At 56.4% G+C, this 57671-nt stretch carries 41 protein-coding genes and 1 pseudogene; 21 read left to right on the top strand and 21 right to left on the bottom strand.

Annotated elements, in window-relative coordinates:
- Positions 1–132 precede the first annotated feature (132 nt).
- The 4 genes from ACRYA2_RS24435 to ACRYA2_RS24420 form a co-directional block, all read right to left on the bottom strand.
- Positions 133–411 carry an amphi-Trp domain-containing protein gene (locus ACRYA2_RS24435; RefSeq protein WP_433634001.1) on the bottom strand — a complete coding sequence of 93 codons (279 nt, stop codon included), beginning with the start codon at positions 409–411 and terminating at the stop codon, positions 133–135.
- 362 nt (positions 412–773) lie between these two features.
- Entirely contained in the window at positions 774–1376 is a 603-nt protein-coding gene (locus ACRYA2_RS24430; protein ID WP_433633999.1) for a DUF302 domain-containing protein, read from the bottom strand.
- Positions 1377–1659: 283 nt separating this feature from the next.
- On the bottom strand, positions 1660–2082 hold the full coding sequence (locus ACRYA2_RS24425; RefSeq protein WP_433633997.1) for a PIN domain-containing protein: 423 nt from the start codon (positions 2080–2082) through the stop codon (positions 1660–1662).
- Positions 2083–2091: 9 nt separating this feature from the next.
- Positions 2092–2322: a hypothetical protein gene (locus ACRYA2_RS24420; RefSeq protein ID WP_433633995.1), complete on the bottom strand. Its 231-nt coding sequence runs from the start codon at positions 2320–2322 to the stop codon at positions 2092–2094.
- Between the two features lie 593 nt (positions 2323–2915).
- Here ACRYA2_RS24420 and ACRYA2_RS24415 point away from each other — a divergent pair.
- Positions 2916–3905, top strand: a complete 990-nt coding sequence (locus ACRYA2_RS24415; protein ID WP_433633993.1) for a hypothetical protein — start codon at positions 2916–2918, stop codon at positions 3903–3905.
- Between the two features lie 403 nt (positions 3906–4308).
- Here ACRYA2_RS24415 and ACRYA2_RS24410 read toward each other — a convergent pair whose 3' ends face one another.
- Entirely contained in the window at positions 4309–4485 is a 177-nt protein-coding gene (locus ACRYA2_RS24410) for a ribbon-helix-helix protein, CopG family (RefSeq protein ID WP_433633991.1), read from the bottom strand.
- 406 nt (positions 4486–4891) lie between these two features.
- Between ACRYA2_RS24410 and ACRYA2_RS24405 the strand changes: the two genes are divergently transcribed.
- A complete protein-coding gene (locus tag ACRYA2_RS24405) occupies positions 4892–5908 on the top strand; it encodes an alpha/beta fold hydrolase (RefSeq protein ID WP_433633989.1) in 1017 nt (338 codons plus the stop codon).
- A 220-nt stretch (positions 5909–6128) separates the two neighbouring features.
- The gene (locus tag ACRYA2_RS24400; RefSeq protein ID WP_433633987.1) at positions 6129–13685 is read left to right on the top strand and encodes a SpvB/TcaC N-terminal domain-containing protein; all 7557 of its coding nucleotides are present in this window, start codon (positions 6129–6131) and stop codon (positions 13683–13685) included.
- Between the two features lie 250 nt (positions 13686–13935).
- Here the strand turns inward: ACRYA2_RS24400 and ACRYA2_RS24395 are convergent, their stop codons facing one another.
- From ACRYA2_RS24395 to ACRYA2_RS24385, 3 genes and pseudogenes are all read right to left on the bottom strand, one after another.
- The gene (locus ACRYA2_RS24395; RefSeq protein WP_433633985.1) at positions 13936–14193 is read right to left on the bottom strand and encodes a hypothetical protein; all 258 of its coding nucleotides are present in this window, start codon (positions 14191–14193) and stop codon (positions 13936–13938) included.
- Positions 14171–14383, bottom strand: a pseudogene (locus ACRYA2_RS24390) (Tc toxin subunit A-related protein); the annotation flags it as partial. The gene ACRYA2_RS24395 and the pseudogene ACRYA2_RS24390, both read right to left, overlap by 23 nt.
- A gap of 351 nt (positions 14384–14734) precedes the next feature.
- On the bottom strand, positions 14735–23914 hold the full coding sequence (locus ACRYA2_RS24385) for a Tc toxin subunit A-related protein (protein WP_433633983.1): 9180 nt from the start codon (positions 23912–23914) through the stop codon (positions 14735–14737).
- A gap of 904 nt (positions 23915–24818) precedes the next feature.
- Between ACRYA2_RS24385 and ACRYA2_RS24380 the strand changes: the two genes are divergently transcribed.
- The 3 genes from ACRYA2_RS24380 to ACRYA2_RS24370 all read left to right on the top strand — a co-directional run bounded on the left by ACRYA2_RS24380 (position 24819) and on the right by ACRYA2_RS24370 (position 29003).
- Entirely contained in the window at positions 24819–26339 is a 1521-nt protein-coding gene (locus ACRYA2_RS24380; protein ID WP_433633981.1) for a DUF1254 domain-containing protein, read from the top strand.
- Between the two features lie 106 nt (positions 26340–26445).
- Positions 26446–27576, top strand: a complete 1131-nt coding sequence (locus ACRYA2_RS24375; protein WP_433633979.1) for a DUF1214 domain-containing protein — start codon at positions 26446–26448, stop codon at positions 27574–27576.
- 986 nt (positions 27577–28562) lie between these two features.
- Positions 28563–29003 carry a hypothetical protein gene (locus ACRYA2_RS24370; protein WP_433633977.1) on the top strand — a complete coding sequence of 147 codons (441 nt, stop codon included), beginning with the start codon at positions 28563–28565 and terminating at the stop codon, positions 29001–29003.
- Positions 29004–29141: 138 nt separating this feature from the next.
- On the opposite strand, the gene ACRYA2_RS24365 is transcribed toward ACRYA2_RS24370, so the two are convergent.
- The 4 genes from ACRYA2_RS24365 to ACRYA2_RS24350 form a co-directional block, all read right to left on the bottom strand.
- The gene (locus ACRYA2_RS24365; protein WP_433633975.1) at positions 29142–30269 is read right to left on the bottom strand and encodes a hypothetical protein; all 1128 of its coding nucleotides are present in this window, start codon (positions 30267–30269) and stop codon (positions 29142–29144) included.
- On the bottom strand, positions 30270–30590 hold the full coding sequence (locus ACRYA2_RS24360) for a hypothetical protein (RefSeq protein ID WP_433633973.1): 321 nt from the start codon (positions 30588–30590) through the stop codon (positions 30270–30272).
- Entirely contained in the window at positions 30583–30981 is a 399-nt protein-coding gene (locus ACRYA2_RS24355) for a hypothetical protein (RefSeq protein WP_433633971.1), read from the bottom strand. Before ACRYA2_RS24355 ends, ACRYA2_RS24360 begins: the two co-directional genes overlap by 8 nt.
- 1067 nt (positions 30982–32048) lie before the next feature.
- Positions 32049–32720, bottom strand: a complete 672-nt coding sequence (locus tag ACRYA2_RS24350) for a hypothetical protein (RefSeq protein WP_433633969.1) — start codon at positions 32718–32720, stop codon at positions 32049–32051.
- Between the two features lie 846 nt (positions 32721–33566).
- On the opposite strand from ACRYA2_RS24350, the gene ACRYA2_RS24345 reads away from it, so the two are divergent.
- From ACRYA2_RS24345 to ACRYA2_RS24330, 4 genes are all read left to right on the top strand, one after another.
- Entirely contained in the window at positions 33567–34454 is an 888-nt protein-coding gene (locus tag ACRYA2_RS24345) for an MBL fold metallo-hydrolase (RefSeq protein WP_433633967.1), read from the top strand.
- A gap of 181 nt (positions 34455–34635) precedes the next feature.
- Positions 34636–35811, top strand: coding sequence for a mandelate racemase family protein (locus ACRYA2_RS24340; protein ID WP_433633965.1), 1176 nt, complete (start codon positions 34636–34638; stop codon positions 35809–35811).
- A gap of 2 nt (positions 35812–35813) precedes the next feature.
- Positions 35814–36911 (top strand): Gfo/Idh/MocA family protein, encoded by a 1098-nt coding sequence (locus ACRYA2_RS24335; RefSeq protein ID WP_433633963.1) that lies wholly within the window; start codon positions 35814–35816, stop codon positions 36909–36911.
- A gap of 56 nt (positions 36912–36967) precedes the next feature.
- Positions 36968–37834: an amidohydrolase family protein gene (locus ACRYA2_RS24330; RefSeq protein ID WP_433633961.1), complete on the top strand. Its 867-nt coding sequence runs from the start codon at positions 36968–36970 to the stop codon at positions 37832–37834.
- 82 nt (positions 37835–37916) lie between these two features.
- Here the strand turns inward: ACRYA2_RS24330 and ACRYA2_RS24325 are convergent, their stop codons facing one another.
- On the bottom strand, positions 37917–38783 hold the full coding sequence (locus ACRYA2_RS24325; protein ID WP_433633959.1) for a fumarylacetoacetate hydrolase family protein: 867 nt from the start codon (positions 38781–38783) through the stop codon (positions 37917–37919).
- Positions 38784–38908: 125 nt separating this feature from the next.
- Between ACRYA2_RS24325 and xacF the strand changes: the two genes are divergently transcribed.
- The gene (gene xacF / locus ACRYA2_RS24320; protein ID WP_433633957.1) at positions 38909–40360 is read left to right on the top strand and encodes a 2,5-dioxovalerate dehydrogenase; all 1452 of its coding nucleotides are present in this window, start codon (positions 38909–38911) and stop codon (positions 40358–40360) included.
- Between the two features lie 8 nt (positions 40361–40368).
- Here xacF and ACRYA2_RS24315 read toward each other — a convergent pair whose 3' ends face one another.
- Positions 40369–41151 (bottom strand): SDR family NAD(P)-dependent oxidoreductase, encoded by a 783-nt coding sequence (locus tag ACRYA2_RS24315; protein ID WP_433633955.1) that lies wholly within the window; start codon positions 41149–41151, stop codon positions 40369–40371.
- Between the two features lie 144 nt (positions 41152–41295).
- On the opposite strand from ACRYA2_RS24315, the gene ACRYA2_RS24310 reads away from it, so the two are divergent.
- Positions 41296–42054 carry an HpcH/HpaI aldolase family protein gene (locus ACRYA2_RS24310; RefSeq protein ID WP_433633953.1) on the top strand — a complete coding sequence of 253 codons (759 nt, stop codon included), beginning with the start codon at positions 41296–41298 and terminating at the stop codon, positions 42052–42054.
- 9 nt (positions 42055–42063) lie between these two features.
- Here ACRYA2_RS24310 and ACRYA2_RS24305 read toward each other — a convergent pair whose 3' ends face one another.
- Entirely contained in the window at positions 42064–42843 is a 780-nt protein-coding gene (locus tag ACRYA2_RS24305) for an ATP-binding cassette domain-containing protein (protein WP_433633951.1), read from the bottom strand.
- A gap of 139 nt (positions 42844–42982) precedes the next feature.
- Here ACRYA2_RS24305 and ACRYA2_RS24300 point away from each other — a divergent pair, with 139 nt between their 5' ends.
- Positions 42983–43966 (top strand): ABC transporter permease, encoded by a 984-nt coding sequence (locus ACRYA2_RS24300; RefSeq protein WP_433633949.1) that lies wholly within the window; start codon positions 42983–42985, stop codon positions 43964–43966.
- 156 nt (positions 43967–44122) lie between these two features.
- The gene (locus ACRYA2_RS24295; protein WP_433633947.1) at positions 44123–45160 is read left to right on the top strand and encodes a substrate-binding domain-containing protein; all 1038 of its coding nucleotides are present in this window, start codon (positions 44123–44125) and stop codon (positions 45158–45160) included.
- A gap of 56 nt (positions 45161–45216) precedes the next feature.
- Here ACRYA2_RS24295 and ACRYA2_RS24290 read toward each other — a convergent pair whose 3' ends face one another.
- A complete protein-coding gene (locus tag ACRYA2_RS24290; RefSeq protein WP_433634031.1) occupies positions 45217–46197 on the bottom strand; it encodes an LLM class flavin-dependent oxidoreductase in 981 nt (326 codons plus the stop codon).
- A 112-nt stretch (positions 46198–46309) separates the two neighbouring features.
- On the opposite strand from ACRYA2_RS24290, the gene ACRYA2_RS24285 reads away from it, so the two are divergent.
- Complete coding sequence (locus ACRYA2_RS24285; protein ID WP_433634029.1) at positions 46310–47485, top strand: enolase C-terminal domain-like protein; 1176 nt, start codon at positions 46310–46312, stop codon at positions 47483–47485.
- Positions 47486–47832: 347 nt separating this feature from the next.
- Complete coding sequence (locus ACRYA2_RS24280) at positions 47833–48024, top strand: DUF7127 family protein (RefSeq protein ID WP_433633945.1); 192 nt, start codon at positions 47833–47835, stop codon at positions 48022–48024.
- 241 nt (positions 48025–48265) lie between these two features.
- On the opposite strand, the gene ACRYA2_RS24275 is transcribed toward ACRYA2_RS24280, so the two are convergent.
- Positions 48266–48562 carry a MarR family transcriptional regulator gene (locus ACRYA2_RS24275; RefSeq protein ID WP_433633943.1) on the bottom strand — a complete coding sequence of 99 codons (297 nt, stop codon included), beginning with the start codon at positions 48560–48562 and terminating at the stop codon, positions 48266–48268.
- 282 nt (positions 48563–48844) lie between these two features.
- Here ACRYA2_RS24275 and ACRYA2_RS24270 point away from each other — a divergent pair, with 282 nt between their 5' ends.
- The gene (locus ACRYA2_RS24270; protein WP_433633941.1) at positions 48845–50047 is read left to right on the top strand and encodes a M14 family zinc carboxypeptidase; all 1203 of its coding nucleotides are present in this window, start codon (positions 48845–48847) and stop codon (positions 50045–50047) included.
- Positions 50048–50166: 119 nt separating this feature from the next.
- On the opposite strand, the gene ACRYA2_RS24265 is transcribed toward ACRYA2_RS24270, so the two are convergent.
- Together ACRYA2_RS24265 and ACRYA2_RS24260 are read right to left on the bottom strand one after the other, a co-directional pair.
- A complete protein-coding gene (locus ACRYA2_RS24265; protein ID WP_433633939.1) occupies positions 50167–50517 on the bottom strand; it encodes a hypothetical protein in 351 nt (116 codons plus the stop codon).
- Between the two features lie 116 nt (positions 50518–50633).
- Positions 50634–51041 (bottom strand): helix-turn-helix domain-containing protein, encoded by a 408-nt coding sequence (locus tag ACRYA2_RS24260; RefSeq protein ID WP_433633937.1) that lies wholly within the window; start codon positions 51039–51041, stop codon positions 50634–50636.
- 119 nt (positions 51042–51160) lie between these two features.
- Between ACRYA2_RS24260 and ACRYA2_RS24255 the strand changes: the two genes are divergently transcribed.
- The gene (locus ACRYA2_RS24255; protein WP_433633935.1) at positions 51161–51739 is read left to right on the top strand and encodes a DUF8170 family protein; all 579 of its coding nucleotides are present in this window, start codon (positions 51161–51163) and stop codon (positions 51737–51739) included.
- A 461-nt stretch (positions 51740–52200) separates the two neighbouring features.
- Here ACRYA2_RS24255 and ACRYA2_RS24250 read toward each other — a convergent pair whose 3' ends face one another.
- Entirely contained in the window at positions 52201–52407 is a 207-nt protein-coding gene (locus tag ACRYA2_RS24250; RefSeq protein ID WP_113277871.1) for a cold-shock protein, read from the bottom strand.
- 261 nt (positions 52408–52668) lie between these two features.
- On the opposite strand from ACRYA2_RS24250, the gene ACRYA2_RS24245 reads away from it, so the two are divergent.
- On the top strand, positions 52669–52938 hold the full coding sequence (locus tag ACRYA2_RS24245) for a DUF7571 family protein (RefSeq protein WP_433634027.1): 270 nt from the start codon (positions 52669–52671) through the stop codon (positions 52936–52938).
- Between the two features lie 939 nt (positions 52939–53877).
- On the opposite strand, the gene ACRYA2_RS24240 is transcribed toward ACRYA2_RS24245, so the two are convergent.
- The gene (locus ACRYA2_RS24240; RefSeq protein WP_433633933.1) at positions 53878–54921 is read right to left on the bottom strand and encodes an NAD(P)-dependent alcohol dehydrogenase; all 1044 of its coding nucleotides are present in this window, start codon (positions 54919–54921) and stop codon (positions 53878–53880) included.
- Positions 54922–55091: 170 nt separating this feature from the next.
- On the opposite strand from ACRYA2_RS24240, the gene ACRYA2_RS24235 reads away from it, so the two are divergent.
- Both ACRYA2_RS24235 and ACRYA2_RS24230 read left to right on the top strand, forming a co-directional pair.
- Positions 55092–56150 (top strand): amidohydrolase family protein, encoded by a 1059-nt coding sequence (locus tag ACRYA2_RS24235; protein WP_433633931.1) that lies wholly within the window; start codon positions 55092–55094, stop codon positions 56148–56150.
- A 24-nt stretch (positions 56151–56174) separates the two neighbouring features.
- Positions 56175–56942 carry an iron-sulfur cluster assembly protein gene (locus tag ACRYA2_RS24230; RefSeq protein ID WP_433633929.1) on the top strand — a complete coding sequence of 256 codons (768 nt, stop codon included), beginning with the start codon at positions 56175–56177 and terminating at the stop codon, positions 56940–56942.
- Positions 56943–57671 lie beyond the last annotated feature (729 nt).

Below are 57671 nucleotides of genomic sequence, written 5' to 3'. Positions count from 1 at the left end.
GAGTGCCCCATCGGGCAACATGAAAAGCAAGTGTTTGCTCGACATCGACTGCTAGATCTTCTCTTGCTTCTCGGCAGAAGAGAGGAACACGAAATGACTTGTGAGGTTGCGACAAACAGCAGTGACGAAGAGCTACTCGCGAACGTCTAACGTCCCCTCGTCAGCAGTTTGGGCATCGCGCCACCACACTAACTCAAACTCGATGCTTTGTTTTGCTTCTGTATCGCCTTCCGCCCAGTCCGACTCTCCCTCTAATTTGAACGTTACAGGATCGGCTGGATTCAGTACAACTTGTTGTCCCCCAAGGTCAAGTGAGACATCACCCTCAGCTTCGAGTTGATCGGCCAAGTCTCGAAGATACGTGGCGATCTCTGCTCGTGACTTTTGTTCTTCTGTTTCGAGTTCTCCCATGAGGATAGGACACGAGAACGAGTCCCATAAACTGATAGGAGCATCTCTAGCATCAATTAGATTAACTATTATAGGAATACATATAGATAAACACGATTATTATCTATAAATAAAATACGATAGCTGAAACAAAGTCGTTTCAACTCGCCTTGGAGTCGGGGACTGTAACACCGAATCGAGGATTCATCGCATACTCTGAGCAAGAGGTAGAGTTAGAGCCCACCGGCAAGACTACCCTCAACGAAGCGAGCGAGCGCAAGCCCCGAGCAAGTGAGGTGGGGTAGTTGACTTCTTTCTCTTCTCCGAGCTACCGGTCTCAGTGGAGGATCGGATAGGATGTTCTCTAGGTCAATACCATCTGGTCAACACTCCTGTTTACTCTTACTCGCTCCATCTTCGTCCTCAGACCCACTACCAGTTGCAAGGCTTTCCAGAGCCATCGAGACCTGCTGCAGGAGATCGTCTTTCCCTTCGATATCGTGGCGCGCTGCTAAATACTGTGGGTCGTTGTACGTTACATGGACCGTCTCCTCTTCAGCCCAGACAAGCATTTTTTGCGGAAGATCGATAGCAACCGTGCGACTTGCTTGCATCAATTGCGTTCCAATTTCGGGATTGCCGAAAATCAAAAGTGTTGTCGGCGGGAGATCGAGATCAGCTGAGTCGGCATTTGCAGCGTGGTCGACCGTCGTCATGAGCGTTAGTGGGCTGGCTTCGATACGCTGTTTAATCGCCGTGACTGTGTCATCAAAACTCTGGTCGCTTTCGACGGTCACTAATCCCGGATTCTCAGGGAGACAGTAATCACCGCTGTTCTCAGTGGTAGTTGGAGTCTCATTAGCGGTTGTCGACTCATCAGCGTCACTACTTCCTGTAGCAACTGCAGCACTGGATCCGACACCTGCCAGAAGACCCGCGGCTTTCATAAGCTGTCGGCGGCGCCGATCTGGACTGTTCTCGGACATACGCTAATCTTGTCGTTCGTACAACGGATTAATCGTATGGCTGTTCATCACACTCACGCTTCCAGCGAGTAAGAGGCAAATTATCCTCCTGAACGAGGGGAAGACGAGGCCGACCGAATGGACCGACTCAAGGACAAAATCATCGGGAACCAGAACGTGTTTGACGTCAAGAGTGTTCCCCTTGCAGTAAAATAGACGGCCGAATTCAATCTCGATTCTGAGTTTCTCTGTTACTGTTCCACTCTTCTTTCGTTGACTGAGTCAACTGATCATATATAGTAGTTTACGCTGAGCGTGTTTCGAATGAGTCGATGACGTCGTCTGTTGAGAACGCTGGGACGAGGTCTTGCTCATCGAAATCAGTATCATCACTCCATACTCCTGCTTCACAAGCGAGTGCACATGCAACATAGAGCACATCGTCTGGGTCGGTCTCACCGATTGCTTCTCGGGCTTGCCCGATAGCAGGATAGAATTCTTCTGCCGGAATGACCTCGATATATTGGAAGAGAAGATCAATGAATTGTGTTACTTGCTCTGGCTCCATTCCCGATTTCTCGACGATGAGTTCCTCGTAGTTCTCAACCTCTTCGTGGATAGTCTCTGGCGTCAAGAGTTGCGGTTCCAGTGTGACGATGAGTTCTCGAGTTTTCGCGTCAGCAATTAGTGCCGAGATAACAACATTAGCGTCGACTACCAGCTTCATTCGACGAAATTACTCCGATTCTTCGTCGAGTCGCTTTCGCGCGCTTTCGTTGATTTTGGTAGCAATTTCATCTACATCTGCCTCCGTGAGATTGCTGTCAGCAGTGAGCTCATCCATCAGCTCAAGCTTCTCAATCTTGTCTTGGATAGCTTGGCGCGTAACCTCACTCCAATTAATCTCGGGGTGTCGTTCCATTTGTTCTTTCAGGTCATCGTCGACGTTGACCGTGATCGTAGGCATACAGGATACTATGGACACACAGACTCCTGTGTCTTTTGGTGCAACAGCTCAAACCACCTTCATTATACTGAACGAGCCCAAAGGAACGAGGACAGGCCGATAGTGGGCTTGACCTACGTGTATTGTCGCGTGGAGTGGGGCCTCTACCTCGAACTTCTCGAAACACCTGAGACAATGCCGTACGCTGACGACACTGACGAATAACTGTACGGGCCCGCACCCTCTTGGTCACACCGCCCCGAGCACTCAGACTGAACTCTATCGTCCTCTCTCCACCTAGTGATCACTGTGATCGGCCGACCGTGTGGTAAGCTGTGTTAGTTGAGAGCGGTGGCAACGATATCGTCACTGCCGCATGCGGAACACTGATCAGGCACAGTGTCGAATGTCGTCCCGCACTGCCGGCATTCAATCACCGTATCTGGCTCCTCGCTGGTTGTCACAACCTGCCGGACCCGCGAGAGAACACTCATACTAGCCCTGTTTGGCTTCAACTCACATACATCATTCGGAATCGAAACCAGCCGTCTTCCCATCTATACCAGCTATTAGTGGGAAAACAACTACATTAGTGGGTATCATGTTATGTCTTCATGAAATTGGGTTCGACAATACTCCGTACAGTTGGTTTCGAAGAGATCGAAGATAATACGGAGAAAACACAGTACTGGGAAGAAATATCAGGTATAGAACAACCTCAAAGAACAGGAAGAAACCTGGAGGACATGACTGGTGTAACTGAGGGTACATGGGACCGAGAGGACGAATCAATTTTAGAAGATAGACAAATAGACAGAAGTAAAATATCCTATGGGTCATCTTCTCCATCAGAGGTCCTCACAAATGATGAACTTGCTCAAACTATAGCTCTTGCAGAAGCCACTGCTGCAGCATCCCGTTTTAATGCCCAGTTAGCTTCCTCTGATGCATTACTTAACGAGAACCAAGAATATATTGCGGATATTTCTGAAGATATTAACGAAAGCAAAGAAACTATAGAAAATATTTTGGACTCCTTTACAACATCAATTATTAGAAAATATTTACTAGAGCGTATCTACTATAGTATAATCTTTGACACAGCAGTAAAGACCGACACAACCCCAAGCATTGTAAAAAATGTTCTACTACATCATGATGAGCTAACGGAACGATTAGTACAAAATATAGCTTCTGAAACCGAAACTGACGAAGAGACTATTGCCACCATATGGGAAAAATACGTTGAGGAATATTTCAAGAATCAGGATTGGGCGACAGAAGAGCCGTCAGTACTCGAAGACAATTCACCGTCTGGGGGTGGAGATCCACCGTCTGGAAATGGTGAGGCACCTTCATCTTCTAACGGAAATAAAAAACCACTTCTCAAAAGATTACATTCAAGATACAAGTTCCCATTCGAATGGGGATCAATCACTGTTGCATTGATAACTGTTACTTTTATAATGATTATAATATTGACTGGAATAGGAATAATGAACCTCACTTCGGAAATGGTTACCTTACTCTTTGGATTAGGTACGTTTCTCACTGGTCGGGCATTCACTATAGTTCAAGAAGAGTCTAAGGGTTCCACGGCCTAGCTTAGGCGGTTATTCTATTACAAGCTACCGGCTCTCAGGTACATGGTCTAGTTGCTCGCTAACGGCCGATTCATTTATTCAGTCGTGTGATGATGCCGTCTTTTTCGCTGTTGTAAACCTTGAGCTTCCCTTGTGCTTCATTGTATCTTGCCTGAGCACTATCCCGCTCATCGCGAATCCGAGATAGAGCACAAGTTAACGCAGCGGGGAAGGAAGCGAGGTTTGGTCATTCTGGTGTTCCCATAACCCACCATTTTGCACGCCGCCAGACTGGCGCTCGCTTGCGTTCTGCTTGTTCCTCTACGAGACTCTTCTCCGCTTCGACGTACTCGACTAATTCCTGGTTCTCTTCTCGCTGCTCGAGGATCTGGCGCTTCTCATTCTTCAGACGCTCCACTTCAGTCTAAAGCCCCTCCACTTCACGCCGTAAGCGCTCCTGCTCACCATCATCTTCAGGCGTATGCAGTGCGTCATCAACAATCTTCCGAAGCACTTCACTCCGTGAGTCCCCTGCTTCATCTGCTCTCTCGTCGAGTTCTCTCTTCCAATCTTCGGGGATTTTGAACGTGACTCGCTTCATACGTGGTGCTTCATACCATCTTCACATAGTATTCAGTCAGACGTGAGCACGACGGATTTCGATTGGGAGTAACGATAGTAGCTCATACTAATTTATGTGCGTCATGTGTGCCCGCACTCGTCGCATTCGTATTGATACAAATCTGTCCCAGAACCGACTCTCTCCTTGTCGATAAGCGTAATCTCGTCACTTCCACATTCCTACATCAATCCTGTAGGTGGGGTTTGGGGCTGTGACCCATACCTCCAGATTACAGCACTCCGATATGGCGCTCAGGGACTATCTTGCTCGGAGAGGTGAATAGAGGTTGTCGCTGCGATGGAGAGCTTGAACTAGCCGGTGTTTCACTAAAATAGCTAAGGACGGAGTACTCTTATTTCTCTTGGCGTCGTTTCACCGGACAGACATGGGGCGAAATTGGATTCGGTCGTTTGCGGGCAGTGTTAGCTTCCTTCTTGGGGTAGCGGGGCTGGCGTTGTGGCGGTGGAAACGAGCCCGGCTTGAGGAGCTCGCAGCCGGGAGTGAACTCGTCACGACGGATCAGGGCCTAATCGAAGTCGCCCGACAGGGATCGGGATTCCCAGTTCTCGTTTTGCACGGTGATCCTGGTGGCTACGATCAGGGATTACATGTCGCCGAAACAATGTTCGAAGATGATTTCGAAATAATTGCCCCCTCGAGACCAGGGTACCTGCGGACGCCTCTCGACGACAATCGGTCATTCGGAGATCAGGCAGCACTCTTTGTCGCATTACTAGATGAACTTGGCATTGAGCAGGCGTTGGTCGTCGGCCTCTCGGGTGGCGGACCGACCGCACTTCAGCTTGCGGCCGAGTATCCCGAGCGTGTCTCTGGACTCATTCTTGGATCGGCGATTACCACTGAATTCGATGAGCGAATATTTGACACGGGTAATCCAGTGGTCGATTACGTTCTCACATCTACGCCGATCCTCGATGTGCGGTCCGGATTGTTCGCCTTGCTCCACCGGTTTGCGCCGAACTATCTTATAAAAGCGATTCATAGTGAAGTCTCAACACTCGAAGGCGAAGAGCTGGACAAGTACGTTGAATTCATTAGAACAACTCCGGAGCACCGGAAGCAGTCTCTCAACGTCGTTCAAACGCTTCGTCCTGTAAGCGCACGAATTGACGGGACACTCAACGACGAACACTGGTTTCGGAGGCTCCCGCTCGTTGAGTACGAAGCGATAGACTGTCCAGTTCTCGTAGTTCATGGCAGATTCGACGCGGCAGTCCCACTTTCTCAGGCGGAGTTTGTGGCCCAAACACTGGCAGACGTCGAATTCCTCCGTCTCGATACCGATCATCTCGCCTGGATTGGCCCCGACGCTGAACGTGGCGGGAGAAAGGTTCGGGAGTTTGCCGAGTCGGTAGCTGAAACCGTCGATTCGACGGGATAAGACTGTTTACTGACTCGGCAAGTGCTGGGGTATCGTCCCTATCGAAAGGCAATACTGGCATTCTCAAAAAGAAGTTAAAATCGGTGTTCGCGCTATAGCGGATTCCTCGTCGAATCACATAGCTGGAACCATCTCTCACGACGATATGACTATGCATAGTCATTTGTGTGAATAAATAAGCATCTGGATGTTGCCTCTTGCTCTAAGAGGGGAAGAACGGATGAGCAACAAATCGGGGGTTTCCGAACAGGTGATATCGCTCCCCGAAGGTGGGGGAGCACTCAAAGGAATTGGTGAAACGTTCTCTGCGGATCTGCACACCGGAACGGGTAATTTCACCGTCCCAATCGATCTTCCCGCGGGACGGAACGATTTCGGGCCAGAACTCAGTTTAACCTACAGTACAGGGAATGGGAATAGTGCATTCGGGCAAGGCTGGCAGTTGAGCGTTCCCGGCGTCAGTCGGAAAACCTCCGACGGAGTGCCCATCTATGACAACACCAAAGATACGTTTCTCCTCTCTGGAGCAGAGGATCTCGTGCCTGTCGAGCGCAACGAAGAGGGAGATGTGACGATCTATCGACCCCGAACAGAGGGGTTGTTTGCTCGGATCGTCCACCATCGAAATTCCAAGGACGATTACTGGACGGTGCACAGCAAGGACGGCCTTGTAAGCACGTACGGGACTGCAGGTTCACGAGGGATCGATTCAGCCGTCATCGCTGATCCGAAAAACCGTACCAAGGTGTTTGCGTGGCGGCTCAAGCGAACGGAGGACCCCTTCGGGAACGAGATCGTCTATGAATACGACCGCGATCTCGGGAAAACCGATGAGCGCCACTGGGATCAGACGTATCTGAAGCGGATCAAATACATTGATGTGGAGTCAGCGGATGGTGGCGGGTCCGAATCCCAATATCTTGTCTCCGTTGATTTCGAATACGAGCAGCGATCCAATGAGACGGACCGCGAGACGGAGCGTCCTGACCCGTTCTCGGATTATTCAGCTGGCTTCGAGATCCGGACCCGAAAGCGGTGTAAGGAGATCACCGTGACGACGCACGGTGATGAAGACGGAACGTATGATGCTGACGGGCAGACAATCCGGCGCTACAATCTGATCTATCAGGACGAGCGTAGCGATCAGCGGGCGCCGTTGAACGGGGTTTCGCTTCTGGGCAAAGTTGAGGTTACCGGACACAAAATGGAGGGCGGTGTCGAGGACACACAACAACTACCGCCACTAGAGTTTGGATACTCCGAATTCGATCCCCAAGATCGAAATTTCGACCCCGTCGAAGGCGACCTCCCGACTCGCTCACTCGCAAATCCAGACTTGGAGCTGGCGGATCTCGATGCGAACGGACTGCCGGATATCGTCGAGATGAGCGGCACGGTGCGGTACTGGCGGAACCTCGGCAACGGCGAGTTCGACGAGCCGCGCATGATGCGCGAAGCGCCGACGCAGGCGCGCCTGGCTGAACCTGGCGTCCAGATGATGGATATGGATGGTGATGCCCAGGTCGACTTAATGGTCTCCGGCAATTGGACCAACGGTCCCGCCGGCTACTTCTCGCTGCAGCCCGACGGCGGGTGGGATGAGGACGCCTTCCAGCGATTCGAGCAGGCCCCGAGTTTCAGCCTGGAGGATTCCGAGGCGCAACCGACAGACTTGACGGGCGATGGGTCAACGGACGTCATCCGCTCGGGGACGCGGCTGGAACACTTCTTCAGCGATCGGGAGGAAGGGTGGAACGACGTCCGGGCGGTCTCCCGCAAGCGTGCTGAGGCATTTCCCGACGTCTCCTTTTCCGACCCGCGGGTACGGCTCGGCGGCATTTCAGGAAGTGGCCTTCAGGATATCGTCCTCCTCCACGACGGGAACGTCGAGTACTGGCCGAATCTCGGACACGGGAACTGGGGCCGTCGCATCCACATGCGTAACAGCCCTCGCTTCCCGTCTGGATACGACCCTCGACGGATCCTTCTCGGCGATGTAAACGGTGACGGGTGTGCGGACCTCGTGTACGTCGACGACGACCGCGTGCTACTGTGGATCAACAAGAGTGGGAACGCGTGGAGCGACCGGATCGAGATCGAGGGAACCCCATCCGTGACCGACATGGACGCCGTCCGGCTGGTCGATCTGAAGGGGAGCGGGATTCAGGGCATCCTCTGGAGTGCCGACGCCCGCAGCTTCCGTCACAATATGTTCTTCCTGGACTTTACCGAAGGGACGAAGCCGTACGTCCTGAACGAGATGGACAACCACATGGGAGCGGTGACGCGAGTGAAGTACGAACCGTCGACCAGATTCTACCTCGAAGATCAGCAAGACCGGGAGACACGCTGGCAGACGACGCTCCCATTCCCTGTGCAGGTCGTCTCGCAGGTCGAGACGATCGACCAAATTTCAGAGAATAAACTCACGACCGTCTATCGGTACCACCAGGGCTACTGGGACGGCGGTGATCGGGAATTCCGTGGATTCGGCTTCGTGGAGCAGGAGGACACGACAACGTTCAACCAATACAACGAGGAGGGACTCCACGACGAGGTAAGCTTCGAACATGTGGATGACGAACACTTCTCTGAACCGACGCTCACGAAGACATGGTTCCACCAGGGTCCCGTCGGTGACGAGTTTGGTGAGTGGTCGGAGGTGAACCACGAGCGCGAGTACTGGTCGGAGGACCCGCAGGTGCTCTCCTCGCCCGCCGATCGGCAGGCGAATCTCCAGCAGTTGGGCCTCGACCGACGGCGTGACCGGCGTGACGCACTCCGTGCGCTCCGAGGAAGTGTCCTCCGAACTGAACTCTACGCGATCGACGATGGTGAGCAGGATCGACCCTACACAGTGACGGAAACTGCCTACGAGGTTGTCGAGAAGCAACCGCCGGAGGAACGCTCCGAATCACTCCGGCGACCGAGCGGGGAGGATCCACGACACATCTTCTCTACGTACAAGACCGGGGAGCGTACGACCCAGTGGGAGCGCGGTGACGACCCGATGACCCAGTTCGCGTTCACGGGCGACTACGACGACTACGGACAACCGCGGTCACAGATTTCGATTGCTGTGCCTCGCAAGCGGGATTACACGAAGGAACTCTCATCGAGTGCGGAGGCTAAAACCAAACCGTATCTTGCGACGTTGACGCGAACAGCATATGTCGACCCATCTCTCAACGACGAAGATCAGTACATCGTCGATTGCGTCGCGAGTTCGACGACCTACGAGATAATGAACGATGGCCGGGATGACGTCTTCACGTTAAAGACGGCAATCGAGGCTGGTGAGTGCTCGACAGACGTAATCGCTCAGACAGTCAATTTCTACGACGGCAGTACTGGCGGGGAATTCCGTGGACAGCCCTATGGCGAAATCGGTGACTACGGCGCGTTAATTCGGACGGAGGAACTGGTTCTGACTGACGAGATTCTACAAGAAGCATACTCCGAGGGCAAGATATCACTTCCGAATGCCGAGAATCATCCATATTTCGAGCCAAGGGGAACTGCGCAGTGGCCACAGCACTATCCTGAGGACTTCCGTGGCTTACTTCAGGGATCGACCAGTGATGGGTCTGTCGACGCCACTCGGCCCGGTCTTTCGATGACTCCACTTGGCTACGGTGTCCCAGACGGCGCCGGGACCGATTCGCCGTTCGTAGCGAATGGGTACTATGTCGCGACCGAGCGGCGGAAGTACGATTTCCACGAATCCAGCGGGAAGTCGCGTGGCCAACTCGCGGCGACTCGCGGCCCCCGCGGTGACACCACGACCATCGAGTACGATTCCTTCGACCTCCTTCCAATCGAGGTCACAGACGCTGTCGGTCTGACGACCACCGCATCGTACGACTACCGGGTGCTGCAGCCCGTGCAGGTCACGGACCCGAATGGCAACCGGACACACGTCCGATACACGCCGCTCGGCCTGCCGGAATCCATTGCGGTCATGGGTGGTGAAGACGAACAGGTGGGAGATACTCTGGACGAGCCAGGATTCGAGTTCGATGCCCCCGGGACGCAGTTCATTTACGATTTTGCGGCGTTCGAGGAGAGTCCACCAGACTACCGACAGCCGATCAACGTTCACACGATCAAGCGGGAACAGCATGCACAGGGCCTCATTCGAGCGAAGAACGAGAAACGTGCTGAGACTGGGCAGCCGCCGCTGACCGATGCTGAAATCAGGGATCTCTTCCCGCGAGATCAGACAGCCCAAATCCTCGAACTGGCGGAAATTGAACAGTACCCCGATCGGTTCATTCAGTCACGGGAGTACTCTGACGGCTTCGGGCGCCTCGTCCAGACGCGGACGCAAGCCGAAGAGTGTGCATTCGGCGACGGACCGTTCGGTGGCTTCGACCTCGACGAGAACGATGACTTCCCTAAAGAGGTCACCGGCACCTCCGTTTCGAATCGAGCATCCCCACGGGTTGTCGTGAGCGGCTGGAAGACTTTCGACAACAAGGGGCGCGTCGTCGAACAGTACGAGCCGTTCTATGACGAGGGATGGGACTACCTCTCTCGATCAGAAGCCAAAGCCACAGAGGCGCAGGGAGGATCGGACCAGTCGACGATTTTTGGCGCAGGGGTCCGGACGTACTACGATCCGCGTGGACAGCCGGTTCGAACGGTCAATCCTGATGGCTCCGAACAGCGTGTCGTCCACGGCATCCCTGACGATCTTACCGACCCTGAACGATTCAAGCCGAGCCCGTGGGAAATCTACACCTACGACGAGAATGACAACGCGGGCCGAACACACGGAACGGACTCGAAAGCGCCCACGCACCACTGGAACACGCCATCGAGCGCGGTCGTGGATGCGCTCGGCCGGACGATCGAGACAGTCGAACGGACGCGAGAAAAGGAGGAAGAACGACTCGAAGAAGTCAGCACGAAGTCCACATACGACATCCGTGGGAATCCACTGACGATCACCGACGCGCTTGAACGAACGGCGTTCAAGCACGTCTACGACCTCGCGAATTCGCCGCTTTTGACCGACAGTATCGATGCTGGCGAACGGCTGATCGTCCGTGACGCGGCGGGCAACGAAGTTGAACGACGTGACAGCAAGGAGGCGCTCACGCTGCGGGCGTACGACGCGCTCAATCGCTCGACGCATGTCTGGGCCCGCGACGGCAAGGAAGGTGACGTGACGCTGCGCGAGCGCCTCGTCTACGGTGACGACACCGAGTTCGTCTCAACTTCGACGGCCGAGGCAGGGAATCTCTCTAGTGCTCTCTACATGCACTACGACGAAGCTGGACTGCTCACGTTCGATTCGTACGACTTCAAGGGGAATGTCGAAGAGAAGAAGCGGCGAGTCCTCACGGACGACGTCGTGTCGACTCCAAGTCCAGTGGACTGGGGGTCGGGCGACAGGGTGTCGCTCGAATCGAGGGAAGCCCAACTTCTCGAAGACGAGGGAGATATGTACGAAACGTCCTTCGAGTACGACGGCCTCAACCGGCCGGTGAGAGTCGTCTATCCCAAGGACGTCACCGACGATCGCAAAGTGTTACGGCCGGAGTACAACCGCGCGGGAACGCTTAAACGAGTCGAGCTACGTAGCAATACGGGAACCGTTCAGGAGTCGAGCGAGACGTTCGTCGATCACATCGCGTACGACGCGAAAGGGCAGCGCACGCTCGTCACCTACGGGAACGGGGTGATGACGCGGTACGCGTACGACACCGAGACCTTCCGACTCGACCGGATGCGCTCTGAGACGTACGAATCAGACACCAATGGCTATCGAGCGACTGGTGACCAGCCCGGTGGCGACCTCTATCAGAATTTCACCTATAGGTACGACCTCGTCGGGAACATCAAGAGCATCAACGACCAGACGCCGCACTGTGGCGTGCAGGACACAATGGACCGTAGACACGAGCTGGACCGAAAATTCGAGTACGACCCGCTCTACCGACTGGTCTACGCCACCGGGCGCGAGTGCACTGCGCTACTAGATGAGCGCCCGATGACGGACTACACGCCCTGTGGCCACCAGCCCCCGGGGACGGGTAAGCCCGAAGTTAACCGCAAGAATGCGCCTGAACGGACGGTCAAATACTGGGAGCGGTACAACTACGATGCGGTCGGGAACATGACGCGGATGCGGCACGGCGCCCAGAGTGATGACCGTAACAAAACCAACCCGAGTTGGACCCGTCACTTAACGGTTAAGGACAAGAACAATCAGCTCAAGTACGTCGGAAGTTCACCCACAGGTTCTGACAAGACCCATACCTACGACAAGAATGGGAATCTCACTGTCCAGACAACGGGAGACAGGATGGTTCTCGACTGGAATCATGCCGACCGGCTCCGTCGCTATCGGGACTCCGAATCGAATCCATCGAAAGAGGCGTTCTACTGCTACGATGCCAGTGGACAACGAGTGAAGAAGGTGGTGGAAAAGACTGGTCGGACGGAGAGCACCGTGTACGTGGATGACGTCTTTGAGCACCATCGACTCAAAACGATCGGCGAGACGAGAGACAATAACTCGCTCAACGTTATGGATGATCAGAAACGGATCGCGACGGTTCGAGTTGGGGAACCGTTTGATGATGGTGACATATATCCATCCGTACAGTACCACTTTGGCGATCATCTTGAGAGCAGTAATGTCGTAGTCGGTGGTGATGGTGGGTGGGTGAGCTTTGAGGAGTACTCACCGTACGGGGAGACGACGTTCGGTGGGTTTTCGAGGAAACGATATCGATATACAGGGAAGGAGCGGGATGAGGAGAGCGGGTTATACTATCACGGTGCAAGATACTATGCACCGTGGCTTGCAAAGTGGGCAAGCTGTGATAGTACCGTACGTGATATCGCAATTAACTTGTATACATATACAAGAAATAACCCAATCAGATTAATAGATCCAACTGGTAGTGATTCAAAACCCCCAAAGAATCAGGCACCCAATCCCCCTGTTAATAAAGTCTCGGGCCCCACCTCAAATATGTCCGAACCGTCTCGAAATGATCGATATGCTATAGATACATACCGTAATCAGAAAAAAATCCCACAAAAGGACCGTGTTGGTGGAAAAAATATCCAAGCTCATCATCCGACTCAAGTTCAATGGGCCAAGAACAACATAATCGATTACAGTTCGCTTGACGCTCCAACTCAATACTTAGAGACAGAAGGAAGTGCCAACCCTGAGCAGCGGGGAGAACACACAATAATATCAACTGGGCAGGATTTAAACCGGCCTGAGAAAGAACGCTGGCACGAGAAATCAACTTCGGCTGCGTTCATGACAGAACCCGCGGAACAGTACCGAAAGGCCGGTCTACTTACTAATGAGAAACAGGGGCTAAAAGCATTGCACGAAAATGCAGGATATTTCTTTGAATTGAGCGATGAGGTGAAAGTTGACCCACAAACTAGGAAACGAACCGTGGTTAAAAATGCCAAATTTGCTCATCAGCTCAAAGGGGCTGTCAAGAAAGCCGCTAAGTGGTCTGGAGAAAAAATTGTGAAATCTATACCGCTTGGAGGTGCAATCTTCACCCTAATATACTCGGACGCTGCATGGGGAGAAAGGCTTGCGCGTGCTTTTGCGGGGGAAATCGGAGCGGGACCTCTTGATTTGGAGAGTGCGTATGACGCAATACGATGGGTGTATAAAACCGCAGCAGAAGATGCTATGCGTGTGAGAACGCCAGCTGAGAGACAGCGAGCGGCAAGGGAGATAGAACAATCAAGGAGGGAAGCAAGCTGGGTGCGAGCCGGTTACTTCTAATATTCAGTCAAACCAGCACAACTGGGGATAAACATAAGTTAAAATATTGACCTCATCGGACCATTTTGTTTTTGTTTACAAATGTATCTATCATTCGTACGAGGCTGAGAAGAGTGGGTCCTCGCTGCTGTCGTTCTCAAAAAACTAAACGATGGCCGGAGTGACGGGGAGCGAGTGCATCTATTTGCCAATGGGTGCGCTCGACCCACTCGTGATCGAGTACCATCCGCTGGCGTTCGCCTGTCGGGTACTAATGACGCCGTCGTCTGGGACCGCCTCTCCCCCAATCGACACGTCGCTCCCTCCTTGAAGTAGAGGCCGACATCGATTTCGAGAGCGTGTCCACGTCGTCGCCGGCGAAGTAAAGTAGCACCTGCTTGGTCTCAACATTCTCGAAGTTCGACGGGAAGTCCTCCCGGATCGTCTCGAACGAAACCGTCATTGGTGTCGGGGACTGTTCGGGGTTGTTGAGGTCGTACCACTGGTCAGCGAACTCGTCCTTGAACACGAAGGCACAGCTCGCCACTGCGTTCCGGATCCAGATTTTGAAGCACCTGCTGGCGGTTGGTCTCGCTGTCGAGAGCGGTGTATTCGACCGTCACGAGTACGTCGGCGATGGAGTCGTAGTCGATGGGATTCGACGCTTTCGGCATCCTGAATTCCCAGGTCGTGTCAACCCCCGTCTTCTCGAGGGGGAAGTGTTTGTCTTGAGACTCGGGCTGTTACTCAAATAGCCCGGTTGCGTTCGCCGGGGACGTGAGCGCGACCGATTTCGGTGTCCGACGGATAACTCGCGTCTAGAAGGTCTCACCACTTATGACGACGCGCGAGAGCCCGCTGTTCAAGAGCGTCGCCTTGATGCCCTCCGTGAGTGGGACGAGTGCGATCACGGACGTCCGGACACGTTTGATAAGCCGAGGAAGGTGTCCTAGACACTCGCATTCGAACAGTTCCAGTGCGCCCTGGCCAGACGGAGTACACCCACCCACACAATTCATAGATCTGTGAAATAGGCTTAGAACTCCAGCAGATCGAGTTCCGATTGCAATTTATTCTACCCCGTACTTTGCGTCTCCCTCATATGTGACGACGAACAGGATATCTTCGATGCTGTCGTTCTCGAAGAGATCGACCACGGCCGGCGTATTTGGAAGCGAGAGCGTCCACTCCCCGACGGGGGTGCTTGACCCGCCGATGATCGAGTACCAGCCACCACCGTTAGCCCGTCGGGTACTGATAACGCCGTCGACGGGTGCCGCCTCACCACCGATCGACGCGTCGGATCCCTTCTCGGAGAAGTACAATCCGACGTCAAGTTCCGAAAGCGCGTCCGTCGCGTCGCTCACGAAGTAGAGCAACACCTGTTTAATGTCGATATCGTCGAGATTCGGTGGGAAGTCGTCGCGCGTCGTTTCGAACGAGACCGTCATCGGCGTCGGCGACTGCTCGGGGTTGTTGAGGTCGTACCACTGGTCGGCAAATTCATCCTTAAGAGTGAACGCCCGCTCCCCGCTTCGCTTCGGATCCTGCTCCAGCTCTTGAAGCACCTGCTGGCGGTAGTTCTCGCTATCGAGTGCGGTGTACTCGATCGTGACGAGTACGTCCGCGATGGAGTCGTAGTCGATGGGATTTGCCGCTTTTGGCATCCGGAACTCCCAGGTCATGTCGACGCCCGTCTTCTCAAACGGCAGAAGTTTGTCCGCTGATTCCGGTTCCAGTTCGAACAGGCCGGTCGCGTTCGTTGGTGACGTGAGCGCGACCGATTCCGGCTGGCGACGGATGACTTGCGTCTGGAAGATATCACCGCCCGTAACGACGCGCGAGAGCCCACTGTTCGAGAGCGTCGCCTTGATGCCCTCTGTCGGTGGTGTGAGTGCAATCACGGATGTGCGGACACGTTTGATGAGCCGCAGATAGTGGCCGGGGAAGTCACGGTCGAACTGTTCCATCGATGTGGCGAAGTTCAGCACGCCCGTCTCGCGGAAGCGCTGGAACTCGTAAGGTGCTAGTTGCGACAACGAGAACGTCTTGGTGAGTTGGTGGGCACGCTCATCTGTCGTCAGCGCGTACTCGTTCAGCTTGGTGATATCCTGTAGTAATCTGGCAGATCCCGTGAGACCGCGTCTATCTTCGGTCATCCCGTCTACAAGCATGTTCTCAGATGGCACGTTCCAGTAGTCCTCTTGGATGATGGCTGCGGGCGTTTCCTGGCGCTCAAATGCGAGCTGGTTCTCGGCGAGCTTCGCGATAGCAGTCGCCTGCTGGAGGAAATACGAATAGACGTCTTCGAGGACGTTGCTCATCCAGAGATAGAGGTGCCGGTTCAGGAATTTGGTGTCCAAGAATTCGAGCATATCCTTCGCGTGCTCGGACTGGAGCTTCGCAATCTCTCGCTCCTGCCCAACGACTTCGACGCGATCCTTGGCTATAGTTATTTGCTGTTCGCCAATCTCCACATCCTTCTTGGCGAGGGTTTCCTGGAGCTCCCACTGTTGCTTGCTACGTTCATGACTAGCCAGAAGTGCTTGCTCTTGAGCAGCCCTTTCAGCTGCAATCGCCTCTATACTATAAGGCAAGGATGCCATGTAAAATGGAACAGCGCCTGCACCGGTAACACTGCCAGCTGCCTGCGCAATTTGAGCTAAAGTTGTCTGAATTGTTGCTTGCTGGCGTTGACCTGCCACACGATACCCTAAACGAATTACCTTCTCTTCGTATTGATTTAACCCTGCCTCTATCCATTTTCGATAGGTCTCTGCTTCTATTGTCGCTCGATCACGCTGTAACTCTGATAACCTCACACCGTCTTTGGCTTCTCTAACACGAAGAGTCTGCAAACGAACGCCGGCACGAGCCTGTTGGAGGCTTTGCTGTGCCTGCAACCGTTGATATTCTTCTTGGTCGTACCGTTCTAGAGCAGCGAGAAACGACGCCTCGACGTTCCGAGCCTGTTCGGCCAATCTCGCGGCTCTCTCCATGAGTGCCGTGTATCGATACTGCGTCGGCTGGAATATCGCCGTCCCTGGAAGTGAGAGTTTCCCACCGGTCAGCGTCGGGAGGCCGCTCTCCACGTCGGTGGGTGCAGCGTACGGTTCGAGCTGGCGTCGCATCCCGGCGATGTTCATGCAGTTACGCAGTTTGAACAGGCTGTACGTCGCGCGAAGGGCCAGCGATTTCAGAATCGGGTTCTCCGGGATGCAGAGCCCGAGGTAAACGTTCGGATCGAAGGGCTCCTCGTTCGAGGTCTCTTCGTCTTTGCTGGGGTTCTGCTTTACTTGCTGACTAACTGATTTCCCAAGAGTAACTAACTGCGTGTGGAGATAATCGTTCGCTACGATGGTCGATTGCAGCGCCTCCCGTCGCTCCGTTTCAATTTCGAAGAAAGTCTCATAGGTCGGTGGCTCCTCCGCCTTGGAAACCTCGTTCAGGTGCTCCATGGCCGCGGAGATGCTCGCACTGATGTCTTCTCCGTCGGATAGTATCTGCAGAACCGTCTGGACTGCGTCCTGCTTGTCAGCATAGTTTTTGATACTTGATATCTCATTCGCTATCATCCAGAAATTCGGCGACGTCACTGGATCGTTTTTGAGGTTCTGGATCGTTTCATGCTTGCGAAACGTCCATTCGACTTCGGCGCACGGGTCGTCTTCCCGCTCTAGCTCGTCCGATTCGAGCAGTTCCTGGGCCCGCTCGTATAGTCGCCGCGCCCGAGGGACGGATTCCGACGTATCGTAGGTAAACTCTGCATCCGCATAGTCTAGGAGACTCCGGATGATCGAGACGAGAGTGAATCGAGTGTACGCCTTCGGTCGTTTATTCGCTGCGACTTGGTGCGGGTCCAACGGATCGACTAACCAGTCTTCTTCGCGCTGGTACGAGGGGGTGACTCCGGGATACAGGGAGAAAACTCCTTTATTCAGCTTAGATAAGGGGAATATTCTTCGCGAGTTCTGCGACGAACCGGTACCATCGTCCGAGATGGTGTAATCGTAGATGGTCCGATACCAGTCGAGAGAGGCGTCATACTCTCCGGTTTCTTGCAAGTGGCTCGCGATCAGCATTGGGATGAAATAATATGCCTCGCGCGCGTAATTCGAATTGTTCTCGTTCACTAGGGAAATGAGCGGAGTCCACGAAGTCGACCACTCTACGTGGCTAAAGACGAAGTCGATGTGTCTCCTCCGCAGGTCCTGTCGACCGGAAAGCCGTTGTGGAATTTTGAAACTTTCTGGGGTGTGTGGCACCTGCGGTGAAGCCTCGAGCTGAAGCTCGAGACCGAGTTTGGTAATCGAGGGATTACTCTCATCCACGGTTGGGTCGACTTCTGAGATGTAGAGCGATCGGAATTCCGCCGAATCTGCCGATCCCGGAACGTGCTCATATGTTTTTGAATCCTTCGTCTGAAGGCCAACGAGCATCCAATCGGCATCCGGTTTTGGATACCCCCCGCAGTGTCGCGCAATGCCAACTACTGATGACGGAATCTGCATGTCGTTCCTCGAATATTCATATGGGATGATATCAGTGAGGATCTCCGATTTTGTCTTGCCAACTCGTGTATCAGAAACGGGCTTGCTTCCCTTGTAAATCGGTCCAAATACTGCGCTTCGACCGATTGTTTCTTCCCCGTAGTACAGGTGGATATTCCCGTCGTCATCGTGGACGGCACCGATATTGTCGACTAACAGTCCCTGTTTGCTGGGCCACCACACAACTGAAGGCTGGATTTTTAAGTTCCCCCCTCGTTTCTCCCCAGTGATTGTAAACGATAGCCCCTCTGGTTGGGGCTCGTTTCCGGAGTCCGTAAACAACCAGAAGAAACGACCGACATTCTGAGCCCAGACAGCCGGTATTTTTGGGGCGATCGCAATTGATGACGGTCGCGGAGTCGAGGTAATCGGTGCTTCTTGTTTTTCTTCTTCCTCCTCGGCCCAGCCGTTTTCTGAAGGGTTGAAGACGAAATAATACGATTTGTACGCGTATGCCGTTTTATCGATGGGCTCGTGATCGTCTATGACCTGAATTATCAACTCTGGACGATAGTCGGTATTTGGTTGCTGAATGACGAGTGCGTGGAACGAATCGGCATCGGAAGGTAGGTTGAGCGATTCGGGTTTCTCAAGCCAATTGTGAGTATCGAGATCGTAGTGAGTGAATACGAGCTTTTCTATGCCATCTTCGACCTGTTTAGCGAACAGGTAGATTTTCCCCCTGTAGGGTACTGCTCCGAACAGTTCGGCGACGTCGCTCAGGCCGTCGATTGCCTCCCAATACGTCTGCTCCCCACCAGACTTCGCTGGATCGTACGCGGACCAGTAAACTGTTGATCCGTCCGTGTCGGGTGTCGTACCGCCAGTTTTCGGAATATTCAGGTCGCCGCCGCGAGCGAACATATAGAAAAGGTCACGTCGCCCCTCTTCCGTCTCCTCGCAGGATCCACCGCTGGTGATACGGGTATTGCCCCAGCAGGTCGCATCGAACGTCAGCGAAGCAATGTCTCGATAGTAGTCTGAATACTCCTGTGCGATCCGACACGCGCGATCTGGCGTGAGTCTGCGACCCGACGTCAGTGAATCCACGGCCGTTTCGAAAGCCGGTGTCGTCTCCCGTCGAAGGGTGGGATCGAGGACGTTGTCTGGGTAGAGGAACACCGACATCGCCGATTTCCAGGTCGCGTACGATCCGAGCCACTTCCACCGCTTGTCGTACTGGTCGTCGACGAGTTCCACGGTGGTCCCCTCCACGGCTGTGAACTCGTCCTCTGAACGGAGCGTCTCGATGAGCGCCTGAACCGTTTCGATGGCCTGGGACATCCGAGTAGTTTCCTGACAGCCGTTCGCCTCCGCGTCGATCAAGAAGCTCTCGGTTACCCACTCGGCGCCGGCACCTGTCGGGTCTCCGTCTGCAGGTACCTCGACAAGCCCGTCTCGAAGGGCGGGGAGTGTCTCCTCCTCGATGGTACTGACGAGTTCCTCGATGGTCTCGGTCGTGTTTTCGTATTGGTCGATGCGAGCCTCAAGCGTATCCTCCCAGTCGTCCCGTGCCTCGCGGTCGTACAACCAGTACGATGGTGACTCCTCGCTCGGCCACACCGGGCCTGGCGTAAGCTCGGTTTCCAGCGTGAAAAACGCGGGGCCGAGGACGAGCCCCCTTTCGCCTTCACCGATGTCGAGGCGCCGTTCTTCGAGACGCCAGTCTGTATACTGCCGGCACTTCCAGACCCGAAGTAGGATGTGGTGGACGTGGTCCCACTCCTCGTTTGAGACGGGTCGGTCTTTCTCGATTTTTCTCCAGATTCGGTGCAGATAGTCGAAGGCGCGTTTCGAGAGGGTGAGCTGGTCGAGTCGCCCCGAGATGTCAACGCCGTTCTCGAAGTCCGCATTGATGGCCACTAGCCGTTGGGGAGCAACGCCAACCTCGTTCCTCAGTAGCTTTGTGAAGTGATTTCTGGCCTTCGCGGTGGTATCAGGGATATTCTGGGGTTCGAGCTCATCGTGCTTTTTCTGGAGTTCCGTGGTTCGCTGCTGGTAGAGCGGGAGTGCAGGATTCGTATCAATTGGGTCGGTGAACTCGGTGTCACGGACGAGATCGGGGTCGACGATTGCTGGTTGGTTTCGACTCCGGAGGGCCCGTTGCCACAATTGCCGGGTCGTTGGACTTGCTCTCCACGTCGGCAGTCTTGCTTTCAGGACTTGCCAGTACTTGAGGTCCGATTCCTGGGTCTTCCAGTGCTGGTACTTATCATCGTCTTTGTATTTCTTGACGGTGGTGAGTATCGCGTAGAGCTCGTCGAGATCCTTCTCGGACGGTGGTTTACCCGTGGATTTGGGTCTCGCGAGCTGCCACATAGTGGCGACGTGGCTGAACTGTGCTGGCTTGAGATAGAGTTCGTTGGCGACTCGCTGGTGGCCGCTGGCTTCATCGAGGTCGATCGCGGTCGTGACCGAACTGAAGTACTTCTCCCAGGTGGGAACTTTCTCACCAGCTTCGGACGGTGGTGCTCCGTAGACCGAATTTAGGAGTTTCTCCACGCCGTTTTTCGTTTCGGGGGTTGATTTGTACGTTTGCTCCAGTGATGCGGTCGCGGCATCGAGTTGTGCCTGTCGGTCTTTCCAGACCGCCACCGCGGTCGTCTTTTGCTTGATTCCGGAGACCTTAAACCGGAACTCGGTCTCCGCAAGCTGCTTCTGCGTTACGAGTTCCGGGTCGATCAAGGGTCGCTCGAACGTTAATGGAGTCGAGCGCTCGGGCTCCGGAATTGGAACGACCCCGAGCAGCGGGTGAAGTTGGGATTCAAGTCGTTTGGACCACTCGCCCTGTTCGGGTTCACGGAGGGACTCCCAGAAGGTCTTCCCCCCGAAGACGATTGCCTCGTTGGATTCTTCTTCGATCCACAGTCCGTAGAGGCTACCCTTCATCGACTGGACGAGAATCGAGATGAATTCATCCCATTCTTCGTCTGTCACCGTCTCGAATCGGCTGTCTCGCTGAGATTTACTATACTTCCGATAGATCTCCATGAGGCGGGTGAAGCTATCCACCGTGAGCGAGAGTTGCTTGATCTTCTCCTCGGTCGACTCGACTTCGTCTCCACTCTCAAGCTTCTCGAACAGAGACTCGAGCGTCCTGATGAGGGTGCCTGCCTCCCCGAACTGCTTCCAACCACTCCAGGGGCCAGGGCGTGGCTTCCCCATGTAGTAGAGCCGCGTCTTATTATCCATCTTACGGAGTAGTTTCTTGACGTCGAGAATGGGTTTCCCATCACCCTCGATGGTCGTCTCTCGGACTTCTCTCACCCGGTTGTCGACCCACGTACGACGTTTCTTCCAGAGAGAAAACGCTGGGTTATTTGCGACGGGATTCCGGAAGTCGTCCGGTCCGATGACGTCGGGGTCAATCACTGGGCGTTGTTCCTCGGACTCCGTCGCGTATACGTCGACGGGGTGATCCAGACCGTACCACACTCCCTCAAGGTATTCGTGTCGCCACTGCTCTAGCTGGGACGTTTTGACTTCACGATTGATATCCGTCCCATTGGTCTCCCGTAAGCCGACGAGCGCTTCCAGCCTGGTCTCGGTGATATCGCTCGGTGTGAGGAGTAACTCGATGAGATGCTCGACCCCGATGCCGAGTCTGTTCGCTAACCGCTCACGTGACTCTTCGTCTCCATCGATTGCGTTCTGTAGTTCATCACGGGAGGTCCCGATTTCGGTCAGCAGCGTCTCGTATGCGTCACGAAGGTACGTCTGCTCGAATGTGTCGAGTCGGTCGAGTTCCTCCGGTGATAATTGCTGACTGTCCTCGTATCGCCGTAACACCTCGACGCAGAGTCTGACCTGTCGAACCGTCTCTTCGACAGCCCGACAGGACGCGGATAGACTCCCGAATGGCTGGAGGAGCATCGATCCGAGGTCGTCAAGCGAGACGCCCTGCGTGGTTGGGGCCTTCCGGACGTGTTTGTTGACGTAATGAATGAGGTCTGCAAGATACGCAATCGGACTGACAGCCGACTCACAATCCTCGCAGTCGGTACATCGCAAACCTGCCTCCTGCTCGGGATTCTCGGCACGTGATTCTCCATCAAGGCCATCGAAACTCGATGGAAGGCCGTTCGCCTGTTCTGTGAGTTGAATCACGCCAGCGTTCTTGAGGTAGTCCTGCTGGACGACGGCCGTGGTATGGAGGACGCGTGGCTCAAGTTCAGGAGGGCATATCGCCTCTAGCTTCTCCCGGGGGGTGTCCGCGATATCCTGGACACCGTAGAACTCGTGGTCGATCAAGGTTGCATTCTCCTCGACTGTCGTGGGGAGAATGCTAAGATTCACGTGAGCGTCGAGCTTTCGGATGGTCGGTTCGGCTGCGAGATTCTCGACTCCCTCAATATTGTGGACTCCGCCAGCCTTCAGGATATCCCGCGAACTCTTGAAGTCTTTTGTCTTGAGAGCCTCCGCGAGATGTCTGAACGCTTCCTCTTCTTCCACCTCAACTATTGCATCTAGGCTGATCGCTTTCGGTTCAGGCGGCTCTACTATCGGAATCGTAAGAGTGAGCTCTTCTTGCTCGGGTTCAATTTCGACGACGACCTCGTGCATCGACACACCGTCTGGATCAACTATCTCGAATCTGAACTCGCGGCTCGACGGGTCGTTTACATTTACGCGATACGTCGCGATAGTATTCCCTTCTTCGTCGGTCATGTACCGGCCGATGGATTCCTCACCCGTTTCGCGTAATTCCACCACGCGCAGACGGTACTCGGCTACCGGTTCCCCGGTCTCTTCATCTTGGAGGTTAACGCGGAGTTCTCTCGTATCCCATGTCGCCATCTCGTCACGGAGGATTCGTAGTCGCTGGAAGATCGATTCGAACGATTCGCGGAGGTCGAGGGGGACAATGCGTTCCTCGATGGCATTCTCGAGTGCACGTTGGAGGTCCTCGATGTCCTCCGACAGCAGGTCGTCGAGCGATTGGTCCTGAGAGGCGAAGGCGTACAAGACGGCAGGTGGGAGATCCGTTTCACCCGCATGCCTGGCGCACTCGACAAGGGTCTGAATCCGAGTCGGGTCGATATCTGCTGCCCCTGCTATGAATCGGATTTCCTCGGGAGTTAATTCAGCCAATTCGGCGTCATCCAAGTGGTTCGAGATATTGGCTAAGAGACGTTCGTATTCGGTCGGGGCCACGGAGATCTCGTGTACAATCGTGAAATTAACCGTCTCATCGGGTTCAGCGTTGTAGATGATGTGGTCTCGGTCGGTTTCAGCCTCGAGTTCTGTTCCGACATCGTTGAAAATGCGGAGCAGAATGTTGGGCCCCTCTTGACCATCCTCCGTCTGGGCCCATGGATACAAAATCTCGTACTGGCCTTCTTCGTTTGTCGTTGTTTCGCCCACTACGTGCTCGCTACGAAGTTCCCGTTCGAACAATCGGACAGTGATGTCACTGAGTGGTTCGCCCCCTTCAAATTGAACCTCCCCGTGAATACTGAAGACTTCAGATTCCTCTTTTGAGGAATCAATTAATTCCAATTCAACGGTGTCACCGAATTCCTCGATACGTTCCTGAAGTTCCCGTACCCGATGTTGCGTGAGATCCCCGACGATAATGACACCAGATTTTGAGATCTCGATTGACTCTTGTTCTGCTTCCAGAGCATCTAAGAGGTATTCTTGAATTTCGTCTTCGTGTTCTTCACTTGCCTGTATTCGTAATTCAAATTGACTGGCCATATATATAATTTTTTGATTATTTTTCGTATTCTTTGTATTCTTCTCCAGTCCCATCCGAGCGTAGCTGGAAGCTTGTCTGAGTGGCGGTGAATTTTAGCACCCTGATTTTTCGCCCCAGATCCCCCTGATGACCCTTCGGATCATCCGTGAATACTGCTGACAATGAGTTCCATTTTGTTGGATTCTCATCGGCACATCCCATGAGGCCACTCGTTTTGCCCCCGCCGGTAGCCTGCTGCCGTTGGACCTCCAATAGGAGACTTAACATAAAATATGCTATATCTCTAACCTCACCCCAAGAAGCTGTTCAACCCTCCTTTTTAAAAACCTTCACCTCTTTCCTAGTCCCTGGAAATTTGACTGTATAGCGGTGGTAAGACGATTGTTGAGTGGAGCAGGCGTTTTCTCATTGCACATATAGTAATAGTCTTCATATTTTTTCGATTTGAGAATTCGGCCTTCATAGAAGCGGGACAGCGAATGATCAACCCCTTCCCTTCTCTTCTGAAGGGTTGGCCTTGTTGAAACCCTCAATCGGTGATAGGTTTCAGGCCGCGTGCTGAATACAGAGCGCTAGTCTCGCACGACCCGTTGCGGTAGATTAAGTGGACTTACATCTTCCAAGCGAGCAACTTAACTGGATGGTTTGCCGAGGGGCCCGACACTGGCACTCGCGCCTCTCACCATTGTTCTCACAAGGAACACGCTACTAGTATTCGGAGAGCGGATTGCCGTGGTGAGGTGTGTCGAAATATCGATTACCGCCCAGCGAAGGCCAGTCAGTGTCTATCCTCTCATCGAAAGACCAGATTACGGCTCTGGGCACAGTTCATAACAAAGTATCTCCGAGTAGCCTAATTCAGGTCGCAGCATTGGGACGGGGTCACTATCGAGGATCGACAACATGGATCAACTGACACGCCGACAGGCGCTCCAGCGAGGCGGAACCACAGCACTCACACTTGGTGGACTGCCGGTGACGCGGACAGTCGCCGCCAATCCAGACTCCAGTGGGAGTCATGGTAACGGAACGGATATCCGGATAGCATCGATCGCGGAAGACGCGTACCTCTACGGACTCCAGCAGGCCGTCTTCTACGAAACTCGCTTCAACTACACACAGAAGAAAAACAGCGACGTCTTTGTGGGCGTCAATCGGTTGTACTTTCCCAACGAGGGGCGACCGATAACGGCCGACTTCACGGCTATCGTCAGCCCAAACGCCACCACCCTGTACGCGATGGGCTTTCTCGATCTGCAGGACGAACCCGTCGTCGTCGAGATGCCCGAAGTCACCGATCGGTACTTCTCGCTACAGTTGATGAACCAGTACGGAATCTTCCCCCTCTACGCCGGCAATCAGTTCAACGGCACCGACGCGCGGTCGTACCTGATACTGCCGGATGGCTATGATGGCGAGATTCCGGGCGACTTCGCCGCGACCGACGTCGTCCAGACAGGGACGAAGACCCTGCTCACCCTCGTCCGGTACGCGCTGAAAGACCCCACGGACGACTCCGAAATCGCTCGCGTCAACGCTCTCCAGGACCAGACGACGATCACTCCGCTCGGCAAGTGGCTCGAAAACGGTCACTCGGGCGTGCCGCGGGCGGCACAGCCGGTCGTCGCCGGCGACTACGAGACGTTCCTGCGAATGGAGGAACTCACGACCAGGCAGGTCGAAAACCAGACTGCGGCGGACTTCTTCACCTTCCTCGACCTCGTCCTGAACGACCCGAGCATGCCGCTCATCGACGACTCCCGCAAGGAGGCCGCGATGCTCGACCGGCTGGAACGGGTCGGCATCGCCCCGGGACTGGAGTTCGACTGGTCCGCCCTCGATACCGATGTACAGGAAGCGCTGACCAGGGGATTCCAGAACGGATTCAATCGCGTCAGGACCGCCATCAGTGAGGAGCTGATCGACATGAACGGCTGGAACCTCATCGCGCCGACGGGGGACTTCAGGATCGACTGGCTGACCCGGGCCGTCATGGCTGACTTCGGCTGGGCAGGCCCCGACTCACCCAAATCCCACGCCGCTGCGTTCCGATTCACCGACGCGGCCGGCGAGCAACTCGACGGGTCGACGCGCTACACCATCACATTCGACCTCGACGACCTCCCACCAGTCACCGAGTTCTGGTCGATCCCGATCTACGACGCGCAGGGCTACTTCGTCGAGAACGAACTTGACCGCTACAGCATTAACAGCTTCATGCTCGAAGCGGGTCAATTACACACCGACGCCAACGAACTCGTCATCTACGTCCAGAACGAGAAACCGGACGATCCGGAGACGGTGATGAACTGGCTGCCGGCCCCCGAAGGAGGCATGCGCTTCGCTGCGCGGTTCTATGGGCCACGCTGGTCACTGGTCGACGGATCCTACGACATGCCCGGGGTCGTCCCCGTGGAGGGGTGACGAATGCAAACGTCGTCTTCAACCAGACGGATGGCCTGCTGCACGCACCCTCAGTTCTCAGCAGGTTCGTACTGACAGATTCCAAGTGAAAAGAGAACCAATAGTCATGAGCAACGAGACACACGATACGACCGCTGAATTGAACGCCGAACTGCTGCGAACGACCCGCCGTACTGCGCTTCGCGGTGCGGGACTCGCAGGTTTACTCGCGATGGGCGTTGGCGGCGCCAGTGCCAGCCACCATTCCTCGGAGGCGAACACCCACGAGGCTGAAAGCGAGACGTCAGCAGATGACGAGTCAGTCCCAGTGTCCTGGGAGAACTTCCCACGGTCACAGATACATCTAATGATGGAGAACATCGTCGAACAGGGCGGGTTCGGCGAATTTTATCATTTCCCGACGATAGTCGGCCCTGAGGTGCGGATCGCGGCCTTGCCCAATCGCGACACGATATATTCGATCGGTGTCTTCGACCTGACCGAGCCGGTCACCATTACCAAGCCGGACACCGGTGATCGTCACCAGTCGATGGTCGTCATGGATGAGGACGCGTATGTGAAAGAGGCGTACCAGGATTCCGGCGAGTACACGTTGACCCAGGACGGGGTCGGGACGCGGTACGTGTGGGTCATCGTCCGCACGTTCGTCGACCCGAACGATCCGGATGACGTAGCAACTGTCCATGAATTACAGGACGAACTCGCAGTGAGCCAGGACTCAGCCGGCGCGTTCGAGATTCCCAATTGGGACCGCCAGGCACACCAACAACTCTTCGACGCGCTCGTCACAGTCATGAAAACGATTGACGACTACAGCGGTGCTTATGGCGACGTCGACGAGGTCAACCCTGTGAAGTACTATCTCGCCACTGTGACACCGGGCGGCGTTCCGGAGCCAGAAACGATCTATCTGCAAAGGGTCCCCGACCAGAACGACGGTGACACGCCACACACGTTCACCGTCCAGGACGTCCCCGTCGACGGGTTCTGGTCGGTCACCGTCTACAACAACGACGGGTTTCTCGAGGAGAACGAGTACGACGCGTACTCGTTCAACAACGTGACTGCAGAGCCGAACGATGACGGTAGTGTCACGATCCATTTCGGCGGTGACCCCGATCAACCGAACTTCCTCTACACGCCAGAGGAGTGGTTCTACGTGATCCGGCTCTACGGTCCGCGCGAGGAGATTCTCGTCGGAAGCTATCAGTTCCCCGAAGCCCAGTCGGTGGAGTGAGGCAAACGCGCGGATATCGGTCTTGACGCTTCAGGCGACTGAATCGCCGCGAAATCGAATATCGGCTCGTCTGCTCTCTTCTACCGACGGTCATATGCTGAACTTATCCTCTATATTCAGTACCCGATTTGTGTCAGCCAGGGACGCTTCAACAGGCGCGGCTAAGCCTATTTATCCGACTTTTTCCCTCTCTACTATCGGAGCGTCGTACTCTCAATCCAGTATCGCACGCCCACTCGTTAGTACCAGCTACTAATCTCGACCAACCTGGACCACGCTCTGGCCGTCTCATTACTCGGCGACAGTCCCTTCGATGCCAGTGATATCACAACCCCGGGTGTTCTCGTCGTCCCGGAGATGCCGACACCACCCCCGCCCCGGGGGGTGTAACGTAGCGCTGACCATGGTCATCTGCGGTAACTCCGGCTGAAATCCCGTGCCGATTACCCTGTAGAGAAATTTAATCTAACTGCCTATACGAGCAATCTTTATACGGCTTGTGACTCTAGGCGTCCGTACGACAGCCGTTGGAGTGACGGACGACCACTGGGAGTCCGGAACGGCACGACATTGCCGCTCTGCGTGCGGTTTCTCGTTCTGCGTGCAATCGACGATTTGTTGGGGTGAGCGTCTCCTATTGCTTCTATCGGTCCTATGGGTCAGTGGCGGAGCGTGGACGAGAACAATAGCGCCGATTGTGATATCACTCGATTCGGGGGGTGTCTCAGGTGGTGAGCGTGGATTTCACTGGACAGCTGGTGTCCCGGCAGCTGTCGACACCCGGCGAGTGATATCACTCACGTCGGCCTGCCGTCACGTCCGAGCCAGTACTGAGCGTTCCATTACGAAGTGCGTCACTGACGGACAGCGACCGACACCGCCGAATCAAGACTCCGTCTCCGCGGTGAGACTACTGCTCACGCCATTGAGTCGGTCGACGGCTCTGCCTCGACGTTTCGTTTGCCACTGTTACTGGACGCAACGGTGTGGGTGACGTCGACGATCTCGATCGTGACGTGGTAACTGTGCGCTATCTTGCGGGGGAGAAGATGGGCTGCTATCAGTCCGAGCCAGGAGTATCGCAACGGGCCAGTACTCTCCGTATCGAAGCGCAGTACCGTGCTTCTCGGTTGTCGTGCGTCGTAGCAGGCGTTTCGCTACTTTGCTCCTGTCGTCTGTTGCTCTTTGGATCGCTGTCGCCGATACAGAAACACGAGCAGACCGAATCCGATGAGTACGGCAAGTACTCCTGGAACAAGATAGACGATGTTCGGCGCGCAGTGATCCGGACCGCCGGCAACCATCGTGCACATCTGTCGCTGGAATGCATACCAGACTCCGATACTACCGCCAACGATACCGAGAACGCCGAATCCCTGGCCCAGACGGTGCCACTCCATACTGTCTCGGTCACTGTGAGTCAGTAAATGTCTTCGGAAGGAACAAACAGTCGTTTGACCGAGTGACACATCGTCCGTCTCGGCTACTGGTCGTGAGACTGCAGTGCTCTGGCGGGCGCTGTCGCTACTGGCTCTGGGGCGACCATCGCTGGCGGTGGTCGGCGACTACTCGTTCGTGATGACGGCCACGAATTCGTCGTCGAGGCGGTTGATGAGGTCAGCAGTCACGTCCGCCGGCAGGTCGTCGACTGCCGCAAGCGCATCGTGGAGGTAGTCATGCAGGGCATCGAACGCCGTTGTCTCTCCGCAGTCGTCCTGATCGAATTCGTAGTCGCCGCGACGCAGTTCCGTGACGTAGGCGCGGCCGGCGTGCTTTGCCCGCGCGATATCGTCGAGCCAACGGACGAGGTCATGGTACCAGTCGTCTCGCAGTTCATCGTCCGAAGCGTCTGTGTCGGCGCTGGCCGGCTTCCAGGCGTCGAAGTCAGTTACGGTGTCGGCACGCTCGGCGACAGACTGAGCGGTGTCTAGCTCCGTCTGCAGCCGCGTCTGGAGATGCTCCTTGCTGCAGTAATATGAATTGGCGGTCGGTGACGGGTTCTCGTAGAGCTGGTCAGTGACGAGGTTCGTGTACGTCTCGCGAATGTGCTCCTCGCCACGTTCCTGCTCAGTGTCTGCGACACGGTTGGTCAGGTGGAGACAGTAGGTGTCGACGAGGTCGTCGATCGTCTCCCGTGGGACGACACCGTTCTCGTAGGCTTTCGAGCGCGCTAGCCCGGTGAGAATGCGAGCGGCGGGCCGATGACTCGCCTTCAACGTGTCTTCACTGACGCGGCTCTCGTGGATTTCGAGGTCGTCGTTCCAGTACCCGCCGTCCTCGGGATTCTTGACCGCATCCCGGAGTGTTTCCCAATCGAGTTCTGGGCCAGGCTCGGCGAGGTCCTCAGGCGTGACCGTGAGATAGTACGAGTCGGGCTCGAACTCCGCTACCGATGTGTCGGGGTCGGACTCCAAATCGAGTTCCTCGACGGTAATTTCGTTGTTGGCGAGCGACTGGAGGTCCTCGACAGAAACACGGCCGTGCTCGATATGGGCGGGGTCGAGGTCGTCGAACGCTTCGGTGAACGCCTCGTCGACGAGGGTGCGAACGAGCGCGCCCTGCGAGCAGTCGTTGAGTGCGGCGAGCGCGTCGAGCTTGGTGTCGCCGCTGTTGTCGGTCCAGAACGTCTTCTGGACGTCTTTCCGACGGGGGTCTGTCTGGGACTGTTGTGTCGTCTGGGTGGTTGCGGGCATCTATCGTTCCCCCAGTGGTGGCAGGCCGACATCGTCGGGCTCGAGCGCTTGCAGCCGTCTGTACGGTGCGGGGATGCCGTCGCTGTCGGGGTCGAAGATGTCGTGGCGGATCAGCCACGTCCGCGCGGTCCTATAGGAGACGTCGAAATGGGTGGCCGTCCCGGCGATCGTCTCCTCCCGCTCGTAAACTGCTCGGAGGCGGTCAGGGTTGCGGTACGGCGGCTGGTCGTCGCGGGTTGTTGTAACGTTGGTCTCGGGCTCGGGCTTGTCAGGGTCGCTCTGCTGGGGGTCTTCTCCGGAAGCGGTAGGGTTGTTACTCATTGGCGGACACCTCCGATGCTGTTGGTGTCGGGGCGTCGTCGGTTGGCGGCGTGGAGAGCCGGGGGAGGCGGGCGATGGTTGTGAGCGTGCCGATACACGTCGGGGGCGCGTCGCTACTCGGGTACTCGGTGACGGTCATTGTCGACGAATCCGAATCGGCGGGCGTGCAGTGGTAGTGTGCGTGCTGGGCCTGCTGGTGAGCGGTCGTGGTGGTCGGCGGTACACTCAGGACGAGGCGCCCCCCGAAGGGGGTGGATGTGGTGTCAGCGACGGTGAGGATGGTCCGTGGTCGCTCGGTGGTGGTGATGCGGACGCGGTCGCCGGGCGTCAGTTTCTGGACGAGCCCGCTAGGGTCACGTGGGTCGAGCGGCGTTGGGACGCCACCGGTCATTGGGTGTCACCGCCGTTGGGACTACTGATGGTTTGGACGGTGGCATGGGTGTGGTGCCAGGCGTACTGGCCGTCAGGCCGGCACTCGTAGCGGGCGAGCCGGGTCTGGGTGGCCTCGTACTCGTCGTAGTAGGTGTACTGAAGTCGGTAGCAGTCGTGGCACGGCGTCGCGAAATACAGGACATGCTCGCCGGGTTCGGGCCCACGGCTCCGTGTCGTTCACACTGGAAACACGCTCACCTATTTCCTCTATGACGCGCTAGCCATCGTTCGTGTACGCACACCCATAGTGGGTTGCGACCGTCCGATAGTCCATCCGCGCACTCATCGCGTCATTCGTCTCCGCGACGTTTTTCGCGTGTTCAAGGACGTCGAGATACACTTCTCCGACCTGCTGGTTCTCCGTGCGGTTCCTACGGGAGTCATCGTCGTGCCGCTGTAAGTTACTTGTTCGTCGAGCCTTATTCGATTCAACTAGTGAACAATAAACTCTCGGGACGAACCCCTCTTCAGACGCATCATGGTTAGTAGAATATACTAACCGAGGGTTGTTATCATGTGCAGAGGAGAAATTGCGCATCCCGTCGATCGTTCTCCATCTCTGCAGTTAGCGGACGGCGTAGGAAACTGAGGGTGAGGTGGGGTGACTGATACTGTCCACACTGTCCGGTTTGCCACTGCGACTGCATTCCACTGTTTGAATCTGTTGGTAAAAGGCGTGAGCCATCCAGAGTAAAAGTGAAAGTGAATCCAAATCCCGAAGGGCGCTACTCACTATCTATCCAATATACCCTTGACGCTCCCTCGTACGGGAATTCACCTTGTAACTGCCGGAGCAGTTGTGAGACGAATATTCTGAAGTTGGAATACTGTACTAACCTCTAATGGCGAACCGGATCAAGTAGTCCGGCGATGGACTCGTCCTCCAGATTACGATGCTGGCCAGGACGGCAGGCCTCGTCGAAGAGGATGAGCAAGACAATCCAAAGTGGCAGTCAGGGGCGATGGCGCCGCAACGGCCAGTACTCATCGGCCGGTCCACGGCGAACAAGACGCGCTGTAACCTCGTCAGCGTCGATTTTGCACGACGACGACCGGGACATCAGTGCGCTCCGTGATACGTTCATAGGTTGGTCCGAGGAACTGATTCGCGCGCTGTAGTCCCTCTGTCTCCCCGATCACGATGACGTTGTGGCGGCTCGCCCGCTCGATAATCGCTGCCTCTGGGTCAGACGCAACTTCCACGGTGACTTCAAGGTCACTCTCGGTGAACCCGTGGTCAAGCAGCGCTCGTTCCACACCACTGAGCATCTTGCTTGCGGTCTCGACGTCACTCTCGTCAGCCGCGACGTGGAACAACTCCAGCGCGAAAATCGTCTCCGGGTCGAATGCAGTGAGGAATTCCACGATCCGATCAGCGTTCCGATCGTCACGCAGCGGGACGAGGATGTTGTTCCACAGTGTGATTCGGCTCGGAATGACGACCGCGTCGGCGTTGGATTCTTCGGCAATCCGGGTCTTGAGGCCGGTCATCTGTTCGCCCGCTGGGCCGAAGTGCAACTGGACCTCCGTCGACGCACCGGCATGACTGAACTGGGCCGCCAACTCGTACAGTTCGGCTTGAGCTTCGACCTTGTGTTCCTCGCGGACGACTGCTGGATTCACCCCCTCGGGGGTCTTCCAGTAGCCGAACAACACGATATCGAAACCGGTCAGCCCCTGTATGTTCGTGTCCGTCAAGGCGTCCTCTTGAGGAAAAATCACGGGGATAAGTAGCGTCATTCGGCTCATGGAGTGCCTCGTGACTACCTACGGGAGCTTCAAGTGAATACCGGTTACGCTGATAGCACTTGTCACTGCGTAGTAGGTGCACACGCTCGGGTTTCAGCTCGTACTACGAGTGACCTCCTCCACGCCCTCAAGGGCGTGGCATCCAACCATGGGATATCGGCCGGTCGTGGCCTTCGCGGTGTCAAGACGCATTCGGTCGCGTGGTCAGTGGCGGCCCGTCAGGGAAAATCCTTTACGGGATATCGCCTTGTCGTCGGCTCCGCCGCCTCACGGCGGCGTAAGCCTCATTCACGCGGGTGTCTTGTGGCCCGGTCACATAGGCCCCGTCGCCAGCCGAGTCATCGGCGTGCGTGTGTTCTCTGGCACGACTCTCTCCGCTGGCGTAGCAGGTTAAAACAGGGCGTACAGACGCTTAAACCTACCGCCGTAGGATATTCCGGCTGACCATCGGCAGCGGGTATCGCGTCGGGCCTCTCGTTCGACCCGCGCCTAAAAACGCTGGTATGCACTGGAAACTACGAATCAACAACGATCAGGCCGGCATTCGTATCGTTCTCTCACCCGTTGAGCGCCAACCCGGTTCTGTTTCTGAGCTTCCTCATCTACGTGTTCTGGGAGGAGGCGCGTACTGGCTACGAGGAATTGACATCCTTCCCGCCTCACAGCGATAGTTCATCGGGACTTTCTCCTCGCACTTCCGTAATGGAATTCGCTTCGCCTTCATCTGACGAGAACGAACAATAGGTGGCCCGAAGCCGGGGAACAGTTTATATTCTGGCTGTAGTGGGAGGGGACATGGTTCACGCCACCTGGGGGGATTGGTTCGTGACTGAGGAGGTCGAGGGGGGAGAGCCGGACGGAGTTTCGGTGTGGTATCTCGGCTGCAATGGATTTGTCGTTCGGTCGGCCGAAACGACGCTGTACATCGACCCATACTTTGCCGACGGTGACCCGCCGAACATCGTTCGCATGATACCGGTGCCGATGGATCCGGCGGATGCGACGCTCTGTGACGCTGTGTTCGTCACCCACGAGCACATCGACCACATGCATCCACCATCGTATGCACCGCTTGTGAACGCCGACGAGGGGATGCTGTACGCGCCACAGGCGGCCTACGACCGACCGGATTACGACGGCGACTTCGAAGTGGCCGACGAACGGAGGGCAGTCGTCGCCGACGGTGAGTCGGTCACTGTCGGTGATTTCACCGTTCACGTTCGCGGTGCAGACGACCCGGACGCCATCGAACCCGTCACGTACGTCGTCGAACACGACGCGGGTACGTTCTTCCACGCAGGGGATAGCAGACCAGCAGACAGGTTCCACGATATCGGGGCGGAGTTCGACATCGATCTCGGTGTGCTGGCGTTCGGCACCGTGGGCGCCATCTATTATCCGGACGACGACGAGACGCGGACGACGCGATGGTATATGGACGAGAACCAGGTCATCGAAGCCGCAAACGCGCTGCGACTTGACCGGCTGTTGCCATCTCACTACGATATGTGGCGGGGTGTGACCGCTGACCCGAAAGTGTTGCACGAACACGCCGCATCGTATCAGTATCCACGGGTGATCGACGTTGCTTCCATCGGCGACCGACTGGTGCTTTCAGAACCCGGTATCGTCCCGTCCCGTACTCGACAGCGAAACGAGTCCCGTAATCGAAATCAGAGATGAGACCGGTCGTGTGTTTCCTCGACGTGAGGACGTGTTCGACTTCGGCGACGGGAGTAGCTCCAGAGGCGTCTCGAGATTGCGACGTCACACAGCCGTTTCAGCGCGTTCAAGCCGGTGATTCGACGGCTCACGCTCCAGAGTTGGGTGGTGGTTTTATGCTCCTGTATAGTGTCTCATTGCCATGGTACTAACTATCACTCGGATAGAGAGTCGGGAATTCGGCTATCCGTTAGAGGACGTCGGAACCGACGAAAACGGGTTCAACCTCGTGTACGAGCCCGGCACAACGACCCAGCGTCGGTTGTACGCGGTTCGAGTGGAGACGGACGAAGGCGTAACGGGGGAGTACGTGGGGGGGAATTCGCCGGGGGCGGCCCAGCTCAACTTGTTCGCCGACTACCTCGTCGGGAAGAATCCGCTGCAGCGCGAGCGCCACTGGAGCGAAATCAAGCGCGCACTCCGCAAATATGACCGCATGGGGATCGGCCCGATCGATATTGCACTCTGGGACCTCGCCGGCACCTACTACGACGCCCCGATTCACGAACTGCTCGGCACCTACCGCGACCGCATTCCCGCCTATGCATCGACCTATCATGGCGACGATAACGGCGGGCTCGACTCGCCGGAAGCGTACGCCGACTTCGCCGAGGAGTGTGCCGACATGGGCTACCCCGGGTTCAAGATTCACGGTTGGGGAGGTGGCGACGCTGCCCGAGACATCGACCGAGAGGTCGAGACGGTGCATGCGGTTGGCGAGCGCGTCGGCGACCGGATGGATCTCATGATGGACCCGGCCTGCGAGTACGAGACGTTCGCTGACGCCCTGACAGTCGGGCGCGCCTGTGATGCCCAAGAGTTCTTCTGGTACGAAGATCCCTACCGCGACGGTGGCATCTCCCAGCACAGCCATCGAAAACTCGCCCAGAAACTCGACACGCCGCTTCTTCAGACGGAACACGTCCGCGGGCTGGAACCTCACACGGACTTCGTCGCGAACGAGGCGACGGATTTCGTCCGGGCGGACCCCGAGTACGACGCTGGCATCACCGGCGCGATGAAGGTTGCCAATGTTGCCGAGGGATTCGGACTCGACGTCGAGTTTCACGCGCCGGGGCCAGCACAACGCCACTGCATCGCGGCGACGCGGAACGCTAACTACTACGAACTCGCGCTAGTTCACCCCGACTGCCAGAACACCCAACCGCCGGTCTATCAGGGGGACTACTCGGATCTGCTCGACACCGTCGATGGAGACGGCACCGTCCCCGTCCCCGATGGGCCTGGACTGGGGGTCGAGTACGACTGGGAGTACATCGAGGACAACCAGACTGGTACCGTCCACGTCTACGACTGACGATGACATACAGAGCAGGTATCATCGGCGCGGGCGGTATCGCCGGAATGGGAATCCTCGGGATGCACCCCGAGGAAGATATCGGCCAGAAGAAGGTCCGGGCGAGTCACGCAGGCGGATATGAAGCGACCGACGATATCGACCTCGTCGCTATCGCCGACGTCGACGAGGCGAAACTGACGCGGTTCGGCGACGCATGGGAGGTTCCAGCGGACCAGCGGTACGACAGCCATGACGCGATGCTGGCCACCGAAGACCTCGACGTAGTGTCGGTCTGTACACCGACGCTGCTGCACCACGACCACGTCGTCGACGCCGTCCGGTCATCCGCCGATCCCGACGTCGTCTGGTGCGAGAAACCGATTGCGTCGTGTGTCACTGACGCCGAAGAGATGATCACCGTCTGTGACGAGACCGATACGGAACTCGTTGTAAACCATTCGTTCAGGTTCACTGACAAGCTTCAGCAACTTCGCTATCTCGTTCAGGCGGAGGGGATTCTCGGCGACATTCGAGCGGTGAGCACCCAATTTCGGATGGAGCTGCTCCGTAACGCGACGCATTTGTTGGACACGCTCGTGTATCTGCTGGATGCACGTGCGGCATCGGTAGCCGGATACATCAGCGGTGAGAACGAGGCCGTCGAGTCGCTCGATGCCGATCGAGCGATCGACGATGCCGGCGGCGGCGGGTTCGTCGTCCTCGACGATGGAACGTTCGTTACCGTCGATTGTACGATACCACGAGCGATGTCCTCGATGACGATGCAGTTCGTCGGCTCTGAAGGGAAACTCTATCTGAACAACGACGATGGCGAGTGGCGTTACTGGCGGCTCGAGGACGGCAATCACGTCGAGCAGGAGTTGACGGACATCGACGGAGCGTGGACGTGGGACGACGATTACCGCGAGGCGTTTCCGAACGCCGCTCGTCACGTACAGGCGCTTCTGGACGAGGATGCCGAGAATCGGTCGACTGGCGAGGAAGCGGCGTGGTCGCTCGAAATCATCGTTGCGTTCTACCTGTCACATTACGTTGGCGGGCAGGTATCGATTCCGCTTGAACGCCCCCTCCGGGACGTGGAAATCACATCGTGGTGAGAATACCAGCACCGCACGGTATTGTTTAGGTGATTCATGCCGTACACTGTCCGACCATGCCACTAATTGACACACATACGCACGCATGGGGGCCAGACACCGCAGAACTTCCCTGGACGCGACCCCTCCTACCGCCGGGGTGGGACGGCGCATACACGCACGCCGACCTCGTCGCGGACATGGACCGCGTCGGCGTTGACGAGAGCGTCGTCGTAACGACGCCACTGTACGGACGGGGGCAGCGGGCCAACGAGTACACGATGCGCAGCATCGAAGCATATCCGGACCGGCTGTACGGAGTTGGCCTCATGGATTTCCTTCAGTCCAACCCAGAAACGGTTCGCTCGGCGTTCCGCCGCGTCGTCGGACATGACCGGATGCTAGGGGTGAGAATGCATGCCGCCCTCGACTACGAAACCCCGTCAGAGATCACCGCAGACGCGGACTGGATACTCGACGACCGGTTAGCTCCCGTCTGGAAGGAAGCTGCCGCTCAAGACACCTGCGTGTTCCTCTTTCCGAAGGCGCCACAGCTATCGATGATCGGGCGACTAGCAGGGACATATCCGGACGTTTCACTCGTCGTCGAGCACATGGCGTGGCCTGACGAGAACACCGATCCAGGCGAACGGCCGTGGGCCGATTTCGAAAAGCTCGCCGACCACAACAACGTCTACGTGAAGGTGAGTTCCCTGCCGCGCTCCTCGTCCGAGGACTGGCCGTACCGGGACATGCACCCATACGTCAGGAACCTGTTGTCGTGGTTCGGTCCGGAACGGTTGATGGTCGGCTCGGACTACCCGTGGATGGACGACTGGGCCACCTACGAGGAGTGTCTCTCCTGGCTCGACGAGGCCACGTTCCTCTCCGACCGAGACCGTGGGTACCTCACACACCGTACCTTCGAACAGCTCCACCTCTGAGCTGCCAGCAGCAGGTCCCGACCGGGAAGGTGGGAAAACGGCTGGTGTCGAGACGGTCCGACCGTAGCGCCATGGCCGGACGTCAGACGACGGTGACGGTGTTTTCGAGTGTTCCAATCGATTCGACTGTGAGCGTGAGTTCGTCGTCCTCTTGGAGTGTGAACTCTTCGTCTGGGACGAGTGACGTCCCCGTCAACAACACTGCCACTTCCGGAACGGTGTTGTGACGGGTGAAATAGGAGACGAGCTCCTCACAGGTCCGGACCATCTCGGCCGTCGACGTTTCGCCTTCGTACACCACGTCGTCGTCGCGGACGATTCGCATCGACATCGCGAGGTCGTGTGGGTCGTCCAGCGACGTTTGCGAGACGATGCAGGGTCCGAGCGCGCAGCAACTGTCGTACACTTTGGCCTGTGGGAGATAAAGCGGATTTTGCCCCTCGATGGCGCGGCTGCTCATATCGTTGCCGACCGTGTACCCCACGATTTCGCCCTGATACAGTACTATACCGAGTTCCGGTTCGGGGACGTTCCAGTTGGAGTCGTCCCGGATTCCGACTTCGTCACCGGGACCGACTGTTCGACTCGGCGTGGCTTTGAAGAACAGTTCCGGTCGCTCGGCGTCGTAGACGTCCAGGTATATCTCCGGCAGTCCGCTTTCGGCTTCACGTGCCTGCTCGCTGATTCGGTAGGTAACGCCCGCCGCCCAGACTTCCTCCGCCTCGACGGGCACGGTCATAGCGGCCAGCACCGACGGATCGACTCGGGACGCTTCATCGACGTATCGTTCCGTGATGGTGTCAATCTCTAGTCCGCTGACGGCCGCGCTCCGTGCGAGATCCGCAAAACAGGTGAGCGATGGACGAACGCTCGTCAAGTCGACCAACCGGTCGCCATCACGGGCGATCAGTCGCGTCTGTGGTCCGTCCTGCAGACGATAGTATCTCATGCGCTAGCATAGCACGTCATCAGTAAAAATCGCCAGTCTAGGTACGGTGAGAGTTCAGGATTGTACCTGTCGGATAACCAACTGACGAAAAAGTGTATAGGTTCGACGCGGTTGGTCTACGTGGAATGGCGGGGACGTACCACAACTACATCGACGGAGAATGGGTGGGCTCCGAAACGGGCGAGACGTTCGAGAACCGGAACCCAGCCGACCAATCAGACCTCATCGGACACTTCCAGCAGTCCAATAGCGCGGACGCCGAACGTGCCCTTGAAGCAGCGGATGAGGCAGCAACAGAATGGGCCAACACGCCGAGCTCGGAACGAGGACGAATCCTCTCAACGGTGGCTCAGCAACTCGCAGAACGAAAAGACGAACTGACCGACACCCTCGTCCGCGAAGAGGGGAAAGTCCGGAGCGAAGCAGCGGGCGAAGTGCAACGAGCCGTCGACATCTTCGACTACTACGCCTCGAAGGCCCGCGACGTTGGTGGGACCGTCAAACCGGCGAGCAGTCCGGAGAAAACCCTGTACACGGTGAACGAACCGCTCGGAGTGGCTGCACTCATCACGCCGTGGAACTATCCGATCGCAATTCCTGCATGGAAGATCGCGCCCGCACTGGCAGCCGGAAACGCGGTCATGTACAAGCCAGCGTCGCTTGCCCCGAACGTCTCGCGAAAACTGATCGAATCTCTCGACGACGCGGGACTACCCGACGGCGTCATCAACTACGTGACTGGGCCAGGAAGCGAAGTCGGAGCGACCTTCACCACTCACGAGGCTGTCGACGCTGTCTCGTTCACCGGGAGTCAAAAAGTCGGCAACACGGTGTACGAGCAAGCGGCCAGCGACCAGAAGCGCATCCAACTCGAAATGGGCGGGAAGAACCCGACAGTCGTCATGCCGAGCGCCGATCTGGAGGAAGCGGTGGACATCGTCGCCAGTGGTGCATTCGGCGTGACCGGACAGGCCTGTACGGCGACCTCCCGTGCAATCGTCCACGAGGACGTCCACGACGAGTTTCTCGACCGGATCGTGGCGTACGCCGAGGATATCGACATCGGTCCCGGCCTCGAAGGCGGAGAGATGGGGCCGCAAGTGAACCAGAGCGAACTCGACGGAACCTTACAGTACATCGACCTCGGCGAGTCGGAGGGCGCTACTCTCGAAACAGGCGGGACGCGACTCGACGATGACGACCACGCAGACGGCTACTTCGTTGAGCCAACCGTGTTCTCCGACGTGGATCCGGAAATGCGAATCGCCCAGGAGGAGATTTTCGGACCGGTTCTCGCGGTTATTTCAGCCCCTGACTACGACACGGCGCTGGATATCGCTAACGGCGTTGAGTACGGCCTCTCGGCGAGCATCGTCACCGACGATCTCACCGAAGCGAATCGGTTCGTCGACGAGATCGAGGCCGGCGTGGCAAAAGTCAACGAGAAGACGACGGGGCTGGAGTTACACGTGCCGTTCGGCGGGATGAAAGCCTCGTCGAGCGAGACCTACCGCGAGCAGGGAGAAGCGGGGTTGGACTTCTACACGATCAGCAAGACGGTGTACATGAACTACTGACGGCTAGGCTAGAAAATCTGCCACCCACCGTCGACGTGGAGCAGTTCGCCGGTGATGTACGCGGCATCGTCGCTGGCGAGAAACAGCATCGCGCCGGCCACGTCCTCCGGGAAGCCCGCTCGGCCGAGCGGGACCGGCTTGACGAGTTCGTCGTTTTCGGCCGCGTCGACTGCTTCGTCGCTCCACCCCTCAGCGAATTCGGTCGCGATTTGTCCGGGCGCGACGGCGTTGACCCGTATGCCGTGTACGGCGAACTCGAGTGCCGTTCCACGGGTTATCATTCGAACAGCACCCTTCGTGGAGTCGTACTGGACTTGGTCGAACTGTGCGAGGTTCGAGCTAATCGACGCTGTGTTGACGATGACTCCTGGGTCGTCGCGTTCGATCATGTCGTTCGCGGCGGCCTGACAGCCGAAGAAGACGCCCTTGGCGTTGACGGCGTGGATGCGGTCGAACTGCTCCGGCGTGATCTCACGCATCGGTCCCTCGATGTAGAGGCCGGCGTTGTTCACCATGACGTCGACGCCACCGTAGTTTCTGGCATGGTCGACGGCTGCCTCTATCTGCGCCGGGTCGGTCACGTCCACCTCGAGATACTCGGCGGTACCGCCAGCGTTCTCGATGGCTTCGTGTGTGGGGACGTCCGCGTCTTTCGGCTCCTGTTCGACGTCGGCGTTGATGACCGTCGCGCCGGCATCAGCGAACTGGAGCGCCGTTTCGCGGCCAATGCCGGACGTCGCGCCCGTCACGACGACGGTGTCATCTTCGAAGTGAAATTCTGGCTTCCCCATTGCTGTGAGAACACACACTATTTTTCGATAAATAGATGTCGTTCACACGGGTGGAGGGTGCTGTCCAAGCGGCGAGAGAAACGACGGCAGCACGACCGGGGGAGTAGCATAATCGTTCATTATGTACCAAGACGATTAGCAGATATGGAGTCGAAAACGCTTCGACACCGGCTGCTGAACGGCGAGGAGACGGTGGGGACGTTCCAGACGATCGACTCCCCGATCGTCGCAGAGATCATCGGAAACGCGGGTATGGATTTCGTCATTCTGGACCAGGAGCACGGGCCGCTGACGGCCGAGACGTGTCTCGGCCTTTGTACGGCGGTCGAACGCGGCGGGGCGAGTCCGGTCGTCCGCGTCCGCTCAAACACCGAGGCGGAAATCCAACGTGCACTCGACATCGGGGCCGCCGGCGTCGAAGTTCCGCAGGTCGAAACGAAGACGGACGCCGAGCAAGCGGTGAACGCCGCCAGGTTCGCACCGACGGGCGAGCGAGGGCTATCTCCCTATGTCCGCGCGGGAGCCTACGACGGCGGTCCACAGTATGCGGAGATACAGAACGAGGAGACGGCCGTCATCGTTCACATCGAAGGTGAACGCGGTATCGAGAACCTCGACGATATCATGGTCACCGATGGCATCGACGTTCTCTTTCTCGGCCCCTACGATCTCTCGCAATCCCTCGGTATCCCCGGAGAAGTCGACGACGACCGCGTCGAAGAACTGATGGCCGAGGTATGCGAGCGGGCAGACGATACCGATATGGTCGTCGGGACGTACGCCGACGACGTGGCGATGGCCGAGCGGTGGAGGGAAGCCGGCGCGCAGTACGTCGCGATCGGTGTAGACGCGCCGATCTTTAGCCGGGCCGTCGAAACGCTGGTGGATTCGTTCGAGTCGTGATGGGGGCTGTCACGCCGTCGACTGGCTGGACGCAGATTCCGACTCCGGTCGACCACTGACCATCCGGGCGACGATGTCGTCGCGAGTGACACCGTCAGCAGATATGTCGCCAGCGTCCATCCCGTTGTAGAGCACCTTGATACGGTCGGCGATGCGTTGCGTGTACTCGATGTTGTGAGAGATGACGATGATTGAGATACCTTGCTGTCGGAGCTGTTCTATCAGGTCGAGAACCCGTTTGGCACCTTCGACAGATAGCGCACTGGTTGGTTCGTCCATGATGATAACGTCGGGGTCGGAGAGGAGCGTCCGGGAAATGGAGACGAGTTGTCGTTCACCGCCGGAGAGATCCCTGACCAGAGCGTCCGGATCGACGCCGATTTCGAGATCGGCGAGCAGTTCCTCGGCGCGGGCGCGCATTTGTCGCTTGTCCAGGACGCCGAAGAGACCGCGGAAACCGTGGACTCGTTCACGCCCGAGGAAAATGTTCTGCGTAACAGTGAGGTTGCCCGCGAGCGCGAGATCCTGAAACGCCGTTTCGATTCCGAGGCTCTTTGCGACCCGGGGATTGTCGATAGAGACAGTCCGGCCTCTGACGCGAATCGTGCCCTCGTCCGGAGTGAGAACACCCGCAAGACATTTGATGAGCGTCGATTTACCGGCACCGTTGTCCCCTACGAGCCCGTGTATTTCGCCGTCGCGAAGCGTGAAGTCCACGGACTCGAGAGCGACGACGCTTCCGAACGACTTCGTGATTCCTTCCATCTCGACCACCGCGCTGTCAGCCATGTGCTAACGATAGTCGTGCCGGTCGCTTAGCTCTTCGTTCCGGTTCCGAAGCGTGAGTGAACTGGAAAAATCCGATGTGGCAGGCGTGGGCAAAACGGCCAATCTATAACACCACTCGGAGCGTGCCAAAGTTTGGTATATGGGGTCCCGAACGCGGACTGGTCTCCAATTCGATCTCGACGGCACGACGCTACGAGCCCTCGGTCGGTATGGACCGATCCTCGGGCTCGTCGGGCTCTACGTCCTGTTCGCATCGATGACTGACCGGTTCCTCTCGTATCGCAATCAGTTGAACATACTGCGACAGGTATCGATTATCGGCATTCTCGCTATCGCCAGTACGTTTCCCATCCTCTGTGCCGAGATCGACCTGAGTATTGCACAGATGATGGAGTTTACGGGATTGCTCATCGCTGCGCTCGCTACCGGGTCTCTCGTCGGCGGCGAGATGCCGGTCGTCGTCGCCGTCATCGCTGGCTTCGGGGCTGCGTTGACACTCGGTGGCGTCTCCGGGTACATTACGAGCCGATTCGAGGCTCCTTCGTTCATGACCACATTAGCGATGCTGTTTCTCGCAGACGGTCTCGGACTGATCGTTTCGGAAAACCGCCCTATCATCGGGTTGCCGGAATCCCTGATGTGGCTCGGTAGTGGCTCGACCTTCGGATTCCCGAACATCGCGCTGACGTTCCTCGTCCTGCTCGTAGTTTCACAGCTGATACTTTCGAGGACTCGACTGGGACTGTATATTTACGCGGTCGGTGGTGATCGGGAGGCAGCCGAGCGGATGGGTGTCAACGTACGACTAATCCGTATGGGTGTGCTCGTGATTTCGGCCGGTCTCACCGTTATCGCCGGAATCGTCATGCTCGGCCGTATCGGGAGTGCCATCCCGACGATGGGGAACAACTTGCTCCTCCCACCGATTGCGGCTGTCATCCTCGGCGGAGCGAACCTGTTCGGTGGCAGTGGTAACATGATCGGAACGCTCGTCGGCGTGCTCATTCTGGGCGTCCTCTCGAACGGGCTCAATCTTCTCGGCGTCGACCCGGCGGGCCAACTCGTCGCGCAAGGTATTGTCTTGATGATTGCAGTACTCGCGAACGTGATTGGCCGCAAGTGATAGAGTTCCAGGCCCGAACGCAGTCCCACAGTGTACCCACACTCCCACACACTATCGCGGGCTGAAATTACCGTCGAAGAACTCTGTCTCTATTAGTTGCACGTGGCGTATTTTCCACTAAACGATATAATGGCCGATGATGTACTGTGAATGGGTATGAGGGGGAAAACACGTCGACGCACGTTCTTGAAACGCAGCGCACTGCTCGGAGGCACCCTAGCCATCGGAACTACCGGTGTGCAGGCGCAGGAAACAACTACGACACCGGGGGACCAGCAAACGCTCCAGACCGTGCTCTCCGTGCCGTCGCTCGAGTTCACGTTCTTCGTGCGAATGCAGAACGCGTTCGAAGAAGCGACACAGAATCAGAATCTCAACGGGTCGTTCCTCGATGGCCAGAACTCCCAGTCCAAGCAGATTTCCGACCTGGAAACGGCCGTCACAAACGACGTCGACTTCATCATGGTCTCGCCGATCACGGCAGAAGGAATCGTGCCAGCGATCGAGCAGGCCAACGACGCAGATATCCCGGTCGTAACCATCGACCGGAACGTCGCGCAAGGGGAAGTAGCGACCTACGTCGCCTCCCAGAACGTCCAACTCGGCCAACGCTCTAGTTCGCTCCTATTGGAATTCATGCAACAGCGGGCCGACCAAGACACGTACAGCATCGTCGAACTGCAGGGGACACAGGGTGCAAGCGTGACCAACGACCGAGCGGAGGGACTCCAGCAGACGCTCAACGAAAACGACAACATGGAACTGCTCGGAAGCCAGACCGGCGAGTTCCAGACGTCTGCAGCACTCTCGACCATGGAAGACTTCATCACCCGCTTCGGCGACGATATCGACGGTGTCTACGCGCAGAACGATTTGATGGCCCTCGGCGCATTCCGTGCGCTCGGTAACGCCGGCAGGGGCGACGTGCCCGTCACCGGCATCGACGGCTCCGAAGCGTGGGTCGAGACATTCCCGGACAACCAGTACCACGGAACCATCGCACAACTTCCGGAAGAGATGGTGTTCCGATCCATCGAAGCCGGACGAACGGCAGTTCAAGGTGGAGACCTGCCGGATTTCATCCCGATCGAGGGGCGTCAGGTTACGCAGGAGAACGCAGAGCAGTATCTACAAGAGTTCTTCGGCGATGGGATGACTACGACGACCGAACAAACAACGACTACTCCATCCTGACGGCTCGTCAGGATCTTTTTTAGGGCGCCGGTGAGAGCGCCACCTTGTGACGAGAGTTACATCTCCGTCATCACTTCGTCAGCGAACAGTCCCAGACCGTCGAGTGAGGGATAATCCACGAACATAAGCTGGAACCGCTCGAAACCCATATCCGCAACAGCTTCGATCTGTTCGGCGACCTCCGTAGGCGTTCCGATGAAGTAGTCACCGCGTTCGCGGGCTTCGTCCGCGGTCGTCAATTCGAACTCCTGGTCGGGTGACGCGCTCGGTATGGGGAGGATACGGTCGAGCAGTTCCTCCACGCGCCGTTCGGAGTCGGCGATGAGACAGTGCCCGAGCCACGAGTACTCGACGTCGTCCGGTGACCGATTCTCTGCTTCGAGATACCGCTCGAGATGTTCGATTTTCTCCTCGGTCGGCGGGCCACGGTTCCGCGCCGTGATTTCGACGTTCCAAACGTCGGCGTGTCGGGCGACGAGTCGGAGCATCTCCGGGCCGCCGCCACCGATGAGAATTGGCGGATGTGGGTCCTGAACAGGCGGTGGATTGTTTGTTACCGCATTGATTTGGTAGTAGTCGCCCTCGAAGGAGGCTGGGTTATCGTTCCACATCGCCTTTATAAGCCGAATCGCCTCGTCGAGACGTTCGATACGTTCGTCGATGGGTGGGAACTCGTAGCCGTACGCCCGATGTTCCTCTTCGTGCCACCCCGCTCCAATGCCGAGGACCGCTCGTCCATTGCTCGTGACGTCGAGCGTCGTCGCCATCTTCCCGAGCAGCGCCGGGTTGCGGTAAAGGACAGCACTGACGAGCGGGCCGAGAGCTCCGGTTTCGGTCATGCCTGCAATCGTGCTCAATACCGTCCATACCTCGAGCTCTGCCTCGTCGACACCGAGTGTGAAGTGGTCCGGTGCCCAGAATCCGTCATAGCCGAGTTGCTCGGCGAGTACTATTCCCCCTTTCGTACGATGCCAGTCGAGCTGCTCATACAGTGGAGCGTCCCTGTGGACGCCTTTGCCTGGAAATGTCGGAACCATCCATTCGAAGGTGAGATCCCCCATGCCGTCTCGTTCGTCACGCTACCGCAAGTACGCCTAGGATTGTTATCATTTGTCAATGTTTATCCTGTCTGTAATGGTATCCCCCCGCATGCCACCGACCATTACCCGCATCGAAAGTATCGAGTTCAGCTACCCAGTCGAGAACGTCGGCACCGACGAAAATGGATTCAATCTCCGCTACGACCCAGGTAACACCCTCGATCGGACTGCATACGGAGTCCGAATTGAAACGGACGTCGGCATAACGGGAGAGTACGTGGGGGGGAATTCGCCGGGGGCGGCCCAGCTCAACTTGTTCGCCGACTACCTCGTCGGGAAGAATCCGCTGCAGCGCGAGCGCCACTGGAGCGAAATCAAGCGCGCACTCCGCAAATATGACCGCATGGGGATCGGCCCGATCGATATTGCACTCTGGGACCTCGCCGGCACCTACTACGACGCCCCAATTCACGAACTGCTCGGCACCTACCGCAAACGTATCCCTGCATATGCATCGACATACAGTGCAGACCCGAGCGGCGGGCTTGACTCACCTGAAGCGTATGCCGACTTCGCCGAAGAATGCGCTAGCATGGGGTATAGAGGCTTCAAAATTCATCCCTGGAGCGGTAGTGACGCTGCCCGAGATATCGACCGGGAAATCGAGACAGTGCATGCGGTCGGCGAACGGGTCGGCAACCGGATGGACCTGATGATGGACCCGGCCTGCGAATATGAGACATTTGCCGACGCGTTAGCAGTTGGGCGCGCCTGTGACGCCCAAGAGTTCTACTGGTATGAGGACCCCTATCGTGACGGCGGCATCTCCCAGCACAGCCACCGAAAACTCGCCGAAAAACTCGACACACCAATTCTCCAGACCGAACACGTCCGCGGGTTAGAACCGCACACCGATTTCATCGTAAACGACGCAACGGATTTCGTGCGAGCAGACCCCGAGTACGACGCTGGCATCACCGGCGCGATGAAGATTGTCCATGTCGCCGAGGGATTCGGGCTGGACGTCGAATTCCACGCGCCAGGACCGGCACAACGTCATTGTATTGCGGCGACGCGGAACGCCAACTACTACGAACTCGCGTTAGTGCACCCTAAGTGCCAAAATACACAACCGCCGGTGTACCAGAATGGATATTCAGACATGATGGATACCATCGCCTCGAACGGTTCTGTTTCAGTACCCGATGGGCCAGGATTGGGCGTCGAGTACGACTGGGAGTACATCCACAACAACCAGACTGGCTCCGTCCATATCTACGGGTGAATGTATACACAGAGTCGCCGGGTGACGGGAATGATCGGTCGAAACGTATTCCCGCTGCGTCCTTCGAACGGGAGGACACGATTGCGGTTGGTGTTAATATCGGACAACCGGACAGTCACCCTTGACGAGATCAAGAACTATGACCACCGTCCTACACCGGACTGGCTCTGATAGCCCGTGACCGGTCGACATCCCATGAAGGGGATTCTATCTTTCCTAGATAGTGCGCGATCTCTCAGATGGTATGCCGGAACGGTGACAGCATCGTTGAGCAACCTGGTTCAGTGAAGATGATTTTAAGATAGGAGGTCGAGAGAAATGGTATTGATTATTATAGGTATGAACGTATGGCGGTAAGCCGGCAGGACTTAGAGCGGGTATGGGGCGGCAATGATTTCGGGCCCGACGTTGAGGCATCTCTCGACATCGTCGGCGAGCCAGCTATCGTCGTCGCGGAAGACCGCCAGTTCGAGTTCGAGCGACCAACTGAAGCGACCGACATCACCACTAACGACAGCATGCTCGTAGTCAGAGAATAGTGGTCAGGCGAGAGATCGATGGGCGTGATATCACCCACTGGGTGTTACGGGTCTCCGTTCAGCGATCGCTGAACGGCTGCGACGATGCCTGTGGGAAGAACGCCACTTGTCGCGATAATGCCCTAGATCGATGGTGTCCACGGCTCGCCGAAGACGTCGGTTACTCGTCCACCGGCCTGTTCAATCATGTACGCACTAGCCACTGTATAGCAACGGTACGTGGTACGTTCGCGTACTTGTTTCAGTGGGGAGTCTGCAGTTCGTAAACATGCTTGCGAGCATCCTTCAGGTTCACACGCGCTGAGACGAGGTTAACCTCTTGTAGCTGATTCAATGCATATCGGACCGTTCGGTCAGGCAATAGTGTTTCCTCAGCCAGTTGTGCTTGATCAAGCGGAGCATCGACATCGAGTACCTTAGCAACGAGTTTGGCACTCGGCGGAAGATCATCCAATCGCGACCGGAACTCTGACTGTGTAAACAACGACTCAGTCACAGCATCGGACCGAGCATCACGATCAACGTCGGCAGCCACCATATACTATCCATTGAAACAGACCCTACTGTAAACGCGTTCATCAAACAGATGCATCTGCAATCGAGAACCGTCAGCGATTTTGAACGCTTTTAGAGCGTGAAATGGATTGCTTCCTGAGGAGTTTCGCCTGCGCGTTCGAACGGGTGTTCAGCGAATGTAGTTGAGCAACTTTGTTTGCTGAAGCATAGGTTGTAATTTGTTTTCCATCTTTTAACAAGGGTAGATTATATTAATTTTGGTATTTGATTAGATTTATTATTCTATGATGCATGGTTGGAATGTATGCAAGTAAATAGACGATCGATGCTCAAGGCATTAGGCGGTCTGCTCGCCGCGGGAACAGCTGCTAGCACACAAACGCTCGCAAAACAGAGCAAACGCAAAGTTGCTTTAGATTATCTTGCGAACGACGACCTGCTGGACAACGACGAGCTCGAACGCATTCTACAGCAGTTGGAGGAGCGGTATCCGGATCGAGTCTCGGTAACGGAGATCGGCCGTTCGAACCAAGATCGGCCGATCTACGCCGTGTCTATCGGTGCGAAAAACGAGAAGCAGTGTCCCGAGACGACAGATGTCATGGCAATCGGCCAACAGCACGGTGACGAAATGATTTCGTCCGCCGAGGGGCTTCTTTCGGTGGCTCAGCACCTCGCGAGCAAGAAGGGACAGGCGAAAAAGCTCTTATCGGAAGTGACGGTTCACATCGTCCCCCGTGTGAACCCGGATGGATTTGTTGCACGCCAGCGGTACAACGTCGACACAGACGCACCGGCGCGTGGGGAAGGTGATGATATCTTTGGCGGGGATGCCGGCTTTTACACTGCCGGCGAAGAAGGAATTGGCTGGGACATTAATCGCTATCACTGGCCTGACTGGACGGAGAGCAATCTCTACAATAACCTACCGGATGAGTACCCGGAGAATCCGGTACCAGAGGCGCGTGCTGTGCTCAACGCCACTGAGGAAATCGATCCAGAATGGATCGTTGACTACCACCGGCAGGGGGCATACACGACGGATCCGGATGCGACGTTCGACCCGGAGAATCCCGGTGAAGCGTACGAACGTGACACGTATCCACCGGATCCGGACGCTTCCGGTGGTGGCGATGTCGTCACGAGCTCGCTTTTCTGGCCGATCAACGACGGCGTCACTGAGGAGACCCAGAATCTCTCAAAACAGATCATATCGGTCATGTATGACGAGCTCACGGAGTTCGACCAGTCGACGGTCTCCCGCTATCCCGGTGGAACATATGCCGGCATTGCACGCAACGGGTATGGACTCGCCGGGTATGGAAGCGTCCTCTACGAACTGAGTACAGGGACGCTCGGAGATCGTGAGTTCCGTGTGCAACAGGTGTTTACCTCGTTACTTGGTGCAGTCAAGGCAACAGCAACCGGGTCCCTCTATGACGTTGATCCAGGGAGCGTCTCGAAACTCCCCGAACGGGAGACGGACAGCTTCACGATTGAAGAGTAGCTGATATCTCTCGCCTCCTTCCGTCAGTCAAATGGGCGCTATTAGGGCCTTCATTGACCTCCTCCACGGGCTAAAGCCCGTGGAATCCTGGCAGGGGATTCCCGGCCCTGCTGGCCGTTTCAGGTTTCAAGACGCATCCGTTCCGAACGTCGCCAGAGTGTCTCGCCGTACGTTTCATCAAGTTTCTCGGCTTCGCGCCGCTGAAGCCGGCGCTTGGCGGAGAAGTACCGTTCGCGAAGCTGGCGGACAGTCGTTGCTTCGTCGGTCCAGAGTTCGGGTGGAGCCGGGGAGTCGCGCTCGTCACGGTGACACACCGTGGTCAAGGCGGCTTTCCCGATGTCTACCCCGACCGGAGTAACATCGTCTGACTCCGGGCAGGTCTCCTGTTCGATCTCTCTATGGGCAGTGATGTGGAGATACCAGTCGCCGTCCCGCTCGAACAGGCGGCTGTTCGCCTCGCCTAATTTCATTGAGCGGAGCCACAGTCTATCGGCAATACCTAACTCCGTGATCGATATCCCTGCTCAATGATGACCAGACCGCACCCCACCTAAAGACATGACTCGTCAATTACAGCGGTCGCTCATTACTGGGGGCGTGGCGCGGCTTGATAGCGCTCTATAGTGTCGGTCTTCTCCACTCGGGCATAGATGTCTTGCAGCGTTTCTTCGGCGCGCAGTAGGCCGTGGTCGTCGAGGAATGCGTGTCCGTCCTCACTGAGTCCGTAGAACTTGTATGGGAGGTCGTTTTGCCGTCGGTCTTTCGGAAGTACGACCTCTTCGACGATACCGACGTCGATGAGTTGCTGGAGATGCTGGCGAATCGTCGTCTGGCTCTTGCTGGGGTTGACGTAGTCGAGCTCTTTGAGCGTCGGGAGTTGGGCCGGATGTCCGAGGATGTCCTGAATGAGTGCAAACCGTGTCTCTTGGGTGACGGTGTTCAGGCGTTTGCGAACACGGTCGAGATCGGTTGACGCGTTATCAGGCTTGCTCATACAGGAGTATTCGTGGAGTACGTCCAAAAACGTTTCGCCAAAATGCGAATCGGTCAAATACGATGTGGTAACCGAAGCAGCCACTACCTTAAAATTGTGCGGTTGTGAGCGTGAAGACAATGAAGGAAACGGGACCCACGAGGGAGGAAATCATAGAGAGAGCTGAGGAGTATCTCCACGAAACATCACTCACGCCGGAGGAATATGAAGCGCTCAAGCAAAGCATTGCAGAACTATCGCCAATATTCACGACTGAGAGCGCTTACTTCGTCCTCGGGAGCTACGGACAACCCGAAATCTATCGCCTTCAGCTTGTCAAAGACCGTCTCAACCGGCGTGCAGACGCCTATGCCTTCCTGATGGTCGATATTCGCAGCGAGTGGGTGAACACCTATCTCAAGTTCCGGCTGCTCGCCGACTATACCGACTACATCGTTGGCGTAAGCGAACACGATCAGGGTGGCTTCTTGGTCGAGCAAGGATACTTCACCGCACTGGAGAAGTACTTCGCAAAAACGTACGTTCTCAAGCGCGAGTACACGGATGTGGGTGCTGAGGACGTTGATACGAATGTCGATATCGAGAATCCGTATAGCGGGATGCAGACTGCAATCTTCGACATGCTCGCCGACGCAGACCGACTGTATGTGTGGCAGTCTGAGGACGACCTTTTGGAGTGTGCTGAGGCAGTACCATAGAACGGGATAGCAACCGGAGTCTCGATGCGTGACGAGTTGCGGTTGTGGATACAGGACTACTCAGTCACTTTGCTTTCGTTCTGAAAATCAAAAAGGGGGAAGACCGTGTTTGGGGTCAGAAGATGAGTCTGCAGGCGGACTGTCAGTAGGGGTAGTCACGGGGTTCGCGCTGGGTGACATCCTCCCCGTCGTTCACGACGGGGCTTCCCGTACCGCAGGGTGGGATATTTGCCGGTCTACGATACGACCTGTTCTCGCGGTGCGAAGCATCCGCTCTCGCGGTCGAACAGGTACGTCGATGGCTGTGCCACACAGCCGTTACTCCGGGAGATGTCGGATTCACTCCCACTGTAAACGGCGGGATTCTCTCCTCGCAAACAGATAGCACCAGCTCCGGCACGTGATAGTGTGTAAGAATAGAGTTGTAATTCGGCGCTGTGAGCGACGGGTGAACGTCGCTATTACTGACGGACGAGGTTCGTCGCGCGGGGTCCCTTCGGGGATGATTCGATGTCGAACTCGACTTCCTGCCCTTCTTCGAGGTCGGGGCCGCCGACGTCCTCCATGTGGAAGAACACGTCCTCGTCGTCGTCTACGTCGTCGCTGTCAGTCGAAATGAAACCGTAACCGCCTGTGTCGTTGAAGAAGTCAACCTTACCGTTTGCCATTACAAATACCCATAGTCCCGCGTTGGCGATAACACTTCCGAAGTCACGGTACCACGTCCCCTCCTCGTGATCGAGATGCAGATGGAGGGTCGGCCGATTCACAGGAGGGGTGTCGTCCGAGAGTCCGGCCTCGTCGAGAGGAATCGGAACCGCCGGTCAGGAGCAGGTACTATCTACAGGAAACACTCAGACCATAGCGACTCGGATGATTCTCGGAGGCAGGTATTTACGTGGTGGTCACATGGGGCTATAGGCATCGTCATGAAACCGTGCTCCAACTGTCAGGCAGTCATCGACGAGTATATTCTGGATAACCAACTCGAACCTCTGCGCGACCTCACAGTTGACGATTTTAACGTCTGCGCGGACTGCGCGACCATCGTTCCGGATGCGTGCGTGAAGTGCGGCGGCGCGGTGTACGTCCCCCGAGGTAAATCAGTCACCCCTGACTATTGTCCAGCGTGTCGATCGGATCTCATTGACCACACAGGTCACGACCCCGGCTGGAATCGTGACTCCGTGTCTCCCTGAACAGTACGTACCCCTCGACCAGTATTTCGGCTGGCATAGTGGTGCAATAGACACGCCTACATTGCAACTGGACGTGGACTAGACGACTTCTGACAGTCCTCGCAGACTCATTTCTTGCCGAGTCTGAATCGATTTCGCTTACTGAATGGCTCTCCGTTCAACTCCTCGGGTCTCCCAAGTTGTTCTATTGTGGATGTCCACATGATCGCAGTCGTTGCTGCATACGCAGTGACGACTGACCGCTACGCAAACCGACAACAGGCGCTGTATGCTCATATTCCATTGACAACGCTGATGATTGACTGTTTAGTGTGCTACCGGATTCAGCCCACGGCGTTAGCCGTGGACGTTCTCCTCGAACCTCTGTATGAGGCGTCTGTTACAGACAGTTCAGACAGGTAGAACAGAAGCATCGACGATGTCGCGATCGACGCAGCAGAGCGAGACGCAGACGGTATCACAAAAGATGATATAATTACGAGCGCATACCCGCGTCTTCAGGCGCGGGTCAAGCGGGAGGCCCGCTGCGACACCCGGTCTCGGTGGCCGGGCCGGATTTCGACCGCACCTGTTTTCTCTGTGGCCCCTGTTAGCGCAGACGGAACGGAATCGGTGAGATGCCGTCCCCGAATCACAAGGGGTGGCGAACCAGCGGTGGGTCGCACGGCGATGACACGGATTCCGATGGGGTCTCATTGGCCGGGCCACAGCCCTATGAGGGAGACAAACGAGAGTTCCCCCGGTGTGTCGCCGGTTCCCTCTGAGTACGGGTTGGAACCTCGAACGCCACACTCGGCGGAAATCCGATGGTCGGATTCCACGTCCGTCAGGGCGTGGAGGAGGTCAATTCCTCGATTGCAGCGAGGAGGTACCGTCGCCAAGCTATTACAGACCTTGATCGATCTTTGGACTATCGTGCCATCGTGGTGTCTGATTTCCCTACGGCGGGACGATTACTGCTCGTCCCTCTATCTCTCCGTGTTCTAATTGCTCAGCGACTTCGTTGATTTCTTCAAGTGAGTATCGACTGGTTCGAAGGTCAATTTCATCATTGGCGACGAGCGCCATTAGCTCCTGGAGTTCGGGGTACGTACCGACGAGGGTTCCCCGGTAGGAAAATTCTCCATTGACGAGTGTCTGTGACGGTTGGTGGATGTGTCCGCCATACCCGACGACGTGGTGATCACCGCCTGGTGCGAGAATCTTCGAGGCATAGTCAGTTGTGTCGTCGCTTCCGACGAAGTCAAGAATCTGGTGGGCGCCCTCGTCATCTGTGAGCGCCATAACTTCGCTTTCGACGTTGTTCTCAGACGAGTTAATTACGTGGTCGGCGCCGAGATCCCTTGCGAGATCAAGTGCTTCGTCTTTGATGTCGATTGCAGTTATCGAGGCTGCGCTCATCGCATCAAGCGCTTGCAGTCCAATGTGACCGAGTCCGCCGACGCCGACGACTACTGCGTCGTTGATGGGGTTTAATTCGTCGACTGCTTTCTTGACGGCATGGTAGGCTGTGATACCGGCGTCTGCATGTGGGGCGATTTCTGCTGGATCTACTCCGTCGGGTAGCTGGATAACTGACCGTTCGGATGTTTGGAGGTACTCTGCGAACCCACCGTTGGTTGTCAAACCGGGGAATCGGAGATTTTTACAGTACATGTCCTCGCCGACGCGGCAGGGACGGCACTTGCCGCATGTCATTACGGGATGGCAGATTACTGGATCGCCAACGTCGACAGTTGTTACCTGGTCGCCGACCTCCGTGACTGTCCCTGCATTCTCATGACCGAGCGTCATTGGGAGGTCTTGCTCGACGTAGTCGGTCCACATCCCCTCGATTACGTGATTGTCGGTCTGGCACCATCCAGCTCCTTCAATTTCAACGATCACGTCGTTCGGATGCGTGATCTCCGGCCGATCAATCTCGTCGATTGAGAGCGCATCGTCCATCTGTTCGGTGTATTCGTGAAGGCGTGCTGCTTGCATGGTAGTAGATAACAGTTAGCACTGAGAGCGTAAAATAGCTACTGGTGCCAGATACGTTACAGCGGGGCGTGGCGAAAGCCCACGGATTCAGCCGTCGGAGGAGGTCAATAACCATACGTTCATGAACAATCCAAATATACATGGTGCTGCGTTACCATCTAGCATAGCGCATGTACGAATATAACGGGGAAGAGGTGTTCGTCATCGACAGTCACCTCCACCACTGGGATGCGAGCAAAGAAAACATCAAGCACGAAGGCGGTGAGCAGTTTATTCAGTGCTTCTACGACTATCACACAGCCTTCACCCCCGACGACCGCGAGTGGGACATAGACCAGTACCGGAAGTATAGTTCCGAGAAACTAGTGCAGGACCTCTTTCGAGATGGCAGCGTCGATATGGGAATCTTCCAGCCAACCCATCTTAACGAATTCTATAAAGAGGGATTCAACACAGTCGACGACAACGCTGCAGTCGCCGAGCAGTATCCAGAACGGTTTATTACAAACGGACGATTTGATCCCCGGGACGGTGACGCCGGACTCACCGAACTCGAACGGCAAAAACGAGAATACGATATCGACGGCGTGAAACTCTACACAGCAGAGTGGAAGGGTGATTCAAAGGGATGGCGTCTCGACTCAGAAGCAGCGTTCGACTACCTCCAGAAATGCGTCGACCTCGGAATTAAAAACATCCACCCACACAAGGGACCGACGATTCGACCACTGAACCGAGACGCGTTTGACGTCTCCGACGTGGACGACGCCGCAACATCGTTCCCAGAACTAAACTTCATCGTTGAGCACGTTGGCCTCCCACGGCTTGACGACTTCGCCTGGATCGCCGCTCAAGAGCCGAACGTGTACGGTGGGCTTGCAGTGGCGGCGCCCTTTGCTGAGTCCCGCCCACAGAAGTTCGGCGAAATAATGGGCGAGCTCCTGTTCTGGCTCGGCGAAGACCGCATCCTCTTCGGCAGTGATTACGCGATCTGGGAACCAGAGTGGCTCATTGACGCGGTGATGAACGCCGAACTCACACAAGAGCAGCGCGACGAGTACGGCGTCGAGTTCTCTATCGATGTCAAGCGAAAAGTGATGGGAGAGAACGCAGCCGAACTGTACGATATCGACATCGAGGAGCAGAAGAAACAGCTCCGCAACGATGATATCAGCACTCAGTTCGACCTCTCCGACCAGTACGACGAGGGGGAGACTGCCGCAGACTAAGTAATGACTCGATCCACCGACTCAGTGAGCGAGTCAGCCGTCCAGGAACGCTTAGACAGGGTCACTGACCCAGAACTCGACGAGTCGATTGTCGAACTCCAGTACATCGATCAGATCCACATCGACGACCACGCCGTGACGGTGCAGTTCCGCCTTCCGACCGCATGGTGTTCGCCAGCATTTGCATGGATGATGGCCACTGGAATCCGCGACGAAGTAGGGTCCCTTCCGGCTGTGGAGACAATTCAGATCCGCCTCATCGACCATATGCATGAGGCGGAGATCAATCGCGGCGTAAACGAGTGCCTTGCATTTGAAGACGTGTTCGAGGACGCTGAGGACGACATCACTCAGGTTCGAGAGGAGCTCGACCAGAAGGCCCGATTGGCGCGCCAGTATCGAGCAGTCAATGCACTCCGTGACGCCGGTCTTCAACCGGACCAGATTGTTCGGTTACAACGGAATGACGTAACGTTCCAAGCCGACGGACCACCCGCTACGAGTGATGACCGAGAGCACGCCGTAGTCACTGTTCAGGATGGAGGACTCCACCTATCTGTGCCGGCAGCACCACTTCGCGAGTATCTCGAGAAGGCCGCAAGTACAGGAGTTGTTGCGTCCGCCGAGGATGTACTGTTCGCAACTCCGGAAAACGACCCGATCGACGTCGAAAATTTCGATCAGGTTCACGCCCGCTCTCGATTGGCGCACACAAACATGGACGGACAAGGCGGAATCTGCGCTAATCTCAATGAATCCCGATATGAGGATGTCATCTACCCACGGCTTTAGCCATGGGCTTGAGCGTGGGACTCCCCTTCTGCCGACAGGGTGTCGTAGGCGGTGTGAGTCGCCCAGTCTCCCCGTCCGGGTTTTTTCTCCAGAAAGCCGGGATTCCCTCGCTGATTATAGATGGGTGATAGCAGATACAGTGCGCCGTGAGCGTGTCTGATTAACCAGGCGGAGAGAGCGTGTGTGTGGGAAACTGGTAGTTGACTTGGTGTCTGCCGCGGCAAGAGTTAGGATTGAACAGCGAGCCGGCCGCGCCGACCGACACAAAAGAAGATGACTCTCAACCGTCATCACGGGAGGAGTAACGGCGTCGTGGCGGAGTTAGTGCCGTCGGTCGCAAAGCTTCGATTCTCGCTTGTCTGGATTAACCGGCTTAGCCAACATCAAGTGGGCAGTCCACGGCTTTAGCCGTGGGAGCACGTTATTTCGCTAAGCCATATCGTCCGGCTGCGACCCATTCGCTTTTGTCCCATCCACAGTGTGGACAGCTGTCTCGCTGCCAGTCGAACTCTTCATCGCAGTTCTGGCAAAGGGCCGTGTTTGGGGAGCTATCATCGGACAACCGAGGCTCGTTCTCTTGGTCCGTCATCTATGAGAATAGTTATCGATGCACACCATTAAATCATCGGGCTGCGGAAGGCAGCAGGTCATATTGACATCCTCCCCGCACTGAAGCGCGAGGATTCCTTCGTGGGAGAGCACGCCGTTCGTGCGTCCCCGAAGGCAGCC

The organism is Halomicrococcus pelagicus (assembly GCF_050954125.1).
The sequence above is the reverse complement of the archived record's forward strand: the minus strand, read 5'-3'. Positions and strand labels throughout refer to the sequence as shown.

What these genes read in the sequence shown, in the direction of transcription:
- ACRYA2_RS24435 (WP_433634001.1), bottom strand. Translation starts at nt 411, where the DNA reads ATGGGAGAACTCGAAACAGAAGAACAAAAGTCACGAGCAGAGATCGCC.
- ACRYA2_RS24430 (WP_433633999.1), bottom strand. Translation starts at nt 1,376, where the DNA reads ATGTCCGAGAACAGTCCAGATCGGCGCCGCCGACAGCTTATGAAAGCC.
- ACRYA2_RS24425 (WP_433633997.1), bottom strand. Translation starts at nt 2,082, where the DNA reads ATGAAGCTGGTAGTCGACGCTAATGTTGTTATCTCGGCACTAATTGCT.
- ACRYA2_RS24420 (WP_433633995.1), bottom strand. Translation starts at nt 2,322, where the DNA reads ATGCCTACGATCACGGTCAACGTCGACGATGACCTGAAAGAACAAATG.
- ACRYA2_RS24415 (WP_433633993.1), top strand. Translation starts at nt 2,916, where the DNA reads ATGAAATTGGGTTCGACAATACTCCGTACAGTTGGTTTCGAAGAGATC.
- ACRYA2_RS24410 (WP_433633991.1), bottom strand. Translation starts at nt 4,485, where the DNA reads ATGAAGCGAGTCACGTTCAAAATCCCCGAAGATTGGAAGAGAGAACTC.
- ACRYA2_RS24405 (WP_433633989.1), top strand. Translation starts at nt 4,892, where the DNA reads ATGGGGCGAAATTGGATTCGGTCGTTTGCGGGCAGTGTTAGCTTCCTT.
- ACRYA2_RS24400 (WP_433633987.1), top strand. Translation starts at nt 6,129, where the DNA reads ATGAGCAACAAATCGGGGGTTTCCGAACAGGTGATATCGCTCCCCGAA.
- ACRYA2_RS24385 (WP_433633983.1), bottom strand. Translation starts at nt 23,914, where the DNA reads ATGGCCAGTCAATTTGAATTACGAATACAGGCAAGTGAAGAACACGAA.
- ACRYA2_RS24380 (WP_433633981.1), top strand. Translation starts at nt 24,819, where the DNA reads ATGGATCAACTGACACGCCGACAGGCGCTCCAGCGAGGCGGAACCACA.
- ACRYA2_RS24375 (WP_433633979.1), top strand. Translation starts at nt 26,446, where the DNA reads ATGAGCAACGAGACACACGATACGACCGCTGAATTGAACGCCGAACTG.
- ACRYA2_RS24365 (WP_433633975.1), bottom strand. Translation starts at nt 30,269, where the DNA reads ATGCCCGCAACCACCCAGACGACACAACAGTCCCAGACAGACCCCCGT.
- ACRYA2_RS24360 (WP_433633973.1), bottom strand. Translation starts at nt 30,590, where the DNA reads ATGAGTAACAACCCTACCGCTTCCGGAGAAGACCCCCAGCAGAGCGAC.
- ACRYA2_RS24355 (WP_433633971.1), bottom strand. Translation starts at nt 30,981, where the DNA reads ATGACCGGTGGCGTCCCAACGCCGCTCGACCCACGTGACCCTAGCGGG.
- ACRYA2_RS24345 (WP_433633967.1), top strand. Translation starts at nt 33,567, where the DNA reads ATGGTTCACGCCACCTGGGGGGATTGGTTCGTGACTGAGGAGGTCGAG.
- ACRYA2_RS24340 (WP_433633965.1), top strand. Translation starts at nt 34,636, where the DNA reads ATGGTACTAACTATCACTCGGATAGAGAGTCGGGAATTCGGCTATCCG.
- ACRYA2_RS24335 (WP_433633963.1), top strand. Translation starts at nt 35,814, where the DNA reads ATGACATACAGAGCAGGTATCATCGGCGCGGGCGGTATCGCCGGAATG.
- ACRYA2_RS24330 (WP_433633961.1), top strand. Translation starts at nt 36,968, where the DNA reads ATGCCACTAATTGACACACATACGCACGCATGGGGGCCAGACACCGCA.
- ACRYA2_RS24325 (WP_433633959.1), bottom strand. Translation starts at nt 38,783, where the DNA reads ATGAGATACTATCGTCTGCAGGACGGACCACAGACGCGACTGATCGCC.
- xacF (WP_433633957.1), top strand. Translation starts at nt 38,909, where the DNA reads ATGGCGGGGACGTACCACAACTACATCGACGGAGAATGGGTGGGCTCC.
- ACRYA2_RS24315 (WP_433633955.1), bottom strand. Translation starts at nt 41,151, where the DNA reads ATGGGGAAGCCAGAATTTCACTTCGAAGATGACACCGTCGTCGTGACG.
- ACRYA2_RS24310 (WP_433633953.1), top strand. Translation starts at nt 41,296, where the DNA reads ATGGAGTCGAAAACGCTTCGACACCGGCTGCTGAACGGCGAGGAGACG.
- ACRYA2_RS24305 (WP_433633951.1), bottom strand. Translation starts at nt 42,843, where the DNA reads ATGGCTGACAGCGCGGTGGTCGAGATGGAAGGAATCACGAAGTCGTTC.
- ACRYA2_RS24300 (WP_433633949.1), top strand. Translation starts at nt 42,983, where the DNA reads ATGGGGTCCCGAACGCGGACTGGTCTCCAATTCGATCTCGACGGCACG.
- ACRYA2_RS24295 (WP_433633947.1), top strand. Translation starts at nt 44,123, where the DNA reads ATGAGGGGGAAAACACGTCGACGCACGTTCTTGAAACGCAGCGCACTG.
- ACRYA2_RS24290 (WP_433634031.1), bottom strand. Translation starts at nt 46,197, where the DNA reads ATGGTTCCGACATTTCCAGGCAAAGGCGTCCACAGGGACGCTCCACTG.
- ACRYA2_RS24285 (WP_433634029.1), top strand. Translation starts at nt 46,310, where the DNA reads ATGCCACCGACCATTACCCGCATCGAAAGTATCGAGTTCAGCTACCCA.
- ACRYA2_RS24280 (WP_433633945.1), top strand. Translation starts at nt 47,833, where the DNA reads ATGGCGGTAAGCCGGCAGGACTTAGAGCGGGTATGGGGCGGCAATGAT.
- ACRYA2_RS24275 (WP_433633943.1), bottom strand. Translation starts at nt 48,562, where the DNA reads ATGGTGGCTGCCGACGTTGATCGTGATGCTCGGTCCGATGCTGTGACT.
- ACRYA2_RS24270 (WP_433633941.1), top strand. Translation starts at nt 48,845, where the DNA reads ATGCAAGTAAATAGACGATCGATGCTCAAGGCATTAGGCGGTCTGCTC.
- ACRYA2_RS24265 (WP_433633939.1), bottom strand. Translation starts at nt 50,517, where the DNA reads ATGAAATTAGGCGAGGCGAACAGCCGCCTGTTCGAGCGGGACGGCGAC.
- ACRYA2_RS24260 (WP_433633937.1), bottom strand. Translation starts at nt 51,041, where the DNA reads ATGAGCAAGCCTGATAACGCGTCAACCGATCTCGACCGTGTTCGCAAA.
- ACRYA2_RS24255 (WP_433633935.1), top strand. Translation starts at nt 51,161, where the DNA reads ATGAAGGAAACGGGACCCACGAGGGAGGAAATCATAGAGAGAGCTGAG.
- ACRYA2_RS24250 (WP_113277871.1), bottom strand. Translation starts at nt 52,407, where the DNA reads ATGGCAAACGGTAAGGTTGACTTCTTCAACGACACAGGCGGTTACGGT.
- ACRYA2_RS24245 (WP_433634027.1), top strand. Translation starts at nt 52,669, where the DNA reads ATGAAACCGTGCTCCAACTGTCAGGCAGTCATCGACGAGTATATTCTG.
- ACRYA2_RS24240 (WP_433633933.1), bottom strand. Translation starts at nt 54,921, where the DNA reads ATGCAAGCAGCACGCCTTCACGAATACACCGAACAGATGGACGATGCG.
- ACRYA2_RS24235 (WP_433633931.1), top strand. Translation starts at nt 55,092, where the DNA reads ATGTACGAATATAACGGGGAAGAGGTGTTCGTCATCGACAGTCACCTC.